The following is a 56,209-nucleotide window of genomic DNA, read 5'->3' as shown; positions in this document are numbered from 1 at the left end:
AGTCACGAGGTCCACCACCTGATGCGTGAAGCCGTGCTCATAGCCGAGTCCATGCCCTGTGGGCCACCAGTTGGCGGTGTAGGGGTGGGACGGTTCGGTAACCATGATTTTTCGGAAGCCTGCGTCGGGTTCCAACGCGGCATCGTAGAACTGCAGGGAGTTCATATCCTCGAAGTCGAAGGAAAGTGACCCCTTGGTGCCGTTGAGTTCCAGGCGCATGGCGTTCTTGCGGCCCAAGGCAAAACGGGTGGCTTCGAAGATGCCGATGGGACCGGAAGTGCCGCTGCCGCGTGGGCCGGCGTCAGCGCCGTCGTCGTGCTTGCGCTCGAAACGGGCGGTGAACAGGGCAGCGTCGTCCACGGTCACCGGACCGCGAGGTCCGCCCGCGCCACCATGACCGCCAAGGCCCACAAAGTCGCCGCCTACCGGGCGCTCCTTCACAAAAGTCTCCAACAGCGCCGAGACTCCGGTGATGTTGAGTCCGGTGATCCATTGCGCGGCGTCGATGCTGTGCGCACCGATGTCACCCAGGGATCCGGACCCGGACTTGGCCTTGTCCAGTCGCCAGGTCAGCGGCGCATCGGCGTCGCTGAGCCAGTCCTGAAGGTACTGGGCGCGAACGTGGCGGATCTCGCCCAAGCGACCGTCGTCCACCATTCGCTTGGCCAGCGCCAGGGCAGGCGTGCGTCGGTAACTGAAGCCGCACATTGAGAACACCCCGCGTTCGGCCGCTGCCTGGGCCACCAGCGTCATCTTTTCGGCTTCCTCCACTGAGTTGGCCAAAGGCTTTTCGCAGAGGACATGCTTGCCGGCTTCGAGCGCTGCAATAGCTATCTCTGCGTGGGTATTGCCGGGAGTGCAGATGTCGATGAGGTCGATGTCATCGCGCTCTATGAGGCGGCGCCAATCTGTCTCGGTGGAGGCCCAGCCGTATTTGCTGGCCGCTGCCCGTACACCTTCCGTGTTCCGGCCCGCCACCGCGGTCAGTTCCGGAGCGAGTGGGAGGTCAAAGAAGCGGGGCGCGGTCCTCCACGCATGGGAGTGGGCGGCGCCCATGAAGGCATAGCCCACCATGCCGACTCGCAAGGGTTGAGGGTTTGTCATGGGAAATCCTTTCTACTTGCTGAAGCCTGCGGTCAGGCCGCTGACCAACTGTCGGCGTCCCAGGACGTAGATCACCAGGATGGGCAGGGTGCTCAGGACGACGGAAGCCAGGACGGCGGGGATGTTGACGCTGAATTCGCCTTGGAAGGTCCACAAACCCAGGGGGAGGACACGCAGTTCCGGGCTCTGGGTGAGGACCAGTGGAAGGAGGAACCCGTTCCAGACGTGCAGGCCGTTGTAGATGGCCACGGTCACTATCGCGGGCCGCGTCAGGGGGAGTGCCAAGCGCCACATGGTCTGCCAGTCGCTGCAGCCATCCAGCCGCATGGACTCGAACAGCTCGTTGGGAACGTCCCTGATGAAGTTTGACAGGATAAGGACTGTCAAAGGTATGGCAAACGCAATGGACGGAAGCATGATGGCCAGGAGGCTGTCGTACAGGTTCAACCGGATGATCATCAGGTAAATGGGAATGATGGTTGCTTGGAGCGGAATCGCCAGGCCCATAAGGAAGATACCGTTTACGAACTTCAAGTACCTGCCGCGCCCACGGACGATCGCGAAGGCGGCCATAAAGGACATCAGAACGGTGGGGATGACCGAGCCCAAGGTGACCATCACGCTGTTCATGAAGTAGGTCGAAAAGTTGGCCTCAAGAACAAGCTGGTAGTTTTCCAGCGTCGGTGAAGCGGGCAGGGCCATCGGATTCTGCCCGAAGTAGCCCTCGGAGGTCTTCAAGCTGGTGATGACGATGTAGTAGATCGGAATAATGATGATGGCCAGCCAGATCCAGCCGCCCAGACCGCCGGGGATATTCAGACGTTTGAGGCGTGTGCCCGGGCTCAACTTGGCCTTTACCGGGGAGTTCGGGGAAGGGGACCCGGTGACCGGAACGCCTTTCAGGAGTGTGCTCACCTTACATACCTTCCAATTGGCTGCCTTGTTTGTCCTTGCCTCCGAGGCGTTGGAGGAACAAAGCAAGCGCAAGTCCGATGACGACGAGGATGACCGCGATGACGCTGGCCGGTCCCATGAGGTTGGCCCGGAAGCCTCGAAGGTACATATCCAGCGCCAGGATGCGCGTGGAGTTGCCCGGGCCGCCGCCAGTGAGAACGAAGATGAGGTCAAAGTAGGTCAACGACCCCACCACCATGAGTGTTGACGAAGTGATGATGGTGTATTTCAGCTGAGGGAGGGTGATGTGGAAGAACTGCTTGATGGTCCCTGCACCATCAATCTGGGCCGCTTCGTAGAGGGACTTGGGGATTTGCCGGACGCCACCTTGGTAAATGAGGGTATGAAAAGGCACGAACTGCCATGCGATCACAAAGATGATCAATCCAAGGGCCAATTGTGGGACTCCCAACCAGTCCTGGGCCAGAAACGGGAGTCCCAGCCCCATGGCTAAACCGAAGTTGGGGTCCAACAGCGCTTTGTAGGCGATGGCAACTGCCGCCGAGGAAAGCAGCAGCGGCAAGAAGTACAGGACTGCCAAAGCCGCCCTATAGCGTTGGGTGCCTGCCGTGAACACGCCCAGCAGCAGGCTGATGGGCGTCTGGACGAGCCAGGAGACAATCATGATCAGGAAGGTCAGGCCAAGGGAGTTGTAGAGATCGGGATCTGCCAGAACCGAGGTCCAATTTTCCATCCCTGCCGCGCCGATGGCGCCAATGCCGTCCCATTTGGCGAAGCTGAGGATCAATACCCCTATCAGGGGTATGACGGCGAAGACAGCGAAGAATAACAGTGCGGGTAGCGTCAGCCAGGCCAAGGCGGACTTTGGCTGCGACGTCAGCTCGTTTTTTGGGAGACCGCTGGCAGCCCTGTGTGTGGTGGCGGCGCTCATTTGCCCAGGGTGGCATTCATGTTCTCGGCGAACTGTTGCGGGGTGATCGACTTGAGGAAGAGCTGGTCGATGTTGTTCAGCAATGCCTCGGCAGCGGTCGGGCTGAGGGCCTGGTCCCAGGACTGCTGGAAGTTGGGGGCGTTCTTGCCGAGATCGTAGACGAAGTTCAGGAAGTCTTTGTCCTCGGATGATGCGAGCTTGTCTTCAATGCCATTGACGATCGGAACGGATCCGGAGTTGATGTATGCGTCGATGACGGTATCAGTCATGATCCCGTCCTTGAAGAACTTCTTCGCCGTTTCCTTTTCCTCGTCAGTGGCTTTGGCCGAGATGGACATGTACTGGGCGGGGTTGCCGACGCCGTTCTTTGGATCGCCCTTGCCGCCCGGGAGGGTTGGGAAGTTGGCAAAGCCGAGTTTCCCGTCCTGGACGAAATTCTGTCCGTCCTTTTTCATGGAGCCGTAGGTCCAGGAACCGTGGAGCATCATGGCCGCTTTGCCGGTGAACAACAGGGCCTGATCAGCCTTTGAATCAGCCGTGATGGAGGAGAAGCCCTTGATGAAACCGTCCGCGGAGACAAGTTCCTGGACCTTGGTGCCGGTTTCGATCACGGCCGGATCCATCCAGGCTTGAGGTTTGCCTTCGAAAATGGCCTTAAACACCTCGGGGCCTCCGATGCGGTCCAGGAGATACTGCAGCCACATCATGGAAGTCCAACGCGACTGTCCGCCCAGGGAGAAGGGAGCTACGCCCATATCGTTGAAAGTCTTCACCAACGACATGACGTCGTCCCAGGTCTTTGGCGGCTGAGCACCGGCTTTCTCAAACAGTTCTTTGTTGTAGAACAGGACGATCGGAGCAACGTACTGGTTGGGGAGGGCGTAGATCTTGCCGTTGACAGTGGCCGCTCCGAAGGACGCCGGGAAGAACTTGTTCTTGAGCTCCGGGTTGGCCTCGAACCAGCTGGTCAAGTCCTCTACCTGTTCGGCTTCGGCGTAGGTCTTCAGGGTTCCGCCACCCCAGCCGTAGACGATGGTAGGGGCTTGGCCGGCGCCGATGGCTGTCTTGATCTTCGTCTTGAACGCGTCGTTCTGGAAGTACGTCACGGCGATCTTGTTGTCCGGATTGGCCGATACGAAAGCATCGACGGCTTTCTGGATTGTGGTCTGGTTCGGTTCTCCTGAAAGGAACCACATGCTGGCTCCTCCACCCGTCGTGCCTCCGGGCCCGGAGGTCCCACAGGCACTGGTTGCCATGACTGCAAAGGGCGTCACGGCCGCGAGAGCCAGAAAGGAACGCCGGGATGATTGGAACTGCTTCATTGCTTCTCCAGGGGTAGTCGCACTGCTGAGCAAGCTTCGGTGCTCACTTCCGAAAAGTGCCTATCTCCGAAAAATATCGAAATATTTCGCGGCCATGATTTAGGTCACGGTCCAAACTAAAGGGTTCCCAGCGGGCCGTCAAGACGATTTCCCGTAAAAATTTCTGCTCATTTATCAACAGGAAGTTGAGATTCGTGCGAATGCGAGTCATACTCGGTGGCATCGAAATATTTCGAAAATAGGAGCATTGTGGAACGAGATCTCCGGCCGAGCAAGCTAACCTTGGCAGCCGTGGCCGCCGAAGTGGGTGTCTCGGCGCCCACAGTGTCCAAGGTTGTCAACGGCCGCGAGGACGTGGCTGAAGCTACTCGTGCACGAGTCATGGCAGCTCTTCATCGCACGGGTTACAAATCGCCGCTCCAGCGCAAGAGTGCCCCGGTGCACCGGGCGGTTGAAGTTGTTTTCGACTCCTTGAATTCGGCCTACGGCGTGGAAATCCTCAACGGCTTGATGGACCAGGCTGCGGTGTCGGACATGGAAGTGATCCTTTCGATCACCAGGCGGCAGGCTGCTTCTCCGCTGGGCCCCGAGGCGCGGGCCCAGCGTATGGTCGACGAAGGCCGTGCCGGCATGATCGTGGTGACTTCGGCATTCGGCACCGCCCAGCTGGAGGCCTTCAACCGCAGGCAGATTCCCATCGTGGTCATTGATCCGCTTAATCCACCGCCTGCCGACGTCTTCAGTGTGGGCGCGAGCAACTGGGCTGGAGGTAAGGCTGCCGCATCACACCTGCTGGAGCTGGGACACCGAAAAATCGCCTACATTGGCGGCCCGTCCGCGGCGGAGTGCAGCCAGGCCCGGCTGCACGGCTACATGGCTGCACTGATGGCCGCGGGAATAACCGTGGACGACGAGTACGTTTCCGCCGGCCCCTTCAAACCGGAAAACGGAGTCCGCGGTATGAAGGCACTGCTGGCCTTGGAAAATCCGCCTACTGCCATATTTGCTGCCAGCGACAGCATCGCTCTGGGAGTCCTTGCCGAGGCACGGCGGCAAAACGTGCGGATTCCTGAAGACATGAGCTTGGTGGGCTTTGACGGAACACCCCAGGCGGAGGAGTCAGTACCTCCGTTGACGTCCGTGTCGCAGCCACTGCAGGAGATGGGGCGCTCCGCCCTGAGTTTTATCCTGCGGCAGATGCGTGGTGAAGATATCGATTCCCGCAGGGTTGAACTGGCTACCCACCTGGTGGTTCGTGAGTCCACGGCCCCGCCGCGATAGCCTCACGGACGTCAGGCCGGCGTCGAACGCTAGGGCAGCCGCCGTCGTCGAGGACTAAGCGAGAGCGGCGGGATCGCGTCATAGAGCAGCACCCGAACCCAACGCTCGCCCGTCTCGCGGAACTCCGCGCGGCTGGCGAAACGGTAGAGGTAGCTGCGCGCCCTCACCCAGTGGGGGCGTTCGCCGTCGAACGGGTCATGGCGCAGCAGTCCAAGCGTGGGCTTGTCGGACTCCAATAATCTGTGCAGGAACATATAAAACCAGTCCTCGTGGACGGTCCGCAGCGGCAGGAACCACATCAGCCAATCCAAGCGCAGGTGGTACGGCGCCCATTGCCGGGGGAGTCTCCGCACGTCGCCGGGCTTGCCCTTGAAGCCGTACTCAAGCCAGTGCTCGTCCGGTGCGTCCGGCTCCTCAGCCAAGGTGCCCTCCACTACGATCTCGATCCGTTGCTTGGTCACCGTCCCAAAAGCCCCGTAGGCGTTCACCAAGCGCCACCGATTGAAACTGGCGTTCATTAACTGATGGCTGGAGAACAGGTTGAGGAGCGGCCGGTAGCTGAACACCAGCAACAGAACAGTGACAAGCACGACGACGGCAAACCACCACACCGGGGTAGCGGCACCTTGGTGCCACTCCAGCGGGATGAACGGAAAAACCGCATGGGCTACGGGATCACTGACGGCAGCGAAAGCCAGGATGATCGCCACCCAGTTCAGCCAGGCAAAGTTCCCGGTACCCACCAACCACAGCTGCGTCGCGATGATGATGCCCGCGGCGATACTCGCCAGCGGTTGAGGCGCGAACAGGAAGAACGGCACCACTAACTGCGCGAAGTGGTTGCCCACCACCTCTACCTTGTGCAGCGGACGCGGCAAAAGGTGCGCCTGCCTGCTGAGCGGGCCAGGCATTGGCTGGGTTTCATGGTGATAGAACATCGCCGTCAGGTCGCGCCACTCGCGGCCGCCCCGGATCTTGATCATTCCAGCACCGAATTCAAGCCGGAATACCAACCACAGAATGAGAATGAGGATGGTTGTAGGCGGCGGAGTCTGGTCCGAGCCAAGAAACGCCACCGTGAATCCGGCCTCAAGGAGAAGAATCTCCCAACCAAACCCATAGAACGTTTGGCCGACGTTAACGATCGACATGTAAAGCAACCAAAGAGCAAGGAAAGCGAGCATAGGCAGCCATGGAGGCCCCATTTGGGGGAGGCCCGCCACCAGCAGAATCGACACGCCCATCCCCGTCCAGCACACGGCCTTGAGCAGCGCGTCGGAGTAGCGCCATTGGAACAGTGTGGGCCTGGCCAGCTTGCGGGCCATGTCCATGAAAGCCGGGACAGGCAACAGTCCGCGCTCGCCGAGGAGCGCCGGGAACTGGTTCAACGTCGAGAGGAACGCAATTGCGTAGAGCGCGGCTGTGCCGCGCTGCAAGACCTGCCGGGCGAACTCGTAGTCCCTTGCATCAAACCAGGACATCCACTCCACGATTCCACGGTACGCGGGGGAATGCGGTGGTCAAGCGGTGCCGCTTTTCCACTTACGCCCGATTCCGTTCGCGGCCCCCGGTGGCGACTGGGATACTTAAGCAATGCAGCCGCGCAAGATCGTCATCCTCGGGTCCACCGGTTCCATCGGCACACAAGCAATTGACGTCGTCGATGCCGCCCCGCACCGTTTCGAGGTGGTGGCACTCAGTGCCGGCGGAGGAAACCTTGAACTCATCTCGCAGCAGGCCGTCCACACCAGGGCGCAAGCCGTGGGCATTGCCCAGGGAGATCCAGGAGAGCTTCGGCGACTGATCGACGCCCAGGCCGCCATTGCTGGTGTGCGGGACTTTGCTCCGGAGATTTTTGTTGGTCCTGACGCTTCGTCGGTCATTGCAGCCATTGAGTGTGACGTGGTCCTCAACGGCATCACCGGGTCCATCGGACTGGCGCCAACCCTGGCCGCGCTCGGCACGGGGGCCACCCTGGCACTTGCGAACAAGGAATCGCTGATTGTCGGCGGTGCCCTGGTCAAAGCCGCTGCCGGCCCCGGCCAGATAGTGCCCGTCGACTCCGAGCACTCCGCCATCGCCCAATGCCTCCGTTCGGGCACGGACCGGGAAGTTGAAAAGCTGATCCTGACCGCGTCAGGCGGCCCTTTCCGCGGCCGCACACGGGAACAACTTCACGACGTCACACCGCAGGAGGCGCTCGCCCACCCCACCTGGGACATGGGCCTCATGGTCACCACAAACTCAGCCAGCCTGGTCAACAAGGGCCTTGAAGTCATAGAGGCCCACCTGCTGTTCGACGTTCCCTTGGACAGGATCGATGTGGTGGTCCACCCACAGTCGGTGGTCCACTCCATGGTCCAGTTCGTGGACGGATCCATCATTGCCCAGGCATCGCCCCCGGACATGCGGCTGCCGATTGCGCTCGGGCTGGGCTGGCCGGACCGTGTTCCCCATGCTGCCCAGGCATGCGACTGGACCCAGGCGACCAGTTGGACGTTCGAACCGCTGGATACCGTGGCCTTCCCCGCAGTGGACCTCGCCAAGGACGCGGCCAAGCAGGGCAGTACGTTCCCCGCGGTGTTCAACGCGGCCAACGAGGAAGCCGTAGAGGCCTTCCATGCCGGTCGCATCCGCTTCACGGACATTGTGGATACCGTTGAATCCGTCCTCAGCGAACATTCAGGCTCTTCTGAGCTAACAGTGGAGTCCGTGCTGGATGCTGAGAAGTGGGCACGCGCCCGTACCCTTGATCGTTTAGCCAGCAGCGCCCTGTAGCTCACAACCCTTATGGAAGCAGTCCCACCGGCATGAGTCCCGTCCTTCTCTTCATTCTCGGAGTCGTCTTCGTCGCGATCGGCGTAGCTGTTTCCATTGCGCTTCACGAGGTGGGCCACCTGGTTCCTGCCAAGTTGTTCAAAGTGCGCGTCACCAAGTACATGATTGGTTTTGGACCGACCTTGTGGTCCAAGAAGAAGGGCGAGACCGAGTACGGCTTCAAGGCGCTTCCGTTGGGCGGCTACGTGTCCATGATCGGCATGTACCCGCCGAACAAGGAAGACGGCGCTGTCCGCCCCTCCAGCACAGGCATGTTCCAGACGCTCGCCACTGAGGCGCGCTCCATGGCGCACGAGGAAGTGGGACCCGGGGACGAAAACCGCGTCTTCTACAAGCTTCCCGTGTGGAAAAAGATCATCGTCATGCTCGGCGGTCCTGCCATGAACATGCTGATCGGGTTGATACTCCTGGCTGTCCTGCTCATGGGCTTCGGCATGGCCACAGCAACCACCACCATCGCGGACGTCTCCAAATGCCAGGTGGCCGCAGGGGAGACCGTGGACCCCGACTCGGCCGATTGCAAACTGACTCCCGCCGCGGCTGCGGGCCTCCAGCCGAATGACACGATTACTTCCTTCGACGGAAAGGCCGTCACCAGCTGGGACGCACTCACCAGCTGGATCCGTGCGTCCGCCGGAAAAGACGTGCCCATCACCGTGGAGCGCAACGGATCAACGGTGGAAACTACCGTGACGCCCGTACTCTCCTCGCGGCCTGTGGTCGGTGCCGACGGCCGGCCTGAGCAGGACTCCAACGGGGTTCTGAAATATCAGGAAGTCGGATTCCTTGGGATCGGGGCCCAAAGCGAACTGGTTCCCCAACCGGCGTCGGCCGTTCTGCCCATGGCGGGAGAGAACATCAAGCAGATATCCGGTGTGATCTTCAACCTGCCGGCCAGGGTGGTTGGTGTGGCGAAAGCGGCCTTCAGCGAAGAGCCCCGCGACCCGAACGGACCCATCAGCGTGGTGGGTGTAGGCCGGGTTGCCGGTGAAGTAGCGGCCATGGAACAGGTACCCATGCAAGCCCGCATCGGCACCCTGATCGGGTTGCTCGCCGGGCTCAACTTTGCCCTGGCGATCTTCAATCTCATCCCCCTCCTGCCCCTCGACGGCGGGCATGTAGCAGGCGCGCTCTACGAAGGGGCCCGACGCCGGGTGGCCAAGCTCCTGGGTAAACCGGACCCGGGCGCGTTCGACATCGCCAAGCTGCTGCCAGCCACGTATGTGGTCGCAGCGCTGCTGATGGCCATGGGCGCCCTCCTGATCTATGCGGACATCGTGAAGCCCGTGAACATTTTCGGCTGAGTAGGCGGGATAGGCTAGCTCCATGACTGTTTTCGCTGTTGAGTATGTATACGTCGCCGAATCCGACGCCCTCCGCGATGAAGCCCGCCCCGCACACCGTGCCTGGCTCGGCGACCTGGCCGAGGAAGGCAAACTGCTTGCCAGTGGCCCTTACGGTGACGGTGCAGGCGCCCTGCTGATCTTCAAGTCCGCGGACGAAGCCGAACTCAATGACCTCCTCAAGCAGGATCCGTTCGCCGAAGCCGGAGTTATCGCCGGCATCCGCACCACGGAATGGGCGCCTATCATCGGCGTCCTGGCTGCCTACGCGTCCTAGTCCGGACGTTCTCCACCACAACGATCCACCCCAACCCAAGGAGTCCACGTGACCTCGGTCAGCCTGGGAATGCCAGCAGCCCCACCGCCCGTTCTTGCCCCGCGCCGTAAGACGCGGCAGATCAAGGTAGGGTCCGTTGGCGTCGGTTCTGACTCGCCCATCAGCGTACAGTCCATGACCACCACGCCCACCACGGATATCAACGCCACGCTGCAGCAGATTGCTGAACTGACGGCTTCAGGCTGCGACATTGTGCGTGTTGCCTGCCCGTCAGCCGACGATGCGGAGGCATTGCCGATCATTGCCCGCAAGTCCCAGATTCCCGTCATTGCGGATATCCACTTCCAGCCGAAGTACGTGTTCGCCGCAATCGAAGCGGGATGCGCGGCGGTTCGCGTCAACCCTGGCAATATCCGCAAGTTCGATGACCAGGTCAAAGAAATCGCTGCAGCCGCGCGTGACCATGGAACATCCATTCGGATCGGCGTCAACGCGGGCTCCCTTGAACCCGGCATCATGAAGAAGTACGGCAAGGCCACCCCGGAGGCACTTGTTGAGTCCGCAGTCTGGGAAGCCTCGCTGTTCGAAGAGCACGGTTTCCATGACTTCAAGATCTCCGTTAAGCACAACGATCCCGTGATCATGGTGGCCGCGTACGAGATGCTGGCCGAGAAGGGCGACTGGCCCTTGCACCTTGGCGTGACCGAGGCCGGACCGGCATTCCAGGGCACTATCAAGTCGGCAACGGCTTTCGGTGCGCTCCTGTCCCGCGGCATTGGCGACACCATCCGTGTTTCCCTCTCGGCTCCGCCAGTGGAGGAAATCAAGGTGGGCAACCAGATCCTGCAATCCCTGAACCTTCGCCCGCGCAAGCTCGAAATCGTCTCCTGCCCGTCCTGTGGTCGCGCGCAGGTGGACGTGTACACGCTGGCCGAGCAGGTAACCGCAGGTTTGGAAGGCATGGAGATCCCGTTGCGCGTAGCCGTCATGGGTTGCGTCGTCAACGGACCCGGTGAGGCCCGTGAAGCGGACCTCGGTGTCGCCTCCGGAAACGGCAAGGGCCAGATTTTCGTGAAGGGCGAAGTCATCAAGACTGTGCCTGAGAGCGAAATTGTTGAGACACTGATCGAAGAGGCCATGCGCATCGCCGAAGAGATGGGGGAGGCCGATGGCGAAGATGCTGTCAAGGGTAGCCCCGTGGTTAGCGTCTCGTAACGAGAACGGCTTGGGAGTCAGGGTGCTCGGCAGTGCCGACACCCTGGCTCTTCGCGCCCTGGCCAGGGAAGACGTGGTAGCCAACGTTTTCATCCTCGCCCACTTGGAAAGCACCGGAACAGCGGCGCCCACCAGCGGCGGTGCCTGTATATTCGGAGTCTTCGACGGCGGTACGCTCCTTGGCGCGTGTTGGGCGGGAGCCAACCTGGTGCCTGTGCAACTCGATCCCGCCCTGGCGGGGTACGTGGCCAGTGCGGCCCACGACACAGGCCGCCGCTACGCGTCCATTTTTGGTCCGGCGGAAACTGTTTTGGCCCTCTATGCGCGGTTCGAGCAATTGGGTCACGGTGCCCACGAAGTCCGCTCCCAGCAACCGCTACTCACCATTTCCAGCCCACCGGTTATCGGCGCCAATCCCGCCTTGACCTTCGGCACAATGACGGACTTTGATCGCATCCTGCCCGCCTGCGCTGCCATGTTCGAAGAAGAAGTTGGCTACTCGCCTTTCCTGGGAGGGCAGGAGTTCTACAGCACGCGCGTCGCAGGCCTTATTCGTGAGGGCCATTCCTTGGTCCACATCGATGCCAACGGCACTGTGGTCTTCAAAGCCGAGTTGGGTGCAGTCACGCGGGACGTCACTCAGGTTCAAGGCGTGTGGATGAACCCTGAATTGCGGGGCCGCGGCCAAAGCGGTGGCTACATGGCCGCCGTCGTGAATCTCTCGCGAACCTTCGCCCCGGTGACAAGCCTCTACGTGAATGACTACAACGCCAAAGCCCGCGCCACGTATGAACGCGTCGGCTTCGAACAAGTGGGCACCTTCGCGACGGTCCTGTTCTAGCCACAACTGACAGCTACTTGGACGAGTCAAGGTCTCCTGTGAGGTAGCGCTGGATGTTTGGTGCGACGTAGCGGACCACGTCTTCCTGATCCGCCGAGGCCAGGGGCTCGAGCCGGATCACGTAGCGGACCAGCATGAGCCCCACAACTTGCGTGGCCACAAGATTGCCGCGCACGCGTACTTCTTCGGGCGAACCGGGCAGCCCCGCCATGATCCTGGACAGTATGGTGCGGTTCACCATTTCGCGCATGAGTGCCGTCTTGGCCTTGGAACCGATGGTTCCCCGGACAAAGGCAACCAGGCCATGCTGGGCCGGGCTTTCCCACAGCCGCAGCACTGCCCGGACAATCGCTTCCGCCCTTACGGCCGGGTCCAGGGTTTCGACACCGACAAGAACCTCGGCCGGGTCGGCGGGCAGTTCCACGCTGGCGGCAAAAAGCTCGTCCTTGCCCCCGAAAAAGTGGTGGACCATGGCCGGATCCACCGATGACTCGCGGGCTACTTGCCGCAGGCTCGTTCCCTCGAATCCCTGTTCAGCGAACAGTTTCCGTGCAGCTGCGAGGATGGCTTCCCGCGAATGATCTCCTGCGCTTCGGCGGCCCCGACGCGCCTGCGGGAGGCTCATCGGGTTTGCCGCCGAAGTGTTAGTGATGCCAGGACAAGGACTCCAACAACAATCCCGCCCATGATCAGGGCGTCTTGCCACATTACCGACGTGGCGTCGGCATTTCCGGCGATCTCCTTCAGGGCATCCACGGAGAACGTGAGCGGCAAAACACCGGCGATTGCTTCCAAGACCTCGTTCATATCGTCCCGGGCCACGAACAAGCCGCACAACAGGATCTGGGGCACCACCACCACCGGCATGAACTGCACGGCTTGGAACTCGGTGCGGGCGAACGCTGAACACAACAACCCCAATGCGACGCCCAGGACGGCGTTGATGACAGCGATCATCACCACCAGGCCGGGACTTCCTTTGATGTCGAGGTCGAAAATCCAGTAAGCCACCGCTGTCGCCACCAAGGACTGCAGGGCGGCCATGATGGAGAAGGCCACGGCATAGCCGAACAGCAGGTCCGCCTTGTGGATCGGGGTGGTCAGAAGGCGTTCGAGGGTCCCGGAGGTGCGCTCCCGAAGCATGGTGATGGACGTGACCAGGAACATGACCACGAAGGGGAAGATCGCCAACATCATCAGGCCCACGCGATCAAAAGTTCTGGGGAACCCCGGTGGAAGGGTTTCGTTCTCGAAGAGGAAATAGACCGCGGTCAGGAGCAGTGCCGGGACCACGAGGATCAGTGCGACGCTCCGGTGGTCGTGCCTCAGCTGTCGCAGGACGCGGGTGGCGGTGGCAAATGTCATGCGGAGATTCACGGGGTCACCTGGCTCTCTTCCTGGCCACGATCGGCGGCTTTGATGATGGTAAGAAACGCCCGCTCAAGATCTTCGCTCCTGCCGCGTTCGGCCAGCTCCGCGGGAGTCAGTTGCGCCAGGAGCAGGCCATCGCGCAGCAGCAGCAGTGACGAGCAGTGGGATGCTTCCTCCATGACGTGGCTGGACACCAGCAGGGTGGTTCCGCCGGCAGCCATGGCGGCGAAACGCTCCCACAACTCGGCACGGAGTACGGGATCCAGCCCCACAGTGGGCTCGTCCAGGATCAGGAGCCGCGGATGGGCCACCAGCGCACAAGCAAGGGACACCCGGCTGAATTGCCCGCCGGACAGGTCCGCCGCCTTCTGGCGGGCAAACTCCTGAAGCCCGACGGCGGCAATTGCCTCCGCGGCGTCAGCCGCCGTTGCGCCGTGCATGGCTCCGAAATACCGGACGTTCGCTTCGACGCTGAGGTCTCCATAAACGCTCGCGCCTTGGGTGACGTATCCGACGTCGTGCCTGAGCGGTGCGCTGCCTGCCGGCTGGCCGAGGACGGTAACGGTTCCCCGAGTGATTCGCTGGACGCCGACGATTGCCCTCATGAGCGTCGTTTTGCCGCTGCCGGAAGGGCCCAGAAGCCCGGTGATGCGACCGGCGTCAACCGTGAAGTCCAGGCCTCGCAGGATCTTGGTGCGTGAACGGGAGACATGAAGTCCGGTCGCCTCGACGGCCGATGGTGCGGGTGTCATGCGGGCCTCCGATGGCTCCATTAATTCACCAACTGATGAATTAAAATTAGATCCAGCGAAGATGCAGGTCAAGGGGCCCGCCAGCGAAGGCAGTCCTTGAAAATGTGTCTGCTATCACATAGGTTCTTCCCAAGCCGTGTCGTTGGGGTGCGGGTGGTACAGGGGGAATCATGACCAAGACCTTGAAGGGCGCCATCGGCGGCCGTGCCATCCGTGTTTTCGGCAGTGACCAATGCCTCCCAGCCGCAGCCGATCCCGTTCCGCTGGAGGGAACGGCGATCTAGTCCCAGGACAGAGTCTGCGGCCGGCCGGCCGCTGAGCCACGCCATCGCAGGATGACCAGCCGGTTGCGGCCAGGGGCTTCCAAACGCGACGGCGTGGCTCTTCTGTGTTCAGGCTGCCCGAACGTCATGCGGCCCGGTTCAAGCGGCCCCGCCGTCAGCCGGTAGATTAGTAGGCAGTTGTTTTTGCCACATCTGCCATAGAAACGGATACGTACCCGTGGTCCTTCGCCTTTCCCAGCTGTTCCTGCGCACCCTGCGTGAAGATCCCGTCGACGCCGAGGTCGCAAGCCACAAGCTCCTGGTGCGCGCCGGCTACATCCGCCGCGCTGCACCCGGTATCTACACGTGGCTGCCGCTGGGGCTGAGCGTCCTGCGGAAGGTGGAGGAGATCATCCGCCAGGAGATGTCCGCCATTGGTGCCCAGGAAGTCCACTTCCCTGCGCTGCTTCCCCGCGAGCCCTATGAGGCCACCAACCGTTGGACCGAATACGGCGAGGGCCTGTTCCGCCTCCAGGACCGCAAGGGTGCGGACTACCTCCTTGCCCCCACGCACGAGGAAATGTTCACGCTCTTGGTCAAGGATCTGTACTCCTCGTACAAGGACCTGCCGCTGAGCCTCTACCAGATCCAGAACAAGTACCGCGATGAAGCGCGTCCGCGGGCAGGACTCCTCCGTGGCCGCGAGTTCATCATGAAGGACTCCTACTCCTTCGACATTGACGACGCCGGCTTGGACGCAAGCTACGCCGCCCACCGCGGTGCCTACCTGAGGATCTTTGCGCGCCTGGGCCTGGAAGTCATTCCTGTTGCCGCCACCGCTGGTGCCATGGGTGGCTCCAAGAGCGAGGAATTCCTGTTCCCCACCGAGATCGGCGAGGATACGTTCGTACGCTCGGCCGGCGGCTACTACGCCAACGTTGAAGCCGTGACCACCGTGGTTCCGGACGATATCGACTTCACCAACGCTCCGGCCGCTGAGGTCCTGGATACCCCGAACACCCCCACCATCGATACTTTGGTGGACGCCGCCAACCAGCTCGCTCCCCGAAGCGAGGCCGACGGCGGCGCCTGGACTGCCGCTGATACGCTCAAGAATGTTGTCCTTGCCGTCACGCTGCCCACGGGTGAGCGCCAGATCGTGGTTATCGGCGTTCCTGGCGACCGCGGCGTAGACCTCAAGCGCGTGGAAGCCAACATCGGATCCCACCTGCCCATCGCCGGTGAAATCGGCCTCGAGGCTGCCAACGAAGAGGACCTCAAGAAGCTGCCGTGGCTGGTCAAGGGCTACATCGGACCGGGACTGTCCCTCGACGAACCCGTCCTTGGCCTTGAAGGGTCCTCCAAGGTGCTCTTCCTTGTGGATCCCCGCGTTGTCTCCGGCACCAGCTGGGTGACCGGTGCCAACGCTGACGGCAAGCACGTCTTCGGGTTGGTCGCCGGCCGCGACTTCACATGGGACGGCGTCATTGAGAGCACTGACGTGCGTGCGGGCGATCCCGCCCCGGACGGTTCCGGACCGCTGGAAACCGCGCGTGGCATCGAAATGGGCCACATCTTCCAGCTCGGTCGTAAGTATGCCGAGGCCCTGGATCTGAAGGTCCTGGATCAGAACGGCAAGCAGCAGGTTGTCACCATGGGCTCCTACGGCGTTGGCGTGACGCGTGCTGTCGCGGCGCTGGCCGAAGCAAACCATGACGACCGCGGCCTCGTATGGCCGCGCTCCGTGGCTCCGGCAGATGTGCATGTCGTGGCAGTCGGCCGTGGCGATGAGATCTTCGAAACCGCTGAAAGGCTCTCGGCTGAGCTCGAAGCTGCCGGCTTGGACGTCATTTTCGACGACCGCCCGAAGGTATCTCCCGGCGTGAAGTTCGGTGACGCCGAACTCGTAGGTGTGCCAACCATCCTGGCCGTTGGCCGCGGGCTGGTAGACGGTGTGGTTGAAATCAAGGACCGCCGCAGCGGCGAAGCCGAGAACATTTCGGTGGACAAAGCCGTGGATTACGTGGTCAACGCTGTACGAACCCGGTGATTTCCGGCTTCGAATCGTTCCAGCTCACCACACTCATCCTGATTGTGGTGGCCGGATTCGCGGCAGGCTGGGTTGACGCCGTAGTTGGGGGCGGGGGACTGATACAGCTCCCCGCCCTGCTGCTGGTCCCCGGCATCACGCCGGTCCAGGCCTTGGCCACGAACAAGATGGGCTCCATCTTCGGGACCACCACAAGCGCGGTCACCTACTATCGCCGCGTCGGCCCGGATCTCAAGACCGCGATCCCCATGGCGGTCATCGCACTCGCCGGGAGCTTCGGCGGGGCCATCCTTGCTGCGTCTCTTCCGGCCAGCGTCTTCAAACCGATCATTGTGGTGGCGCTGATCGCCGTCGCTGTTTTCACGGCCTTGCGTCCCGGCGCCGGTGAACTGACAGCGCTCCGCCACGATGGCCATAAGCATTACGTGGTGGCCTGCCTTATTGGCGGCGTCATCGGCTTTTATGACGGTCTGATCGGCCCCGGCACTGGCTCGTTCCTGGTGATTGCCCTCGTTTCGGCGATGGGTTACGCCTTCCTCGAGGCCAGTGCCAAGGCGAAAATCGTCAACATGGCCACCAATGCCGGAGCCTTGATCTTCTTCCTCCCGCACGGCTCATTGCTCTGGGGCGTGGGACTGGTCCTGGGCCTGGCAAACATGGCGGGGGGCTATCTCGGGGCCAGAACCGCCGTTGCGAAGGGAAGTAAGTTCGTGCGCCTCGTTTTCCTGGTGGTGGTGGCGGCGCTGATCATCAAACTTGGCATGGACGTCTGGAATGAGAACTTCGCAGCGTAGAAGCGCTGCGCATGGCAGGACCTTGGGATCAGGCCGCTTCGCCGGGATCGGGGAGATCATGGGCCGATGGCAAGGTGTCCAGTGTGCTGCCGGCGAGGGTGCTGGCGACCCATAGGGAGCGGGCAAGGTCACCGCCGTGAGGTACAGAACGCTTTGCGGCATACCACAAAGCGTTTTGCACCTCTCGGGCGATGCTCCATTGCCGGGCAACCTCAGGGTCCAATCCAGCCGCTTGGCTGAAGTCATGGCACCGCTCCAGCAACCCGGCCTCCGGGTCGGCCCGCGGAAGGTCGTGGATGCGGTTCCACAGGATGGGGGCGACGGCGAACTCCGCTTCGCCTATCTGTGGTTGGGGATCTATGGCCAGATAATCTCCGCGGAGGGAAAGTCTTTCGGCAGTTGTGGTGGCAAGGATATTCATGAAGTGAAGGTCAGTGTGCACCAGGACATCCGTGCCGGAACGGCGACCCACGGCTCCACGCGTCTGGCACACCTCCAGTGCCGCTTCAAGGAGCCACCTCGGGAAGGGGCGGTCAAGACGCTCCCATTCTGCAGGGAGCTCATCGCTCCACCGCTCGGCGGTTGCCGCAACATGGTCGAAAGCCCGCCACTCAAGTCGGTCATCGGGCTGGATCGAGAGCTCGCGCATGATGGTGCCCCATACGTCCCTGGCTTCGTCCAACGGGGCGTTCTGGAGCCAGCGTGAGGCGTCCAGGCGTTCAAGCAACATGGAGCAACTTGCGTCGTCGGACGCCAGGAGGCGAACCGCGCCGCGGCCATTCCAAAGCGCCAGCGCGTGGCGCTCCACCAGAGCTTCTTCATGGGGGAAAGCGATCTTCAGTGCTGCGGGTGCGCCGCTCTGAAGAACAGGCACCACCAAGGCTCCGTGACCGTTCCAGGGCTCAGTGCCTGGCGCCAGGTCCACTGATAGCTGCCAGCGGTCCAAAGCGGCCGCGATAAGCCCCGGGAGGCTGGCCAGCCAATCCCTGCCCGCGGAGTCGCGGTTGTACCGGGCGTGGAGGTCGCCCGGAATGGGAATCATCGCGTGAAGGGTCACGCCAACAGCCTAACTCCGAGTCAACGCGAGCCTCCTAGAAAACGCCGCTCGCGCCCAACAGGGTTCCGATCGAGTATGTAGCGGCCAGCGCCAAAGCACCGCCGAGCACTACCCGGACTGCCGCGCGGAAGCGGGAAGCGCTGCCTATCCAAGCACCAACGGCGCCGGTGATTGCCAAGGCCAGGAGAACTGCGATGAACGTCAAAGGGACCCGCAACTCCGGGGGAGGAAGCAGGATGGCCAACAGAGGTAGCACCGCTCCCAAGATGAATGCCACGGCAGAAGCCAGGGCTGCGTTCCAAGGACTGACGATGTCGTCTTCATTGATATTCAGCTCGGCCGAGAGGTGGGCGGCCAACGCGTCGTGTTCGGTCAGTTCCTGCGCAACGGCCCGGGCTGTCTTGGTGCTGAGCCCCTTGGCCTCGTAGATCGCTGCCAGCTCATCGAGTTCATCCTCCGGTTGCTCCGCCAGTTCTCGTTTTTCTTTTTCGATCAACGCTTTTTGGGTGTCGCTTTGGCTGCTGACTGACACGTATTCACCCAAAGCCATGGAGATGGCGCCACCCACCAAGCCGGCGGTGCCTGCGGCGAGGATGCTGCCAGTGCTGGTCGTGGCGCCTGCTACGCCTACCACAATCGCGGCGACGGACACGATGCCGTCATTGGCACCCAGGACTCCTGCCCGCAACCAGTTCAACCGGTGGGCCAGATCGTCGCGGTGAGGTTCGTTCTCGTGCGTGGTGGCAGTTTCTGTGGAAGCCATGCATCAAGCCAAGCACTGGCAGTCCGCCCTGACCAGCATGGCTAGGCTGGCCTATCCGCCGTTGGAAGTGGAAGTGGAAGTGGAAGTGGGTGTAGTGGTGGGCGTCGGCAGGGAAGGCAGCTCGCCGGCGTCGAGCATGAGTCCCGGCAACGCAGGCAGGGGCGCGCCCCAGGCAGCGCTCCTCCGGGCAGCGGCCAGGAGGCCGTCAACGGCCCACGTCCGGGTCTCGTCCGTAGACAGGGCAACCAGGTCACCGAGGCGAGGCAGGGAAGCAAGTTCAACGGAACCCAGGAAAGCGGCCGGGTCTTGGGCGAATTGTTCCGGCAGCTGGTAGCCCGCCTCGCCTGGAGGTGCGTCCGCGCAGTTGGCGCTGGTCAGCGATTCTGCCTGCTGGAGCAGTACCTCGTGCATTTGCAAGTACTTGGCAGCAGCCGCCGAGTTCGAAGCGTCCAGCCGCTTCAGCGCCACCTGGTAAACGTAGATCGCTTCCTGCTGCGAGCGAACCACCGCAGCCAGAGCGGTGTCGGTAGTGGCGGAGGCCGGCTCCGGGGTGGGGCTGGCTGACGGACAGGACGCCGCAAGGGGCGTTGCCGCAGGAGCTTTGGTGCCTGCTGCTGTTGGCTGCTGTGGCATCGGTAGCTGCCACTTCGCAGCCAGCCTTTCCGCCTGAAGCAGTTGCGCGGTTCCGACGGCGGCGAGCAGGCGGGCGATCCCGCCGTCGGCTTCGCGGGCGTCGTCGAGTCGCTTCCGGCCGCTTCCGGCCAACCCGGCCAGGAAAGAGGTGCGGCTGGTTGGTGTGGCTGCACTTTCCTGATCAGCAGTGGCTGAACCGCCGGATGGCGTGGCGCGCGGCGCAGCGGCGTGAGGGCCCTGCAAGGCCTGCGCATGGGTTGTCAGCAAAGTCACAGCGTTGCCGAGCGTGGAATTTCCGGTATCAGGAGCCGGCATGTCCGCCAGCTTGGCGGCCGATTCCCGCAGCAGGAGCGTGTCCTCCAGCGCCACGACGCGGGCCATTTCGGAGAAGGGAACCGCCGGGGGAGTGCCGGAATCACGCGGAATAAGTACCATTCCGGTGCCCGCAACAAGCAGCGCCACCACGGCAACCAGCAAAACCCGGCCCCAGGGTGGTGTTCGTCTTTTTTCGCTTGTCTGCCCGTTCACAACAGACCATGGTGTCACGTGGGCAGGGAAGTCCGTGCACCATGTTCCCGGGAAAATCGTTAGGCTAGTAGTCACAACAACATCTATCGGGAGGCGGCGGGCAACGTGAGTGACTCGGAAGCCACGACTTCAACAGACCGTTCTGAATCGAACTCAGCGGCCACCATCCACAACCCGGAAGAGAGCAGGCTTAGGGCGCTGCTTGAACCGGCCGTCCTTGCCAGCAGGCTCTACCTCGAGGATGTTTCCATCCACGTTGCCGGTTCACACCGCACGGTCCACGTCGTCGTGGACCTTCCGCAGGAAGAGACCGGGGGCGTCAGCCTTGACGCCATCGCTGAAGTCTCCCGCGGCCTGTCCGATATTCTGGACAACGATCCCCATGACGACGGCCGTCCGTACGACCTTGAGGTTTCTTCCCCGGGAGTAGGCCGTCCCCTGACAGAGCCGCGTCACTGGCATCGCGCCCGCGGCCGCATGGTCAGGGTCAACGTCATCCAAGGGGATAACCTCCTGGGCCGTATCGCCTCGGTTGGGGATGATGACGTGACGCTCATCCCCGAGCATGAGGTCAAAAAGGGCATGAAGCCCAAGCAGGGCGAACCCATCACTATTCCTTTCGACAGGATCCGCCAAGGAAAAGTCGAGATTGAATTCAGCCACCTCCACGAGGCTGCGCTGGAAGACGAGCACAACGGACCTTCCGAGGAGGCCTAATGGATATTGACATGAGCGCACTGAGACTCCTGGAGCGTGAGCGTGAAATCCCGCTGGATCTCCTGATTCCCACCATCGAGCAGGCGCTGTTGGTGGCGTACCACAAGACGCCCGGCGCCTTCGAAAAGGCCCGCGCAGAACTGGACCGCAAGAGCGGTCACGTGACTATCTGGGCGACGGAAATCGACGACGACGGCGAGCCCATCGGCGAGTTCGAGGACACCCCGGCCGGTTTCGGCCGCATCGCCGCAAGCACCGCGCGCCAGATCATCCTGCAGCGCCTTCGCGACGTGGAAGACGATAACGTGCTGGGCGAGTTCAAGGGCCGTGAAGGCGAGCTTGTGGCCGGCATGATCCAGCAGGGCAACAACCCGCACATGATTCAGGTCAACCTGGGAGCTGTGGAAGCGTTGCTGCCGCCGCCCGAGCAGGTTCCGGGTGAGAAGTACCTCCATGGAAGCCGCTTGCGTGCCTTCGTGGTGGATGTACACCGCGGGGCCAAGGGACCATCCATCACGTTGTCCCGCTCGCACCCCGGCCTGGTCCGGAAGCTGTTCGAAATGGAAGTTCCGGAAATTGCGGACCACTCCGTGGAGATCGTGGCCCTGGCCCGCGAAGCCGGTCACCGCACCAAGATCGCAGTGAAGGCAAACACTCCCGGCGTCAACGCCAAGGGTGCCTGCATCGGTGAAATGGGTTCCCGTGTCCGGGCTGTCATGACCGAACTGAACGACGAGAAGATCGACATCGTGGACTTCAGTGATGACCCCGCGACGTTCATTGCCAACTCGTTGTCGCCGTCGCGAGTGAATTCCGTCACTATCACGGACGAAGCCACCCGCTCCGCCCGCGTGGTTGTGCCTGATTACCAGCTTTCACTGGCGATCGGGAAGGAAGGCCAGAACGCCCGACTCGCAGCCAAGCTGACGGGCTGGCGCATTGATATCGTCTCGGACGCGGCTCCGGCCAAAACGGACTAACGGTTCAACCGGCGGCCGTGCCGCCGGTTCTGCGCCGCGCTGGTGGCTTACTTGGTTTCGGGAGACCGGGGCCGGGGGGCTAGACTAGATGGAACCGGGCTTACGTCCGGTATCCGCGCGCTTTGGCGTGCCTCAGCTGCATGCGCAGGACCGGGGCCCGTCGGGTGCCAGTAGCGTAAGGCAGGTTGGACACGTCGTGGCTGAACTGCTTGAACATGGCCACGGGCCTGTTCGCACGTGCATCGGATGCCGGAAGCAAGGCTCCCGGTCCGAGCTTGTCCGGCTAGTCGCCCAAGGCAGCGGTTCGTCCGCCGTCCTGGTGGATGAACGACGCCGGATGGCCGGCAGGGGTGCGTGGCTGCACCTCAGCGAAAAGTGCTTGGCATTGGCGATCAAGCGGCGAGCTTTCGGAAGGGCCCTTGCGGGTGCATCCGATACACGCGCCGTAGAGAGATACCTGATGTCCGGTACGCCACTTGTGGAGGCCCAGGCCGCCGCAGGAAAACCGTCCAAACCTGAAAGCGGGTCAGAAAACTGATGGAAACCCGATGAGTTCCCAGCGATGAGTGCGTAACGATGACAACTTTGTTGCGCTCTGCAATGGGCCTTTCAATCGCGCAAGCGGCGAAGGCCCGCAGTAAGAAGTAGACGGTTCGTGCCTGGCTCGGTGCGGACCGAGACAGGAGAAATGTGGCCAAGGTCCGCGTACATGAGCTCGCCAAAGAGCTCGGTATTACTTCCAAAGATGCAGTAACCAAACTGCAGGAATTGGGCGAATTCGTTCGCTCCGCCTCGTCAACAATTGAGGCCCCCGTCGTGAAGAAGCTTCGCGACGCCTACCCGGGTGCCGGCGCTGCCAAAGCCGCCGCGCCCGCTGCAGCCCCCAAAGCTCCCGCAGCATCCCGTCCGGCAGCTCCGGCACCGGGTCCTGCAGCGCCGAAGGCTCCGGCCCCGGCACCTGCAGCCCCCGCTCCGGCAGCTCCGGCCGCCACTACACCGGCAGCTCCTGCTGCCACTGCTCCGGCAGCACCCGCGCCGGCAGCCCCTGCGGCTCCTGCCGCATCCACCCCGGTTTCGGCCAAGCCCGGCGCCCGTCCTGCTCCCAAGGCAGAGACTCCGGCTCCGGCACGTCAAGGTGGCCAGGCTCCGCGTCCCGGCGGACCCCGTCCGGGCAACAACCCGTTTGCTACGTCCCAGGGCATGCCCCGGGGCCGTGGTGGCGACGGAGACCGTCCGCCGCGTCCGGGTAACAACCCGTTTGCACCGTCCCAGGGCATGCCCCGGGGCGAACGCCGCAACGATGGCGAACGCCCCGGTGGTCCGCGTCCCGCGGCTGGCGCAGGCGGCCCCCGTCCCGCAGCAGGTACCGGTGGACCCCGTCCGGGCGCTCCGCGTCCCGGTGCACCCCGTCCGGGCGCTCCGCGTCCCGCCGGCGGTCCGGGTGCCGGAAACCGTCCTACCCCGGGCATGATGCCCAACCGCACTGAGCGTCCGGCTCCCGGTGGCGCAGGCCGTCCGGGTGGCGCAGGCCGTCCCGGTGGCGGACCCGGTCGTCCCGGTGGCGCACCTGGTGCAGGCACTGGTGGCGGAGCTCCCGCCGGCGGTGGCTTCGGCAAGGGTGGCCGCGGTCGCGGTGGTACCCAGGGTGCCTTCGGCAAGGGCGGCGCCGGTCGTGGCAAGCAGCGCAAGTCGAAGCGTGCGAAGCGCCAGGAACTGGAGCAGATGAGTGCTCCGTCACTGGGCGGCGTATCAGTACCCCGCGGTGATGGCGAGACCATCATCCGCCTGCGTCGTGGTTCGTCCATCACGGACTTTGCCGAGAAGATTGACGCGAACCCCGCATCGCTGGTGACCGTTCTGTTCCACCTCGGTGAGATGGCAACGGCTACGCAGTCCTTGGACGAAGACACCTTTGGCCTGCTTGGCGCCGAACTCGGCTACAAGCTCCAGGTTGTTTCCCCCGAGGATGAAGAACGCGAGCTGCTGGACCAGTTCGACATCAACATCCAGGACGAACTCGACGCCGAAGGCGACGACGTCCTCGAGGCCCGCGCACCGGTTGTCACCGTCATGGGTCACGTTGACCACGGTAAGACCCGCCTGTTGGATGCCATCCGCAACTCGAACGTTGTGGCCGGCGAGCATGGTGGCATCACCCAGCACATTGGTGCTTACCAGATCAGCCACGTTCACGAGGGCACGGCCCGCGATATCACCTTCATTGACACCCCCGGTCACGAGGCCTTCACGGCCATGCGTGCACGTGGTGCCAAGGTCACCGACATCGCGATCCTGGTTGTGGCAGCCGACGACGGCGTTATGCCGCAGACGGTGGAAGCACTCAACCACGCCCAGGCAGCAAACGTGCCGATCGTCGTCGCCGTGAACAAGATCGACAAGGAAGGCGCCAACCCTGACAAGGTCAAGGGCCAGCTGACCGAGTACGGCCTGGTTCCCGAAGAATACGGTGGCGACACCATGTTCGTTGAGGTCTCTGCCCGCCAGAACCTCAACATCGATGAACTGATCGACGCCGTCCTGTTGACGGCCGATGCCGCACTGGATCTGCGCGCCAACCCGGACAAGGACGCTCGAGGCATTGCCATCGAAGCGAACCTCGACAAGGGCCGCGGTGCCGTTGCTACCGTCCTGGTGCAGTCCGGAACCCTGGCAGTGGGCGACACGATCGTGGCCGGTACGGCTCACGGCCGCGTCCGCGCCATGTTCGACGAGAACGGCGAGGCACTCGATGTCGCACTGCCGTCTCGCCCGGTCCAGGTCCTCGGCCTGTCCAACGTGCCGCGCGCAGGTGACACCTTCCTGGTGACCCCTGACGAGCGTACGGCCCGCCAGATCGCTGAGAAGCGTGAAGCTGCCGACCGCAACGCTGCACTGGCCAAGCGTCGCAAGCGCATCAGCCTGGAAGACTTCGACCAGGCCGTTGCCGAAGGCAAGATCGACACCCTCAACCTCATCCTCAAGGGTGACGTGTCCGGTGCCGTGGAAGCCCTCGAAGACGCCTTGCTCAAGATCGACGTCGGAGACGACGACGTTCAGCTTCGTGTCATCCACCGCGGTGTGGGTGCCATCACGCAGAACGACGTCAACCTCGCCACGGTGGACAACGCCATCATTATCGGCTTCAACGTCAAGCCGGCCGAGCGTGTTGCTGAACTGGCTGACCGTGAAGGCGTGGACATGCGCTTCTACTCGGTTATCTACGCAGCAATCGATGACATCGAGATGGCCCTTAAGGGCATGCTCAAGCCGGAATACGAAGAAGTCCAGCTCGGTACTGCCGAGGTTCGCGAAGTCTTCCGTTCTTCCAAGTTCGGAAACATCGCCGGCTCGATCGTCCGCACGGGCATCATCCGCCGTAACACCAAGGCACGTGTCAGCCGCGACGGCAAGGTCATCGGTGACAACCTCACCGTTGAGACGCTCAAGCGCTTCAAGGATGACGCCACCGAAGTCCGCACCGACTTCGAGTGTGGTATCGGTCTTGGCTCCTTCAATGACATCACTGAAGGCGACATCATCGAGACCTTCGAAATGCGCGAAAAGCCGCGTAGCTAGGTTCCGTTTGGAACGGGTCCGTCGGGTAGCCCCGGCGGACCCGTTCCTTCCCCTTTTCTACTTACCAGGAGGAAGTCATGGCTGATCCCGCACGCGCTGCCAAGCTGGCACAGCGGATAAAGGTCGTCGTCGCTGAGGCCCTCGGACGACGGGTCAAGGATCCGCGCGTTGAGTCCATCACGGTCACGGACGCCCGCGTCACCAACGACCTTCAGCACGCCACCATCTACTACACCGTTTTTGGTGACGATGTAGCCCAGGCAGATGCTGCCAGGGCGCTGGAGAAGGCCAAGGGTGTACTGCGCCAGGAAGTCGGCCGCAACATCACTGTTCGCCTCACTCCGACACTCGAGTTCGTGGCTGACCAGATTCCGGTCAATGCCTCGAACCTTGAGGAGCTCCTCCGTGAAGCCAAGCGTCGCGACGCAGAGGTAGCCGCTTTGGCTGCCAGTGCCAAGCACGCAGGCGAGGCAGACCCTTACAAGGGTGAATCTCCGGAGGACGTTGACGAGGACGACTTCGACGAAGAGGACACTGACCTCTCCGGCGATAACGAACTCGACGAAGACGCCAACCGCTAGTTTTTGAGCAACTAATGCCCCTAAGAAGCCTTCTTAGGGGCATTTGCTGTACTCAAACTCGCTATGATCGGGAGCATGTCGCCGCACAGTGCTCAGCAACGTGATGAATACCTGAACCTGGCCATCAAGCTGGCCGTGCAAAACGTTTCCGACGGCGGCGGCCCTTTCGGCGCCGTCGTGGTCGCCCCGGACGGAACCGTCCATGAGGGAGTCAACCGGGTCACGCGGGACCACGATCCCACAGCACATGCCGAAGTGGTGGCAATCCGCCGTGCTGCAGCTGCGACCAAGAGGTTCGACCTCACGGGGTCCGTTCTCTACGCAAGCTGTGAACCATGCCCGCTGTGCTTATCCGCCACGCTCTGGGCCAGGATCGGGCATGTCTATTTCGCGGCAGACCGGCACGGCGCGGCCAGGGCGGGCTTCGACGACGCTGTGTTCTACGAGTATTTCGCAGGCACCAGACCGGAACTGCTGCCCGTGGAGCATGCCGAGTTGGCCGCTTCAGATGAACCCTTCGACGCATGGCGGAACCACGCGCACAGGACGAGCTACTGAGCCCGATACTGGGAAACCGCGCGACTAGACCTTGGCTGGGAGGCGGCTGACGCCGTCGAGCAGGTCTTGTTGACCGCCACAAAGGGCGATCCTGATCCAGCCCTCGCCGATCGAGCCGAATGCCGTACCGGGAGCGAAGGACACTCCGGACTCAGCCAGGAAGGCCCGTACCCAGGCCCTGACATCCCCGCCGCTCAGATGCGAGACGTCGGCCCACAGGTAGAACGCCCCCTGGGCGCCCAGGAACGGAATTCCCTTCTTCGCCAAAACAGCTGAGGCTGCATCCCGGTTACTCCGGTAGTGGTCGCGAGCCTGGGAAACATAGTCCTGGGGTCCTGTCAGCGCGGCCAAGGCGGCGTACTGCGAAGGAGACGCGACGCAGGACACGATTGACTCCATAACGTTGTTCATCTTCGGCTCCAACCCGGGCGGGCAGATCAACGCTCCAATCCGAAGGCCAGTTAGCCCGTAGGTCTTGGACAGTGTCAGGGAAGTGAAGACCCGGGCTTCTCCGGGGATGTTGCTGTCGAAGCGCGCAGGGCTGACATGGGGGACATCGAACGTGAAGGCTTCATAGCACTCGTCGGAGATGATCCAAAGGTCATGGCGAACGGCAAGCTCCACCAGTTGGCGCGTGGATTCTTCGCTGAAGACGGCGCCCAAGGGGTTGGACGGGGAGTTCAACATGAGGACCCGGGTGCTTGGCGTGATGAGGGCCTCGATGTCCTCAATGCGCGGCTGGAAGTCGTTCTGCGGGTATAGCGGATACTGCACCGGCACGGCGTGCAGCAGCCTGCTGGTCATGGCGAAGGTGGGGTAGCCGGGGTTGGGGATGAGAATCTCATCGCCGGGGGAGAGGAGGAGGCTCATGGCGAAGTGCAGTCCCTGTTGGGCGCCGTCCACTACGTACACACGATCCGCGCCGATATCCACGTTTTGCTGTTCCCTGAAGCGGGCGGCAAAGGCTTCACGGAGGGCGGGGATCCCGGCGTTGGGTGTGTAGTTGGTCTCATCCCGATCCAGGCAGTCAATACCGGCGTCGAGGATGTGCCGGGGTAAGGCAAAGCCCGGCTCCCCGATGCTGAGGACGATTGCTCCGGGGGTGGACCACGCAGCTTCGGTGATCTCACGGATCTGGTTCACAGGGACGTCGCGGACATGCGCGGCAAGGTCAGGCATGGGAGCCATCCTAGCCACCCATATACTGGTAAGCGTGCTTTCTGGACTGGTAATCGTTGACAAACCGCAGGGATGGACCAGCCATGATGTGGTTGGCCGGATGCGGCGGCTGGCCGGCACCCGGAAAGTGGGCCATGCGGGCACGCTTGATCCCATGGCAACCGGCGTCCTGGTGCTCGGCATCAACAAGGCCACGCGCCTGCTGACCTACATTGTGGGCACGTCCAAGACGTACACCGCCACTATCAGGCTGGGCGAAACCACCATCACCGACGACGCCGAGGGCGAGGTCACGGAGGCCCGCACCGCAGCGGACATTACTGATGACGCCGTTGCCGTCGGTGTGGCCGCGCTCACCGGGCCCATCCAGCAGGTTCCCAGCAGCGTCAGCGCCATCAAGGTCAACGGCGAACGCTCCTACGCCCGTGTCCGCTCGGGTGAAGAGGTCAAGCTCGCGGCTCGCCCGGTCACAATCCACCGCTTCGATGTCCACTCCATCACCAGGATCGACGGCGGCAGGGTAGTTGACGTCGACGTCACCGTTGAGTGTTCTTCCGGCACGTACATCAGGGCGTTGGCCCGGGACCTCGGCAACGCCTTGGGCGTCGGTGGGCACCTCACAGCCCTGCGCAGGACCAAAGTTGGCCCGTACTCCCTCGATCAAGCGCGCACGCTCGAGGAACTGGCAGAAGAGCTCGAGGTTTTGGAGATGTCCTTGGCAGCACGCTCGCTGATGCCCAACCGGGAGTTGAGCGAGGAAGAAACCACCGAGATATCTTTTGGCCGCCGCATCGCTGCCGGACCGGGAGCAGGAACGCCGGACGCTGCCACGGCCGAAAAGCCTGCCGCCGCGTTCGCGCCGTCGGGGGAGCTCGTGGCATTGCTGGCAGACACGGGCAGCTTCGCTAAACCCGTGCTGGTCTTTGCTCCGGGAACTGGAACAGGGCAGGCAAAATAGGCATGGACGGATACTTTTACGCCATCCTCATCGTTGGACTGGTGTCCACGATCATGTGCGTCGTGGCCGGCTTGATGAAGAAAGCCCCGAATGACCCCACCATCTTTTCCGTGCTCGCCGTCGAGCTTGTACTCGTTGTGTATTTGGTGGGCTCGATCGTCCGCGTTGCCATGGGTGAGCAGATGGCCGGTGAAGCATGGGAGTTCTGGGGCTACCTCATTGTTGCCCTGATGATTCCTTTGGGGGCCGTCTATTGGGCCATCCTTGAACGAACCCGCTGGAGCAACTTCGTCCTTGCGGCGGTGGGCATAACCGCATTGGTGATGGCTGCCCGCATGAACCAGATCTGGTACTGACCATGAAGGAAGAACACAACGTGACTGGAACCGAGACTAATCCGGCGAACCGGCAGGCCGGGCAGAAGGACACCCGGAACACAGGACCCGGACGCTTGCTGATCGCGGTCTACGCCGTGTTCGCGTTGTCCGCGACGGCACGTGCCGGCTACCAGATCGCCACCAAATTCGCCGAAGCTCCGTTGGCGCACATCCTGTCGGCGTTCGCCGCCGTCGTTTACATTGTGGCCACCATCTCGCTCGCAAAGCCGGGCCGTACCTGGTTCAAGGTTTCCTTGGCGGCAGTGCTCGCTGAGCTCGTGGGGGTGCTGGTGGTTGGTGCGATCAGCCTCTTTGATCCTGTTGCTTTCCCGCATGACACTGTGTGGTCCCTCTTTGGCCGCGGTTATGGCTTTGTCCCGCTCGTCCTGCCGATCCTTGGCCTTCTATGGCTCAACAAACGCCGGCCGTCCTGAGTCAAACACCCTAGCGGGTAACCTTAGAATGTTCCGGCGCCGGGAGGTTGCCGGGCGGAACGAACATCTGCAGTAAAAAGGCGAGGTTGATGGTCCACATCTGGAACGATCCCACCGAAGTCCCCAAGGACTTCGGACCTACTGTCGTTACCATCGGGAACTTTGACGGCGTCCATCGTGGCCACCAGCACGTTTTGTCGCAGTTGACCGACACGGCAAAGCGGCACAACATTCCCTCGGTTGCCGTGACGTTTGATCCCCACCCCGCCCAGGTCCACAGGCCGGATTCTGCTCCGGAGCTCATCATGGGGCTTCAGGACAAACTTGAGGCCCTCGGCGATACCGGCGTGGATGCTGTCCTGGTGATGAAGTACACCTTGGACCTCGCTGCGATGACCCCGCTGGAGTTTGTCCGTGAGGTCCTTCTCGACGGACTTCACGCCGCACACCTCGTTGTAGGGCACGACCTCCGCTTCGGTGCCGGCAATGCCGGCGACGTAGTCACCATGCAGGAGCTGGGTGATCAACTCGGTTTCGGGGTGCAGGTTGTCAACGAATACGGCGCGGGAGGCTTTCCGGTCCACGACGACGGCGATACCGACCGCCGCTGTTCCTCCACTTGGGTGAGGGAAGCCTTGTCCGAAGGAGATGTGGTTACTGCTGCCGCAATACTGGGCCGGCCCCACCGCATGCGCGGGGAAGTGGTGCACGGTGCTGCCCGCGGCCGGGATCTTGGTTTCCCGACTGCCAACCTTTCCCATGATTCCACCGGTTATGTCCCGGCGGACGGCATCTATGCGGGGTGGCTGATCGACCAGGCCGGCACGCGCTGGCCCGCCGCCATCTCCGTTGGCTCCAACCCCACGTTCGATGGCGTCAGCCGACAAGTTGAGGCACACGTGATTGACCGTCCTGAAGAGAACGTTGAAGACTTTGACCTCTACGGGCAGACCGTTGCAGTCGAATTTACGCAGCGCCTCCGGGGCATGGTGGCCTACCGGGGGCCGGAAGCGTTGGTCGAACAAATGTGCCTGGACGTAGCCCAGGCGCATGAGCTGTTGACCCGGCACTAGGGGCATTTCGACAACACCGCTGACGTGCCGGTAAACTGATGAGTGGATCCGGCTGCAGTCCGTGGCGGCTGGACCTGTTTTTGTGTGCGGCAACGTACCAAGGACAACCCGTCAGCGAGGCGCTGCACCGGGAGGCACGGCACAACTCTAGGAGTTCACGTGGCACTTGACGCCGCTGTAAAGCAGTCCATCATCAAGGAATACGCAACCTCTGAAGGCGACACCGGTTCGCCCGAGGTTCAGGTTGCAGTCCTGACTCAGCGGATCAAGGATCTGACTGAGCACATGAAGGAGCACAAGCACGACTTCCACACCCAGCGCGGTCTGCTGGCCATGGTTGGTCGTCGCAAGCGCATGCTTTCCTACCTGAAGAACACTGACATCGCCCGCTACCGTGCGCTCATCGAGCGTCTCGGCCTGCGTCGCTAGTCTGCCTTTAGGGGCGGCCCGCTCCTTATCGGAACGGGCCGCCTTCTTTACCAACAACTAAAAACAGGAATCAACCGCATCGCGCATTCGCGGTCCTCGGTAGTGATTCCCGGGAGAAATCGGCGACGATTTGCCCGTGGATCTCGATCGATGACCGGGTGTCGTACAGGCCAGGAATAAAGAAGAGGCCTGGGTTGATGCGGCGGACTTCCGCTAACAGAAACGGAGGTGACTCTCTATGGAGGGTCCCGAAATCCAGTTCTCCGAAGCCATTATCGACAACGGACGTTTCGGCAAGCGAGTTATTCGCTTCGAAACCGGACGCCTTGCCAAGCAGGCAGCCGGCGCCTCGATGGTCTACATCGACGAAGACACCGCACTGCTCTCGGCAACCACTGCAGGCAAGCAGCCGCGCGAAGGTTTCGACTTCTTCCCGCTGACAGTTGATGTCGAAGAGCGTATGTACGCTGCCGGCCGTATCCCGGGTTCGTTCTTCCGCCGCGAAGGCCGCCCCTCCACGGAAGCCATCCTGGCTTGCCGCCTGATGGACCGTCCGCTGCGCCCCGCCTTCGTGAAGGGCCTGCGCAACGAGGTCCAGATCGTGGTTACCGTTCTGGCCATCAACCCTGATGAGCTCTACGACGTCGTCGCCATCAACGCGTCCTCGATGTCCACGCAGCTTTCCGGTCTCCCGTTCTCCGGCCCGATTGGTGGCGTCCGCGTCGCCCTCATCGCCGACGAACAGGGCTCACAGTGGGTCGCCTTCCCCAAGCACTCCCAGCTTGAGAACGCCGTGTTCAACATGGTTGTCGCAGGCCGCATCACCGGTGACGACGTCGCCATCATGATGGTTGAAGCCGAAGCTACGGACAACTCCTGGAACCTCATCAAGGAACAGGGCGCAACCGCTCCTACCGAAGAGGTTGTTTCCGAGGGCCTCGAGGCTGCCAAGCCCTTCATCAAGGCACTCTGTGAAGCACAGGCAGACCTGGCAGCCCGCGCTGCCAAGCCCACGGTTGAGTTCCCGGTCTTCCTGGACTACCAGGACGATGTTTACGCCGCTGTTGAAGCCGCTGCCGCTGACAAGCTGGCAGCTGTTTTCCAGATCGCTGACAAGCAGGACCGCGACAACGCCTCCGACGAGCTCAAGGACGAGGTCCTTGGCGCACTTGCCGGCCAGTTCGAAGGCCGCGAAAAGGAACTGTCCGCAGCTTTCCGCTCGGTCACCAAGCACGTTGTGCGCCAGCGCATCCTCAAGGACCAGGTCCGCATCGACGGCCGTGGCCTGACGGACATCCGCCAGCTGACCGCCGAGGTAGAGGTTCTGCCCCGTGTTCACGGTTCCGCGATCTTCGAGCGCGGCGAAACCCAGATCATGGGCGTCACCACGCTGAACATGCTCAAGATGGAGCAGCAGATCGACTCGTTGTCGCCGGTGACGCGTAAGCGCTACATGCACAACTACAACTTCCCGCCGTACTCCACCGGAGAAACCGGCCGCGTCGGTTCCCCGAAGCGCCGCGAAATTGGCCACGGTGCCCTCGCCGAGCGCGCCTTGGTACCGGTCCTGCCAACGCGTGAAGAGTTCCCGTACGCCATCCGCCAGGTATCCGAGGCCCTCAGCTCCAACGGATCCACGTCCATGGGTTCGGTCTGTGCTTCAACGCTCTCCATGCTCAACGCAGGTGTGCCGCTGAAGGCAGCTGTCGCCGGTATCGCCATGGGCCTGGTTTCCGACCAGGTTGACGGCCAGACCCGCTACGCAGCCCTGACCGACATCCTCGGCGCCGAAGACGCATTCGGTGACATGGACTTCAAGGTTGCGGGTACTTCCGAGTTCGTCACGGCCATCCAGTTGGACACCAAGCTCGACGGCATCCCCGCTTCCGTCCTGGCAGCAGCCCTGAAGCAGGCCCGCGAGGCCCGCCTCCACATCCTTGAGGTCATCAACGCAGCGATCGACACCCCGGACGAGCTCTCCGAGTTCGCGCCGCGCGTCATCGCCGTCAAGATCCCCGTGGACAAGATCGGCGAGGTCATCGGCCCCAAGGGCAAGATGATCAACCAGATCCAGGAAGACACGGGCGCGGACATCTCCATCGAAGATGACGGCACGGTCTACATTGGCGCCACCAACGGTCCGTCCGCAGATGCAGCCCGTTCCGCCATCAACGCCATCGCCAACCCGCAGGTGCCGGAAATCGGCGAGCGCTACTTGGGTACGGTCGTCAAGACCACCACCTTCGGCGCTTTCGTTTCCCTCACTCCGGGCAAGGACGGCCTGCTGCACATCTCCGAGCTCCGCAAGCTGGCCAATGGCAAGCGCGTGGACAACGTTGATGACGTTGTCTCCGTGGGCCAGAAGGTCCAGGTTGAGATCACCAAGATCGACGACCGCGGAAAGCTCTCCCTCTCCCCGGTAGTTGCCGAGGAAGAAGGAGCAGCCTCCGAGGACGCTCCGGCCGAGGCCGCTGAAGAGTCCGCAGAGTAGTCTGTAAGCAGTACACCCGGCAGGGCCGGTGGGCTTGAAAAAGCTCCACCGGCCCTTCCGGCCTTAACCTGAAAGGCCTTAATGACTGTCGTACCCTTGCCGCTGGAGCGAACCCTTCCCGGTGGCGAACTGATCCATGGTGCCGAGGGCGGTTCCGTCGTACGGCGCTCCGTCCTCCCCGGCGGCGTGCGCGTCCTGACCGAGGCAATGCCCGGTCAGCGTTCGGCCACCATCGGGTTCTGGGTGGCAGTGGGTTCACGCGATGAAGCTGACGGCCAGCACGGTTCCACACACTTCCTTGAACACCTGCTGTTCAAGGGCACCAAGAGGCGCACAGCCCTGGAGATCGCTTCCGCCTTTGACGAGGTAGGAGGCGAATCCAATGCGGCCACCGCCAAGGAAAGCACCTGCTACTTCGCCCGGGTCTTGGATACGGACCTTCCCATGGCCATTGATGTCATCGCTGACATGATCACCGGCGCGGTGCTCGATCCTGCGGAATTGGAGCAGGAACGCGACGTCATCCTTGAGGAAATCGCCATGGACAGCGATGACCCCACGGATGTAGCCCACGAGAAATTCGTAGCGGCCGTCCTCGGCAATCACCCGCTGGCGCGGCCAATCGGTGGAACCCCGGATGCCATCAAAGCCGTGGCAAGGGATTCAGTCTGGGCGCACTATCAGCGTTACTACCGCCCGGAGGAACTGGTCATCACCGCGGCCGGCGGCCTCGATCATGACGTCGTCTGCCAGCTCGTCCTTGATGCCCTCAAGGCTGCCGGGTGGCACCTTGACGATGGCGCTGCGCCTGTAGAGCGCCGGGGTACTGACCGGGCAGTCATCACAGGTACATCAGGGCTGCACGTGGTGAAGCGTCCCGTGGAGCAGGCCAACATCATCATGGGTTGCCCCACGATCGTTGCCACGGATGACCGCCGTTTTGTCATGAGCGTACTGAACGCCGTTTTGGGTGGTGGCATGTCCTCCCGCCTGTTCCAGGAAATTCGGGAAAAGCGTGGCCTGGTGTACTCCACGTACTCGTTCACGGCAGCGTATGCGGACGCCGGATACTTCGGTATGTACGCCGGTTGCACGCCTTCCAAGGTTCGCCAGGTATTGGAACTCCTGGGCCTCGAGCTGGATAAGCTCGCCAAGGAAGGCATCACGGACGAAGAGCTTCGGAAGGCTGTAGGTCAACTCAGCGGCGGGATTGTCCTCGCGCTCGAGGACACCGGTTCGCGGATGTCGCGGCTTGGCCGGGCGGAACTGGTGTCCGGTGAGTTCCAGGACATTGACGAGACCCTCGGCCGCATCAAGGCCGTCACGGTGGAGGACGTTCAGGAACTTGCCCGCGAACTCGCAGCGGCGCCCCGCACCATCACCGTTGTTGGTCCCTTCGAAGAAACCGAGACCTTCGGACTTTAGTAGATTCCGTCCGGAATCTCTGGACTCGCGCATTGTAAACAGGGCAGCATGATCACACGATGATGCTGCCCTGACTACATTGGAGACCTGATGGATCTGCCCTCAAGCGGCCATGCTGCGGAGATGCTGCGGGACTTCATCGGTCACTGGCGGGGCATTACGGAGATTGCTGCGTCACCGTGGGGAACAGCGCGGACAGCTGAGGCCGAAGCGGTCTTCACCAAGGCCGCCGGCGGCTATGCCGTGGTCCAGAGCTACAGGCACCGCGAAGCCGACGGCACGCACTTCGAAGGCCACGGCATGTTCACGGTTGACCGGGACCACGGCGACACTCTGTGGTATTACGTGGACAGCATGGGACGGCCGCCAGCCAGCCCGGTCCGCGGGACATGGCACGCAGGAACGCTGACCCTGGACCGGAGAACGGCCGACGGCGTAGCCAGGCATACGTTCCGCGTCGAAGACGGCGTATTGGTGCACACCGCTGACTTGAGGCTCGAAGGAACTGCCGAGTTCAGCCCGTTGTTGAAAAGTGTGTTCCGGAAGGCATGATCTGGCGGTAATCCGGGTTAATAGCTTCCGGTGTAAACCGTTTCCATGATGCGCGTCTTCGGATCGCCGATGAGGGCAGGGGCGCGTTCAGTCGAATTCCATACGGTGGACTGTAAGCGTCCAAGCATGTCCTCGGCTTTTTCGAACGTGTCGAAGTCCAGTTCCACAACAACCACCCCGGAGTCTTCCGCTGGCCTGCTGACACGGAACTGTTGAACACCGGAACCGGCCCTGTCCAGAGGATCGCGGTCGAAGGCTGCCTTCCACATGTCAAAATCTTTGATGCCGTGCTCAATCTGGAGCGTGTACATGGCGTTCCTTCCCGGACGTTGCCTGATGACGCTTCCAGAGTAGGACTGCGCTGCGGGAGAAGATATGCCCGGGCCGTCTTTGGTGGGTGGGCCTGTACTTGGCCTAGCCCCCGGCGAAGGGGGGCAGGACGTCAATGATGTCGTCGCTTCCCAGGGGAGCCGCACGATCCCGGACAGCCACCTCGTTGCGGAGGAAACTGCTGCGGGCCACGATTCTGGCCAGCGGAGGGGTGCCCTCAGGAGGCACTGGACGTTCGACGGCGAGCGCAGCTTCCAGCAGCGCCTCCAGGCTGGTGCCTTCCGGGAGGACGTGAAGTTCTTCTTCCACACCGGCGGCCGCGCGTGCGGCAGCGAAGTAACGGACAAGCAAGGGTTTAGCCTCCGATTGCGCTCATGCTGCGGTCCGGCTGGACGAAGTCCGCTGCGCCGAGACCTGTGTGATCCATGCCGTGGGCTTTGGGTTTGACCCACATGGCGTCCTGCCACCGCGATGCCAGTTGGTCATCCGTGGCGCCCCCACGGAGGAGGCCCAGGAGATCGAATTCTTCGCGGGAGAAAAGGCAGCTCATGATCTTGCCCTCAGCAGTGATCCGGGTACGGCGGCAGTCGGAACAGAACGGCTCAGTGACGGAGGCGATGATGCCCACTGTACCGAGGACCGGACCCGTAGCCACGCCCGTTGCCGTGTCCCGGCGTCGTACTTCAAAGCGCTCGGCTGGTGCGCCATCCCGCTCACGGGGGTCGTTGTCCAGCACGAAGTCGCGGGAAAGCAGTTCACGAATCTCGGCGGCCGTGATCATGTTGCGCCGGGTCCACCCGTGGTCGGCGTCCAGCGGCATCTGCTCGATGAAGCGAAGCTCGTAGCCGCGGCCCAAGGCCCACGCCAGAAGGTCCGGTGACTCCGCGTCATTGATCCCGCGCATCAGCACAGCATTCAGTTTCACCGGGCCCAACCCGGCTGCCCAAGCGGCGTCTACGCCGGCCAGGACGCGGTCCAGGAAGGGGCGTCGGGTGAGTTTGGTAAATGTCTCTTCATGGAGGGAGTCGAGCGAGACGTTGATCCGGGTGAGGCCCGCCGCTTTCAACGCAGCGGCCTTCTTATCCAGTCCTACACCGTTGGTGGTCATGGAAATGGGGAGGTCCGGGTGGTCGTTCCGGATGCCGGCAATAATGTCCACCAAGTCAGCGCGGACCAACGGCTCACCGCCGGTGAGCCGGAGCTCCCGAACGCCCAGGGCATTGACGCCGACGCGGACAATGCGGACGATTTCGTCCCTGGTCATCACGGCTTGTTTCGAAAGCCATTCAAGCCCCTCGGCAGGCATGCAGTAGGTACAGCGCAGATTGCACTTGTCCGTCAGGGACAGGCGCATATCCGTCGCTCGCCGACCATAGCGGTCCCACAGCCCGGCGGGCGTACCTGCGGGACGTGGGGGCGGAACTGCCACGCCGCTTTCCGTGCTGCCTACAGCACCGCCCGAAGGGGGTACCGGCATGCCCAGCTGAACACTCATAAATTCAGGCTACGCCACCGCGGCTGGATCAGTGACACCCATTACAGTCATTCAGTTCTTACGGATTCCATACACTTGTGCCCTCAGGGCCCGGATCGGGTGCTGCGCAACGTCCGCAAACCTATGCTGAAAGCGTGACCACTAATACGGCATCATCAGCGGAGCCCGGGAATCGTCGCATCCTCCTGGTGGAGGATGAACAGACCATAGCCGACGTTGTCCGCGATTACCTGCTGAAAGCAGGATTCCAAGTGGACATGGCGGGGGACGGCTTCACCGCCCTCAAGCTGGCAGCCTCGCGACAACCTGATCTAGTGATCCTGGACCGGATGCTGCCGGGACTGGACGGTGTTGAGGTGTGTCGCCGACTCCGCCAAAGCATGAGCGTGCCCGTCATCATGGTCACGGCCCTGGGAACCGAGGACGACCGGATTCTGGGCTTGGAGATGGGAGCTGACGACTACGTCACCAAGCCCTTCTCTCCCCGGGAGCTGGTCCTTCGGGTGAGGTCGGTATTGCGCCGGAGCATCAAGGAATTCGCGCCGGAACCGCCGGTTGAAGCCGCAGGACTTGAGCTCGATCCCGCTTCCCGGACAGTCACGCATGGTGGAGTTCCCCTGGCACTTACCGTCCGCGAGTTCGACCTGCTGGCTTTTTTGATGCGAAGGCCCCACCAGGTCTTCAGCCGGGAAGAACTGATCAAGGCCGTGTGGGGATGGGACTTCGGCGATTTGTCCACGGTCACGGTCCACGTCCGGCGCCTGCGGGAGAAGATCGAAGCCAACCCCACCAAACCCGAGCTGTTGAAAACCGTATGGGGCGTCGGCTACCGCTTCGACGGCAAGCGGTATGCCGCCGGGCCTGAGAGCCTGGACGATGAAGAAGGTGAGCATGGAGGGCAGTGAGCTGTGGACCATCCTCGCATGGGTCCTGTTCTGGGCCGTGTTCATCGGGGCCGCCACCTGGGTGCTCCTCCGGCTGCTTCGCCGGGCCTCGGTACTCACCCAGATCTGCTTGGTGGTTGTGGCTACTGTCGCCGTGCTGGTGGCGGGCATGGTCAGTGCTTTCAACGCGATGTTTATTTCCGCGAGGGACCTCGAAGTCATGTGGTACATCCTGGCCACTGCCTCGGCAGTTGCCGTTGCACTGTCCCTGATGCTGGGTGCCGGTGTCTCCAGGAACGCTGCCCACTTGGTTGACGCCGCCCGGCGACTGGGCCGAGGCGAAACCCTGGAACACACAGCGGGTCAGGGGCGGGGGAGCGCTCCGGCCATGACGTCCGAACTCGCAGAACTGGCCAAGGAACTTGAGGCCAGCAGCCGTAGCCTGGCCGGGTCCCGGGAACGCGAAGCCGCCCTGGAGACTGCGCGACGCGAGCTTGTGTCGTGGATCTCCCATGACCTCCGAACACCCCTGGCCAGCATGCGCGCCATGACCGAAGCCCTTGAGGACGGCATGGCATCAGATGTGCAAGGTTATTACCGGAAGATCATCGGGCAGACCGAACAAATGACGGCCATGGTCAACGACCTCTCGGAACTGTCCAAGATCCAGGCCGGCACCCTCCGCATGCGCTCCGAACCCTTGGACCTTTACGACCTCGTCAGCGATGCCCTTTCGGACCTGGCGCCGCTGGCCGCTAAACGCGGCATCAGGCTCGACGGCGGCGGGGAACGTGAGTGCATGGCCGTCGCCGACGGACCAAGCCTCGCCCGGGCAGTGCGGAACATACTCCTCAATGCCATCATCTACAGCGAGCCAGGCAGCGACGTCCATATCAGTGTCGGACGGGACGGCGTCGGACGGGACGGCGTCGGACGGGACGGCCCTGAAGGGAAGAACGCTGGAAATGCGGTTATCGCCGTCCAGGACCAATGCGGCGGCATCCCGGACGAGGACCTCCCGCACTTGTTCGAAACGGGCTGGCAGAAAGATCCCGCCCGCCGCACCAGCGAAGCATTACAGGGCAGCTACAGCGGGGCCGGCATCGGTCTCAGCATGGTGGCCGGCATCGTCAAAGCTCATGGGGGATCGGTCACAGTGGACAACGTCGAGGACGGCTGTCGCTTTGCGTTGTCACTTCCGGCCGGGGCAACCCCACCCGGGTCTTCGATGCCTCCCGACCATCAACCCATCGCAATGGACAACCGCCTCGGAGGCACGACATGAGCACGCTCGCACCCGGTACCACCAAGCAGCGGCGCCTCACGGGTAAGCCTGCGCTGTGGGCTGCCGCCGCGGGTGTGGCTGCCGGCGCAGCCGGGATCGCTGCAGGCGAACTGACCGCCGGCCTCTTGAGCCCTTTGGTTTCGCCCGTCACGGCCCTTGGCGGAGCGGTAATCGACGCCGTGCCGCCAGGGGTCAAAGACTTGGCAGTGCAGCTATTCGGTACCGCCGACAAGATCGTGTTGGTCGCTTGCATCGTGGGCGTGGCAGGAATTCTTGCAGCGCTCGCCGGTATCTTGGAGCGTCGCCGCAATGGCTGGGGCCTGGCCCTCGCCGGACTGGCGGGTGTCGCAGGGCTGACTGCCGTCGTGACCCGGGCCCAGGCCAGTCCCCAGGCAGCGCTTGCGCCGATTGTTGCCGCGGTACTCACCATGGTGCTGCTGCGAAACCTCGTGCGTCGGCTGGCAACCTGGGCTCCGTCGGAAGAAACCCCCGGCCGTGAGGAAGCGCCACTGGCTCGGCGGAGCTTCCTGAACGCCTTGGCTGGAACTTCCCTTGCCGCCGTCGTAGCCGGAACGGTGACCACCGTCCTTACCCGGGCCACAGCGGTGGCTTCAGGCTTCCGGGGCTCCATGACGCTCCCGGAACCCGCCACACCGCTGCAAACCATCCCGGCCGGCGCGTCCCTGTCCGTGGATGGCATCAGCCCTTTGGTTACACCAAATGCCGATTTCTATAGGATCGACACAGCATTGACCGTCCCGGCCATCGACCCGCCTGCTTGGAAACTGAGAGTCACTGGAATGGTGGAACGCGAGGTTGAAATCGACTTTGCTACCCTCCTCGCCAAGCCCATGACAGAACGCCATGTCACTATCGCCTGCGTGTCCAACAACGTCGGTGGTGACCTCATCGGCAACGCCCTATGGCTGGGTTGGCCCGTGAGAGAACTATTGGCAATGGCAGGGCCCAAAGCCGGTGCTGACATGGTCCTGTCCACCAGTAACGACGGCTGGACGGCCAGCACTCCCTTGGAGGCCCTCACCGACGACCGTGATGCGCTCCTGGCCGTCGGCATGAACGGTGAACCGCTTCCGCTGGAACATGGCTTCCCGGTGCGGATGATTGTGCCGGGACTCTACGGCTTTGTTTCTGCCACCAAATGGTTAACCGAACTGAAAGTCACACGTTTTTCCGACGACACCGCGTACTGGACGACTCGGGGTTGGAGCGATCACGGACCCATCAAGACGCAATCGCGCATCGATGTCCCCCGCAACGGCCGAAGCGTCCAAGCAGGCAGGGTCCAATTCGGCGGCGTGGCGTGGGCCCAGCACAGGGGCATCAACGGCGTAGAGCTTCGCGTCAATCGCGGACCATGGCAGCAGGCTGCGCTGGCCGGCGCGATCTCCACCGACACTTGGTACCAGTGGCAATGCGGCATCGACCTGACGCCAGGTGAGTACGAAGTGCAGGTCCGGGCCACCGATTCCAAAGGTGAACCGCAAACTGAAGACAAGGCACCAGTAGCTCCCGATGGCGCCACGGGCTATCACACCATCAACGTCAAGGTGGGCTGAGGCCCTAGTCTGGGTACGTCCGGAGAATTTCCCGGAAGCCAGCGTGTCCACCCAGGAGGATGTCCGTGCCCAGATCTGTTGCAGTCCACCGCCAGGCAGTGGTGGAACTGCTCACCGACGTTTCTGCAGGCAAGGGCAACATCACCCTGCCACTGCTTGAGGCGCTTGGTAAAGCGCTCGCCGTCGATGTCTACGCGCCGCTCTCCTTGCCCCCGTTCGCCAATTCCCAAATGGACGGTTTCGCCGTCCGCTCAGCAGATATTCCCGACGGCGGTGCGGAGCTCAAGGTAGCGGAGCCGGTTCCTGCAGGCGCGGCGCCGGAAGCACTGAAGCCCGGCTTTGCCGCCCCCATCATGACCGGGGCCATGATCCCCGACGGGGCCGACGCCGTCGTGCCCATTGAAAAGGCGAGGCCAAACTTTTTTCCGGACCCTGCCGCAGTGGAGGCTGTCGTGGAACTGCCTCCGGTCGCTCCCGGCACCTACGTGCGGGACAGCGGCAGCGACATCGGGAAGGGCACACTGGCGCTGCCCGCCGGTACCCGGATGGGACCCGCGCAGTTGGGGCTTTTGGCGGCGTTGGGGCTGACAACCGTCGAAGTCCGCGAATCTTGGTGCGTCCTGCTGGTCACCACCGGGGACGAGGTAGTGGAACCGGGGGAAGAACTCACGACCGGCAAGATTTTCGATTCCAACGGAACACTGCTCGAAGCCTCCCTACGACAGGCCGGCTTGGACGTGGTCCGCACTGGAGTATCCGATGACGACCCCTCCAGGCTGCTGGCGGTGCTCCGCCGTCACACCGCGCAAGCGGATAGCCGCGTCGATGTCATTGTTACCACCGGGGGAGTGAGCAAGGGAGCCTATGAAGTGGTCCGGCAAGCCATGGCGAACCATCCGGTGGATTTCCTTCCGGTGGCCATGCAGCCAGGAGGACCGCAGGGATTGGGCACCTTTGACGGTGTTCCGTTCCTTGGCTTTCCGGGAAATCCGGTCAGCTGCCTGGTGTCATTTGAGATGTTTCTCAGGCCGGCCCTTTCGCAGGTACTGGGAACGCCCGCGCCGAGGCCGGTGCTGAAGGCCCGCTTGGCCGAATCCCTGGCCTCGCCGGAAGGCAAACACCAGGTCCGTCGGGGGACCGTGGACGCGGACGGAACGGTCCGGATGGAAGGTGGTGCGGGTTCGCACCTCGTCCATGCTTTGGCCCGGGCGAACGCCCTGGTTCAGATACCCGGCGACGTCACGGAACTCACCGACGGAGACGAAGTGGAAGTATGGATGCTGTGAAGCAAACTCCCGCGACTACAGAACACTCCGGCGGACTGACCCACCTCAGGCAGGACGGCACTGCACAGATGGTGGATGTCTCCGAGAAAGCAGTCACTACCCGTGTTGCAACTGCTACAGCCACTGTCCGCAGCACCCCCAACGTACTGGCCCTCCTTGGTGCCGGCGAATTGCCCAAGGGCGATGCCCTCGCCGTGGCTCGCGTTGCAGGGATCATGGCGGCGAAGAAGACTCCTGAGCTGATTCCGCTGTGCCATCCGTTGCCGATCTCCAAGGTCACAGTCGACTTCGAGCTGGGCACTGACTCGGTTGAAATCCTGGCCACCGTCAAGACCCGGGGTGTGACCGGCGTCGAGATGGAAGCACTGACGGCGGCTTCCGTAGCGGCCTTGAGTGTCTACGACATGATCAAAGCCGTGGACAAGCACGCAGTGCTGACCGATATCCGCGTGCTGGCTAAGAGCGGCGGCAAAAGCGGCGACTGGGACATTTCCAAAGAATCAACCGTAGAGGGGGCCGGCGCATGAGCGCGTGCGAGCCGAACGCTCAGCGGAAGGCCGGAGTCGTCATAGCATCCACCCGTGCAGCCGCAGGCGTGTATGCCGACGAAACGGGTCCGATTATTCTCGATTGGCTCAGCGAGCACGGCTTCGATACCTTCCCCACCATGGTGGTGCCGGACGGTGAGCCGGTTGGTGCTGCCCTGAGGGCCCTCCTGACGCAGGAACCCGCAGTGGTCATCACCAGCGGTGGAACGGGTCTTAGCCCGGATGACCGCACACCCGAAATGACGCTGCCGCTGCTCGAACGTGAGATTCCGGGCATCATGGAGGGAATCCGGCGCGCCGGCGCCGCCAAAACCCCCATGGCCATGCTGAGCCGTGGCCACGCCGGGGCAGCGGGGAAGACGTTCGTCATCAACCTGCCCGGATCCCCGAAGGGCGTCATGGACGGTTTAGCTGTCCTGGACCCTGTGATCGGGCACCTCTGCGAGCAATTGGAAGGAAGCCATGGGCACTGAAACAAACTTTGAGGTGGTCAGCGCTGTCCTTAGCGCCGAACCCATTTCCGTGGACCAAGCCATCAGGGCGGTCGAATCCGATACCGCCGGGGCAGTGGTCAGCTTCAGCGGCGTTGTTCGAAATCACGACGGCGGCAAGGCGGTGGACCGCCTAAGCTACAGCGCGCATCCCACGGCACACCAGGTGATGTCAGATGTCGTTGCGCAGTTGGTCTCCGAGCACTCCGGTGAAGCTGCGCAGCCCGTTCGGATCTGGGCTGCCCACCGGATCGGCATGCTGGAGATCGGTGACCCCGCGCTGGTATGTGCTGTGGCTGCTGCGCACCGCGGCCAGGCGTTCGCTGTGTGCGCTGAGCTCGTGGACCGCGTCAAGGAGCAAGTCCCCATTTGGAAGGAACAGTTCTTCACTGACGGCACCGTGGAGTGGGTTGGAGCAGGGGAGTAGGCCGGAGTAACGGTTCCTGCCGGGCTCCGGCCCGGCGGTAGGGTTAACGGCATGACCGAACAACTTGCTGTTGCAGTGCTGGGCGCCCACGGGCGTATGGGAATTGAAGCCGTTAAGGCTGTTGACGCAGCCGACGACATGACGCTCGTAGCCGCTCTCGGCCGCGGCGATTCCCTGGAGAAACTGCTCGACGCCGGTGCGCAGTACGTTGTCGACCTCACCGTTCCCGACATCACGGAGACCAACGTCCGGTTCGCCGTGGAGCATGGCATCCACGCCGTTGTAGGTACCACTGGTTGGGATGCCCACCGCCTTGATTCCTTGCGGAGCCTCTTGGAGCAAAAGCCGGACACCGGCGTTTTGATCGCCCCGAACTTCGCCCTTGGATCGGTTCTTGCGTCCGCGTTCGCTGCGAAGGCGTCGCAATATTTCGAGTCCGTGGAGATCATCGAACTGCACCACCCCAACAAAGTGGACGCTCCATCCGGCACGGCAGTGCGCACGGCACAGCTGATCGCCGAAGCGCGTCAGGAAGCCGGCGTCCCGGCGAGCCCGGACGCCACGGAAACATCGTTGGACGGTGCCCGGGGCTGCGACGTGGACGGGGTTCGTGTCCACAGCGTTCGCCTCCGCGGCCTGGTGGCTCATCAGGAAGTGCTTTTTGGCGGTCCAGGCGAGCAGCTGACGCTGCGCCATGATTCGTTCGACCGCGCCTCTTTCATGCCCGGCGTCCTGCTGGGGCTTCGGAAAGTTGCAGCCAACCCAGGCCTCACCGTGGGCCTGGACGGCTACTTGGACTTGGGGCTCTAGGACCATGGGGAATTTCTGGACTTCCTTGAAGAAAAACCGCACCAAAATCTGGGTAGGAGCCATTACCCTGCTGTTGGTGCTTTACCTGGTGGTTTCCGTGCAGCGCTCGTTCCTCTTGCTCGCCGACCCTAACCTGGTAGCCAAGGGGATCGGTGCGGCCTACCTGGTCCTGCCCGTGGTTGGAGCCTGGGCACTCATCCGTGAGCTGCTTTTTGGTGCCCGTACCGAGCAGATGGCCAAGGTCCTGGAGGCCGAGGGCGGCTTGCCGGTGGATGACCTTCCGCGCACTCCGGGCGGGCGAATAGTCCGGGCTGCCGCTGACGCCGAGTTTGAGAAGTACCGGGCAGAGGCCGAGGCCGCTCCGGAGGACTGGCGCTCCTGGTTCCGCCTGAGCTGCGCCTACGATGCCTCAGGCGACCGCAAACGTGCCCGTGCCTCCATGCGCGATGCCGTGAAGCTTTTCCGCTCTCAATCCACTGCAGCAGGCCGGTGACTGCCCAGGGTTGATGCGGTGTGGGCGACCCATTCCAGTGGTCCACGGCGTCGTAGAACGGCGAAACAGACGCCAATCACAATCGCAGTAAGTGCTTGGGCCCAGTACATGCCTTCGTCCGTCCACCCCGAGGGCAACGGCTGGTTGGTGAACCCGGACACTACCCAGACATGGGCTGAGTAGAGGCTCAACGTCATGGCCCCGGGCCCGCTCAGCAGGATCAGGAAGTTGACCTTGATCCGCTCCGCCAGGGTGCCGAGCAGCAGGAACAAGCCGACCACAGCCGCAGCCACGCCACCACTATGCAGCAGGTCCAGGCTGGTCCCGGCATGCGGGGCTGCCGTCGCCAGCCACCACCAGGAACCGGTCTGTTCCAGGCCGGTGACATTGACCTCAAGCATGCTCTCCAAGGGGTAGCCCCTGGTGACCGGGAGGGCCGACAATGCAGCCCGCCCTCCCCACGCCTCCATGGCCAGGATCCCGACGACCTTTGCCAAGCCGGCCACCGCTATTCCGCAAGTGAGCAACAGAACCTGAACCCTCGCCGTCGTCAGCGCCAACCGTCCGATCACCAATCCGATCAGCAGGTACGAGATCCACTGGAAGACGGGATAATACCCGGTGAAGAAGAGGTCGGCGACGAGGCGTCCAGGCGTCCCGAAATCCTCCCAGTTGGGGTTGTGACCCAATGTCAGGGGAGGGTTCGCTTCCAGTAGTAGAGGCCGTACCAGATACGCCAACAACGGGGACAGCAGGACCCAGCCAAGCGCCCAACAGCAGAGCGCCTTGAGCCGGAGTCCAAGGAACGGCAGGATGCACAGGAACAGGACGGCGTAGTGAACCAGGATGATGGCGACGTTGACGTCCAGGCCGCCCAGCATGAGCCCGACGACGGCGATCACCAAGGCGCGCATGGCAACACCACCTCGTGCCGCCCACAGTTCCGTGCCGTTCCTGGGCTCCTGCTTGCCTGTGCTTAGCGCCAGCCCAATACCGGCAAGCACGGCGAAAAGGGCGGCGGATCGGCCTGAGAACATCAGCCCCACAAACGTTGGCTCCCATTGTGGGGAAGGTCCGAACGTCGGCATCACGTGAGTGGCCATCATTCCCAACAATGCCGTACCCCTGGCAGCATCTATCCCGGTAAGCCGGGAGGAGATCGGTCGGCCGCCGGGTGCTTTTCGCATCGGGGCCGTCTCTTGCGAAGTCATGCAGCGATCGTCTCATAAGGCTCTGTGCGGCAACTGTGATGTGACACAAACCCCTTGAATTCGAATATATGTTCGAATAGCATTGCCGCATGAACGATGTTCCAAAGCCGCCGGAAGGCCTTCAAGGACCCATGAAAGCGATGAGCCCCGGCGTCGTCGATTTCCTGTTCAGGCAGCTCGTGGCCGGCGAGCCTCCGGAAGACACTCAGTGGCGCCGCGAAGGTACTGCCCTGGCTGAGCAGATTCCGGGAGCCGAGCTGGCCCGCCGGTTATCCGAGACGGACTTGGCATCGTTGACGCCCCTTGAACTCTTCGAATACGTCCGGGCCTCGCAGCGTCTAGTGGCGTGGGCGGAGCAACTCAAGGACCGGGCTGTGGCGCGCTACTGTGCTGAGGAACCAGCGGCGGCCCCGAAACCCGCGTGATATCCGCCGAACCCGCGTGATAACCGCCGAATAGGATGGCGGGGTGAGTAATCCACCGCAAACGGCCCAGCGTCCCGCCTCCCGCCCCCAGCCAGTTCAAGGAACGCCGACCTCGGACACGCTGCTGGTTGCTGTCGTGCAGTACGAAGCACTCCATGCTGAGTGCGTGGGGGAGGCCGTGGCCGTAAACGTGGCGGCCCATATTGAGCTCGTGGAGCGTGCCCATGCGGATGGAGCGCGCTTGGTGCTGTTTCCCGAGCTCTCGCTAACGGGATACGAACTGACTGCGCTTGCCGCGGCCGGCTCCCCAGGCCGTCCAAGTCCATGGCTGGCCGAACAGGATGCAAGGTTACGGCCACTTCAGGAAGCTTGCGCCCGAACCAAAACAACGGTCGTCGCCGGGGTTGCTTGGCGGGAGGCAGACTTCACGCCCCGATTGGCCTCGCTGGTTATCGGCCCGGACGGGACCATGCGGCCCGTCTTCAAGACTCATCTGCATGGAGCTGAGCGCGAGCTGTTCGTCCCCGGATCGGGACCCGGAATGGTCATGGTTGACGGGTGGAGGATCGCGCTCGCAATCTGCGCTGACGCGGCCCATCCCACTCACGCTGCGGCCGCGGCCGCGGCCGAGGCGGACGTTTATGCAGTTTCCGCCCTGTATACCCGTGGTGAGGAACTTCGTCTTGGACTTCATATGGGTGCCCGATCAATGGACCACAGGATGTTTGGGCTCCTGGCGAACCTGGGGGGAGAAACCCCGCTGGGCACATCGTGCGGGCTCAGCGGCACGTGGGGTCCGGATGGTGCGTCGGCTGTCCAAGTGAAAGGCGTCGGCACGGAGATTACTGCGGCAACGTTGGAGCGGTCCCGCCTTGACTGGTACAGGTCCACCACCGGTGAATGAGGACCATCACGCGGGGCCCATTCTTCCAACAAGCCTCTCACAGGGTAACGTTTTTCGTATGTCTGACTTGCGCGCCTCCGTTCCCGCCCTTGGTACCCTGCTGACCGCCATGGTCACCCCGTTCACTGAGGACGGCAAGGTGGACTATGACCAGGCTGCGGCGCTGGCGGAAAAGCTCGTTCAGGACGGTTGCGACGGACTCGTGGTCACCGGTACCACTGGAGAGACCTCAACCCTCACGGACGATGAGAACCTCGGCATGTTTCGGGCTGTCAAAGAGGCCGTTGGCGGCAAGGCCGCCATCATTGCCGGGACCGGCACCAACGACACCGCCCACTCCGTGCACCTCTCCCAGCGCGCGGCAGAACTGGGCGTCGATGGTCTCCTGATCGTCACCCCGTACTACAACAAGCCCAGCCAGGCAGGCGTTCGCGCGCACTTCGAGACGATTGCGTCGGCCACGGACCTGCCCGTTATGCTCTACGACATCCCGGGCCGTTCCTCCATTGCGATCGCTCCCGAGACCATGGTTGCGCTTGCGAAACACCAGAACATCGTGGCCGTCAAGGACGCCAAAGCGGACTTCGCTGCCGCAACGCGGGTCATGGCTGAGACGGACCTGCTCTTCTACTCCGGTGATGACGGATTGACGCTGCAGTGGATGGCGCTGGGCGCCGTCGGCCTGGTGGGCGTTACCACCCACGTCGCAACACGCCGCTTCCGTGAGCTTATCGACGCCGTCAACGCCAGCGACCTCACCAAGGCAAGGGCCATCAACTTTGAACTGGAACCCGTCATTCGCGCAACCATGACGCGGGTCCAAGGCGCTGTAGCCGCCAAGCAGATTCTCAAGTGGCAGGGAGTCCTGCCCAACTCGGTTGTCCGTTTGCCCCTCGTGGAGCCGGACGCGGCCGAGATCGAAATCATCCGCGGGGATTTGGCAGAAGCCGGAATGGACTTCGACGTCCAGGACGGTTCCGCCGGAAAGTAGCAAAACATGACCCAAACCGCCCTTCCCGGACTGGTTACTCCGCCGAAACTGCCGAAAGGCACGCTGCGGATTGTCCCGCTCGGTGGACTGGGAGAGATTGGCCGCAACATGGCGGTCTTCGAAATCGACGGCAAACTGCTGGTGGTTGACTGTGGCGTGCTCTTCCCCGAGGAGACCCAGCCCGGCGTTGACTTGATCCTGCCTGATTTCTCCTACATTGAGGACCGCCTGCAGGACATCGTCGGCGTCGTGTTGACCCACGGCCACGAGGACCACATTGGCGCTGTGCCCTACCTCCTGCGCCTTAAGGCTGACATTCCCCTGATCGGATCCCAGCTGACCCTGGCCCTGGTGGAAGCCAAGCTTCAGGAACACCGGATCAAGCCGTACACGCTGACCGTGACGGAGGGGCAGGTGGAGCAGTTCGGCCCCTTCGAGTGCGAGTTCGTTGCAGTCAACCATTCCATTCCGGATGCGTTGGCCGTCTTCATCCGCACAGAGGGTGGAAATGTCCTTCACACAGGCGACTTCAAGATGGATCAGCTGCCGCTTGACGGCCGTATCACGGACCTCCGGCACTTCGCCCGCTTGGGTGAAGAAGGCGTGGACCTGTTCATGGCAGACTCCACCAACGCGGACGTACCGGGCTTCACCACTGCCGAGAAGGAAATCGGCCCCACCTTGGATCGATTGTTCGGACAGGCCAGGAAGCGCATCATCGTGGCTTCCTTCTCGTCACACGTGCACCGCGTCCAGCAGGTTCTGGATGCGGCAGCCAAGCATGGCCGCAAGGTGGCATTCGTTGGCCGTTCCATGGTCCGCAACATGGCCATCGCAGCCAAGCTCGGGTACCTCGATGTCCCCGAAGGCATCCTGGTGGATATCAAGAACATCGATAACATGCCGGATGACCGCGTGGTCCTTATGTCCACCGGTTCGCAGGGTGAGCCTATGGCTGCACTTTCCCGCATGGCCAACGGTGACCACCGTGTGATCGTGGGCAAGGGCGATACCGTGATCCTTGCCTCCAGCCTCATCCCGGGCAACGAGAACGCCGTTTTCCGTATCATCAACGGCCTGCTCAAGCTCGGTGCCGATGTGATCCACAAGGGCACTGCAAAGGTCCACGTGTCCGGGCACGCAGCGGCCGGTGAACTGCTCTATTGCTACAACATCCTCGAGCCCCTGAACGCGATGCCCGTCCACGGCGAAACCCGCCATCTGATTGCCAATGGCAACATCGCGCTCGAATCGGGCGTTCCGTCCGAGGGCATCATCCTGAGCGACAACGGCACAGTTATCGACCTCAAGGACCACAAAGCGAATGTGGTCGGCCAGGTGGAAGTCGGTTTCGTCTACGTCGACGGTTCCAGCGTGGGCGAAATCACCGATGCCGACCTCAAGGATCGTCGCGTCCTGGGGGATGAGGGCTTCATTTCCGTCATTACGGTCATCAGCCGCACCACCGGCAAGATCGTGTCCGGCCCGGAGATCCACGCCCGTGGTGTGGCCGAGGATGACTCCGTCTTTGACGAGATCATTCCCAAGATCAACGCCGCGCTCGAAGAAGCTGTTCTTAACCACACTGATCACACCAACCACCAGTTGCAGCAGGTGGTCCGCAGGATTATCGGCACGTGGGTGAACCGCAAGCTTCGCCGCCGTCCCATGATCATCCCGGTAGTCCTGGAAGCGTAGCCAGCCAGCAACATGCATGCCCAAGGGGGCCTGAAATCCGCGGATTTCGGGCCCCCTTGGGGTAGCGTGGCACTTATGGCGACCCGTACTACCTCCACGCCACGAGGCAGCTCCAGCAGTAAGTCCGGCGGCACAGGCCGGAGCACAGCCGCATCCAAAACCAGCGGAGCTGCTTCGAAAAGCAGCGCAGCCGCGACCAAGAGCGGGCGTGGCAGCACTGCCCGTACCAAGCAAACGGCCGCCGTCGAGCCCCAGGCTCCTCTGCCGCTGCGGATGCTCTCAGGTTTCTGGCAGGGGATCGGCCATGTGGTAGGCGCCGGGGTCCGGCGAATCGGTTATGACGTCAGCGATCTCCACCCCGACGATCGCCGGGATGGTGCAGCCCTGTTCAATTTGGTGTTGGGCATCGCGATCGCCACCTTCGCCTGGTGGGGTCTGACCGGGTGGCTCCCGGACATGGTTTACAGCGTGGTCAACGGCACGTTCGGTTGGATGTCCCTGATCCTGCCCTTCATGCTGTTCGTCTGTGCTTTCCGGCTTTTCCGAAAGCCACAGGACGGCCGTGGGAACAACCGCGTGGGCATCGGCTTCATGATCATGACCCTGGCCGGTTCGGGCCTGGCCCACGTCATTGGTGGCCTCCCCACCGTTGCAGAAGGCTTCGACGGCCTGCGCAAGGCCGGTGGAATGCTGGGCTTCCTCGCAGCCGCACCTCTGGCCGCAATCCACGTGGCTGTCCCCGTAGTCCTCTATGGGCTTTTGGCGTTCGTGTCCGTGTTGATCGTCACGGCCACGCCGTTTGGTGCCATTCCGTCCCGGATCAGGGGTGCCTATGAACACCTTATGGGCGTTGACCTTATGGACGAGTCCGGCAAGGACGCCCACGACCGCAGCTACCTTTATGAAAACGACGCTGCCGCCAAGCCCGGGAAGAAGAAGCGTATGCGCTTCTTTGGCAAGGATGAGGAAACAGATACGAGCCTGGAGGGTTATGTCGGGGACGAAGCCTTCGAGCATGCAATAGTTGACGACGACGAAACTCCAGGTGCGTCCGCACCGCGCGTTCCGCCGGGTGTACGTCGTCCAACGCAGGCAGAGATCGCCGTCGGGAAGATCAAGGCCGCCCAAGGCCTGGGCGCCACGCCAGGGATCGAGAACCCCACCGAAGCCATTCCGATTCTTACTCCGGAGATGACCGAACCTGCGGCTCCCGTAGCCCAGGTTCCGGCGAAGCCTGCAGGGGCGCCCCTCCCACAGACGCCCATCCCGCAGCGCACGGAGCAACTGTCCCTGGCAGGCGATGTCACCTACACCCTGCCGGCATCGGACTACCTGACGCCCGGATCCATTCCGAAGGAGCGCACGGAAGCCAATGACGCCGTCGTCGCCGCACTGACGGACACCCTCACGCAGTTCAATGTCGAGGCAGCTGTGACGGGCTTCAGCCGCGGTCCCACTGTGACCCGCTATGAGATCGAGTTGTCTCCGGGCACCAAGGTGGAGCGCGTCACCGCCCTGTCCAAGAACATCTCTTACGCTGTGGCGTCCAGTGATGTCCGCATCCTGAGCCCGATTCCCGGCAAGTCCGCCATCGGCATCGAGATTCCCAACACAGACCGCGAGACCGTGTCGCTGGGCGATGTGCTGCGCAGCCAGAACGCACGCCGGACCGACCACCCGATGGTCATGGGTGTCGGCAAGGACGTTGAGGGTGGCTACGTGGTGGCCAACCTCGCCAAGATGCCCCACTTGCTCGTCGCCGGTGCCACCGGTGCTGGTAAGTCGAGCTTCGTGAACTCCATGATCACCTCCATCCTCATGCGCGCCACACCGGATGAAGTGCGCATGGTCATGGTGGACCCCAAACGCGTGGAACTCACGGCTTACGAGGGCGTGCCGCACCTCATTACGCCCATCATCACCAACCCCAAGAAGGCCGCCGAAGCCTTGCAATGGGTGGTTCGCGAGATGGATGCCCGCTACGACGACCTCGCAAACTACGGCTATAAGCACATCGACGACTTCAACAAAGCGGTCAGGGCAGGCAAGGTTGTCCCGCCGGTGGATTCCAAGCGTGTCATGAAGCCTTACCCGTACCTGCTGGTGATCGTTGACGAGCTCGCCGACCTCATGATGGTGGCCCCGCGGGATGTTGAAGACTCGATTGTCCGCATCACCCAGCTGGCACGTGCCGCCGGCATCCACCTTGTACTTGCAACGCAGCGCCCGTCCGTGGACGTTGTGACCGGTCTGATCAAGGCGAACGTCCCGTCCCGTATGGCGTTTGCTACGTCTTCCGTAACTGACTCCCGTGTTGTGCTGGACCAGCCTGGCGCTGAAAAGCTCATTGGACAGGGTGACGCCCTGTTCCTTCCGATGGGTGCTTCCAAGGCCATGCGTGTCCAAGGTGCCTGGGTTACCGAATCCGAGATCCATAAGGTCGTGGAGCACGTCAAGGGACAGCTGCAGGCCGTCTACCGCGACGACGTCGCTGCCGAGGCACCCAAGAAGCAGATCGACGACGACATTGGAGATGACCTCGAGGTCCTGCTCCAGGCAACAGAGCTTGTGGTGACCACGCAGTTCGGCTCAACGTCCATGCTCCAGCGAAAGCTTCGTGTGGGATTCGCCAAGGCCGGCCGCCTTATGGACCTCCTCGAGTCCCGTGGTGTTGTTGGTCCTTCGGAGGGCTCCAAGGCGCGCGACGTCCTGGTCAAGCCCGATGACCTCGCCGCGGTGCTTGCCGCGATGAAGGGCCAGGAGTCACCCGCGGCGCCCGACGCGCACACGGCAGCCCTGAGCGACAACGCGAACTCGAACATCGCCGTCGGAGGTTATGCCGAAGACCTTGTCCAGGCGGACCTGGACAACCGGACGCAGGCCATCGAATACTACGACGGCGCTGACGGCCCGACCGACGATGAAGAGGGCGGAGAGGACGCCTGGTCGCTCACGGGAAGGTAGCCCAAAGAAGGTAGCCTTGTGGGGTGACTACAGCCGAGGGTGATAACGCGACTTCCAACAGCTCCGACGTCTGGAACCTGCCCAACATCCTGACGATGCTCCGCATCGTTCTGGTTCCGTTCTTCGTATGGTTCCTTGTGGCCGACGACGGCGAGTACGGGATCTGGCGCTGGGCGGCTGTTGTCGCCTTCGCGGTGGCCATCTATACGGACAAGCTCGACGGCGACATCGCCAGGGCGCGTGGCCTGATCACCAACTTCGGCAAGATTGCCGATCCCATCGCCGACAAGCTGCTTATCGGTTCCGCGCTGGTTCTCCTATCCATCCTGGGAGAGTTGCCCTGGTGGGTCACCATCCTCATCCTGGTGCGGGAGTGGGGGATTACCGCTCTTCGGTTCGTCGTTATCAAGTACGGCGTCATGCCGGCTTCCCGCGGTGGCAAGCTGAAGACAGTAATTCAGACCGTGGCCATATTCCTCTACATCCTGCCGCTGAAGGCGATCGCTCCCTGGCTGGGCGACGTCGCCTTCTGGGTGATGATGGTGGCGCTGGCCATCACCTTGTGGACCGGCGTCGAATATGTCATCCAAGCGCTGAAGCTTCGCGCGGCCGGGCGGCGTGCATGACGCTGAATGACGGCGCTTCCGCCGCTGCGCAAACGGCGACGGCGGCAGTAGCTATTGCCATCGGTAACAAGCTCACTGTGGCTACAGCCGAGTCACTGACAGCCGGGATGGTGGCGGCAACGCTGGCCAACACAGCGGGAGCATCAGGGATGCTGCAAGGCGGCGTGATTGCCTACCAGAACTCAGTGAAGGCCGGTGTGCTGGGAGTTCCGCAGGAACTACTTGCGGACGTCGGCTCAGTGGACGGGCAGGTGGCCGAGGCAATGGCCGACGGCGCCCGGCGCGTCTGCGGCGCCGATCTCGGGATTTCCACCACGGGTGTGGCGGGACCCGAGCCGCACGACGGCAAAGCAGTAGGAACCGTGTTCATCGGAATAGCCGGCAGATCCGGAACCGAATCGTTTAAGTACAGTTTTTCGGGGGACAGGCAGTCCATCAGGGAGCAGGCCTGTGAGGCCGCCTTGGCGCGTCTGCTTGCTGCACTGAGTGACGTTGGTTACCGTTCGTAAAGTAGTCGGGAACAAAAACTGATTGCCAATAGTTGTGTCATTGTGTCGCTTCGGAAGAGCCGGGGCGCCTAGGATGTAAAAACCAACCCGGTCCGCCAGCCAGCGAACCGGATGAATGAGGGAGCAAGGCGATACAGATGGTAAAGCAGCCCGTATCCGTGAACGGCGTTGTCCGCTGGAAGGATGTGGGCTTGGCTGATCAGGCACAGAGCGAACAGAAGGAGCGCAAAATGGTTGTACTACGCCACGAGATCGGTGATGTACTGCGCGATGTCCGCCAGCGTCAGGGCCGTACCCTCCGCGAGGTTTCGCACAGCGCCCGCGTCTCACTTGGTTACTTGAGTGAAGTTGAACGCGGCCAGAAGGAGGCTTCTTCCGAGCTCCTGTCCTCTATCTGCACAGCCCTGGATGTTCCGTTGTCCCACATGCTTCGCGAAGTCAGCGACCGCGTGGCCGTCGCAGAAGGTGTTGCAGTTCCGGACACCGTTCCGCAGGAATTCTCCCAGCGTTACGGTCGCGATCTGGACCTCACGGATGATTTCCCGCAAGGAATGCTCTCCGGAGCCCGGTAAGCGTTCCAGCAAACCATGGAAAAGGTCCCCAGCCTCAGGCTGGGGACCTTTTTCGTTGAATTTGGGGTGTCAGTTGCGGAGGGTGCTGCTCAAACGGCTGCGGGCTTGTCCTCGACGTCGATCTCCGGTTCCTTCACGTTGAGCACGCCGTCCCCGTAAATGGCGTTGAGGCGGCCCATGTAGTCAGCAAGCGTCTGGACATCCTCGAGGGGCCATTCGCCGAGCCGTTCACGGAAGACCTGCCTGCGGGCATCTTGAACCTGGTGCATCTTCTCTTCGCCCTTTTCCGTCAAACGGATGGACTGCGCCCTGCCGTCCTGGGGATCGGCTTCCTTGTAGACGAGGCCGATGCTTTCCAGGAAGGCAATCTGGCGGCTCACGGAAGGCTTGCCCACTCCGATGCAGGTGGCGAGGTCGGTGAGTCGGATGGGACCTTCCCTGCGGATGACCGTGAGGAGCCCATAGGCGGCCGGTTCCATGTCCGGATGCACCTGGCGTGACAACTGATGCGAGATGGAACGGGCGCGCCGCCAGAGCAGGCTCAGCTGGTGTTCCACCTGCTGGAGGGCGTCGTCCGCGGCGTCGCCTGGCACGGCCGGACCTGGCGTGCTCTGGAGAGGATTGCTCATGGCAACCATTCTAGAGTCCGGCGCCATGAGAGACTCTATCCGTGAGGGCAAGTGACTTTTGGCGATTAATGGACGACGAATTCGGGGCAGGCTACTCCCGGGTCCTGGCCAACTCCCTGGTACTCGCCGGCGTTGGCGGGCGAACTGCCGTAGAGGCTTTGGCCTCCGGTCACCAGCCCCGCGAAGTCTGGTTGGCCGTGTGCGAGGTCCAGGACGTTCCCCCCGAACGCAGGCTGGGCAGGGACATCAAGCCGGCTTCCAACTGAACTCCGGCACGCGATGCGAACTGCCGTCCGAGGGGGGACACGCCGGAACATTGTTCGAATATCTGTTCGGATGGGGATATGCTCCTGTGAGAGGAAAATTGATCTCGAAAGACGCATTCCAGAGCTTCCGGCAGCCCGGGTTATCCACATAGCCGGTGCCGGCTACTAAAAATGTCAGAG

57 protein-coding genes (1 of these 57 running past the window's edge) are annotated in these 56,209 nt (G+C 62.5%); 40 read left to right on the top strand and 17 right to left on the bottom strand.

Features of this window, described 5'->3' with window-relative positions; genetic code table 11:
* The 4 genes in view from ACZ881_RS18620 to ACZ881_RS18605 are tightly spaced (at most 12 nt apart) and all read right to left on the bottom strand, a layout consistent with a single transcriptional unit that may run on beyond the window.
* Window positions 1-1,104 carry the 5' portion of a Gfo/Idh/MocA family protein gene (locus ACZ881_RS18620; RefSeq protein ID WP_017199441.1) on the bottom strand. 117 nt of this gene lie to the left of the window's left edge, so only the first 1,104 of its 1,221 coding nucleotides appear in the window; the start codon lies at window positions 1,102-1,104; its stop codon lies beyond the left edge, outside the window.
* Window positions 1,105-1,116: 12 nt separating this feature from the next.
* Window positions 1,117-2,019 carry a carbohydrate ABC transporter permease gene (locus ACZ881_RS18615; protein ID WP_476117558.1) on the bottom strand — a complete coding sequence of 301 codons (903 nt, stop codon included), beginning with the start codon at window positions 2,017-2,019 and terminating at the stop codon, window positions 1,117-1,119.
* 1 nt (window position 2,020) lies between these two features.
* Complete coding sequence (locus ACZ881_RS18610; RefSeq protein WP_017199442.1) at window positions 2,021-2,950, bottom strand: carbohydrate ABC transporter permease; 930 nt, start codon at window positions 2,948-2,950, stop codon at window positions 2,021-2,023.
* Window positions 2,947-4,272, bottom strand: a complete 1,326-nt coding sequence (locus tag ACZ881_RS18605) for an extracellular solute-binding protein (protein WP_017199443.1) — start codon at window positions 4,270-4,272, stop codon at window positions 2,947-2,949. Before ACZ881_RS18605 ends, ACZ881_RS18610 begins: the two co-directional genes overlap by 4 nt.
* 249 nt (window positions 4,273-4,521) lie before the next feature.
* Between ACZ881_RS18605 and ACZ881_RS18600 the strand changes: the two genes are divergently transcribed.
* On the top strand, window positions 4,522-5,553 hold the full coding sequence (locus ACZ881_RS18600) for a LacI family DNA-binding transcriptional regulator (RefSeq protein WP_017199444.1): 1,032 nt from the start codon (window positions 4,522-4,524) through the stop codon (window positions 5,551-5,553).
* A gap of 29 nt (window positions 5,554-5,582) precedes the next feature.
* On the opposite strand, the gene ACZ881_RS18595 is transcribed toward ACZ881_RS18600, so the two are convergent.
* The gene (locus ACZ881_RS18595) at window positions 5,583-7,043 is read right to left on the bottom strand and encodes a lipase maturation factor family protein (protein ID WP_476117557.1); all 1,461 of its coding nucleotides are present in this window, start codon (window positions 7,041-7,043) and stop codon (window positions 5,583-5,585) included.
* A 103-nt stretch (window positions 7,044-7,146) separates the two neighbouring features.
* On the opposite strand from ACZ881_RS18595, the gene dxr reads away from it, so the two are divergent.
* Genes dxr through ACZ881_RS18570 form a run of 5 tightly spaced genes read left to right on the top strand, consistent with a single transcriptional unit; the run spans window position 7,147 to window position 12,067 of the window.
* On the top strand, window positions 7,147-8,331 hold the full coding sequence (gene dxr, locus ACZ881_RS18590) for a 1-deoxy-D-xylulose-5-phosphate reductoisomerase (RefSeq protein WP_454810175.1): 1,185 nt from the start codon (window positions 7,147-7,149) through the stop codon (window positions 8,329-8,331).
* A gap of 32 nt (window positions 8,332-8,363) precedes the next feature.
* Window positions 8,364-9,695, top strand: a complete 1,332-nt coding sequence (locus ACZ881_RS18585; RefSeq protein ID WP_476117556.1) for a M50 family metallopeptidase — start codon at window positions 8,364-8,366, stop codon at window positions 9,693-9,695.
* Window positions 9,696-9,717: 22 nt separating this feature from the next.
* Window positions 9,718-10,011: a YciI family protein gene (locus ACZ881_RS18580; RefSeq protein WP_179019022.1), complete on the top strand. Its 294-nt coding sequence runs from the start codon at window positions 9,718-9,720 to the stop codon at window positions 10,009-10,011.
* A gap of 48 nt (window positions 10,012-10,059) precedes the next feature.
* Window positions 10,060-11,226 (top strand): flavodoxin-dependent (E)-4-hydroxy-3-methylbut-2-enyl-diphosphate synthase, encoded by a 1,167-nt coding sequence (ispG, locus tag ACZ881_RS18575; RefSeq protein ID WP_011774258.1) that lies wholly within the window; start codon window positions 10,060-10,062, stop codon window positions 11,224-11,226.
* Window positions 11,189-12,067, top strand: coding sequence for a GNAT family N-acetyltransferase (locus ACZ881_RS18570; RefSeq protein WP_476117634.1), 879 nt, complete (start codon window positions 11,189-11,191; stop codon window positions 12,065-12,067). Before ispG ends, ACZ881_RS18570 begins: the two co-directional genes overlap by 38 nt.
* 13 nt (window positions 12,068-12,080) lie before the next feature.
* Here ACZ881_RS18570 and ACZ881_RS18565 read toward each other — a convergent pair whose 3' ends face one another.
* Genes ACZ881_RS18565 through ACZ881_RS18555 form a run of 3 tightly spaced genes read right to left on the bottom strand, consistent with a single transcriptional unit; the run spans window position 12,081 to window position 14,190 of the window.
* Window positions 12,081-12,692 carry a TetR/AcrR family transcriptional regulator gene (locus tag ACZ881_RS18565; protein ID WP_476117555.1) on the bottom strand — a complete coding sequence of 204 codons (612 nt, stop codon included), beginning with the start codon at window positions 12,690-12,692 and terminating at the stop codon, window positions 12,081-12,083.
* Window positions 12,689-13,432: an ABC transporter permease gene (locus ACZ881_RS18560; RefSeq protein WP_091466422.1), complete on the bottom strand. Its 744-nt coding sequence runs from the start codon at window positions 13,430-13,432 to the stop codon at window positions 12,689-12,691. Before ACZ881_RS18560 ends, ACZ881_RS18565 begins: the two co-directional genes overlap by 4 nt.
* A gap of 8 nt (window positions 13,433-13,440) precedes the next feature.
* A complete protein-coding gene (locus tag ACZ881_RS18555; protein WP_476117554.1) occupies window positions 13,441-14,190 on the bottom strand; it encodes an ABC transporter ATP-binding protein in 750 nt (249 codons plus the stop codon).
* A 501-nt stretch (window positions 14,191-14,691) separates the two neighbouring features.
* On the opposite strand from ACZ881_RS18555, the gene ACZ881_RS18550 reads away from it, so the two are divergent.
* A complete protein-coding gene (locus tag ACZ881_RS18550) occupies window positions 14,692-16,503 on the top strand; it encodes a proline--tRNA ligase (protein ID WP_474662171.1) in 1,812 nt (603 codons plus the stop codon).
* Entirely contained in the window at window positions 16,500-17,297 is a 798-nt protein-coding gene (locus ACZ881_RS18545) for a sulfite exporter TauE/SafE family protein (protein WP_476117553.1), read from the top strand. The genes ACZ881_RS18550 and ACZ881_RS18545 overlap by 4 nt, the downstream gene beginning before the upstream one ends.
* A gap of 28 nt (window positions 17,298-17,325) precedes the next feature.
* Here the strand turns inward: ACZ881_RS18545 and ACZ881_RS18540 are convergent, their stop codons facing one another.
* The 3 genes from ACZ881_RS18540 to ACZ881_RS18530 are packed head-to-tail and all read right to left on the bottom strand — an operon-like array spanning window position 17,326 to window position 20,353.
* Window positions 17,326-18,354, bottom strand: a complete 1,029-nt coding sequence (locus ACZ881_RS18540; protein ID WP_476117552.1) for an aminoglycoside phosphotransferase family protein — start codon at window positions 18,352-18,354, stop codon at window positions 17,326-17,328.
* A 34-nt stretch (window positions 18,355-18,388) separates the two neighbouring features.
* The gene (locus tag ACZ881_RS18535) at window positions 18,389-19,117 is read right to left on the bottom strand and encodes a VIT1/CCC1 transporter family protein (protein WP_476117551.1); all 729 of its coding nucleotides are present in this window, start codon (window positions 19,115-19,117) and stop codon (window positions 18,389-18,391) included.
* A gap of 51 nt (window positions 19,118-19,168) precedes the next feature.
* Window positions 19,169-20,353 (bottom strand): DUF4439 domain-containing protein, encoded by a 1,185-nt coding sequence (locus ACZ881_RS18530; protein WP_476117550.1) that lies wholly within the window; start codon window positions 20,351-20,353, stop codon window positions 19,169-19,171.
* Between the two features lie 30 nt (window positions 20,354-20,383).
* Between ACZ881_RS18530 and ACZ881_RS18525 the strand changes: the two genes are divergently transcribed.
* The 6 genes from ACZ881_RS18525 to ACZ881_RS18500 all read left to right on the top strand — a co-directional run bounded on the left by ACZ881_RS18525 (window position 20,384) and on the right by ACZ881_RS18500 (window position 26,690).
* Window positions 20,384-20,995, top strand: a complete 612-nt coding sequence (locus ACZ881_RS18525) for a ribosome maturation factor RimP (protein ID WP_476117549.1) — start codon at window positions 20,384-20,386, stop codon at window positions 20,993-20,995.
* Window positions 20,995-21,975: a transcription termination factor NusA gene (gene nusA / locus ACZ881_RS18520; protein WP_091466435.1), complete on the top strand. Its 981-nt coding sequence runs from the start codon at window positions 20,995-20,997 to the stop codon at window positions 21,973-21,975. The genes ACZ881_RS18525 and nusA overlap by 1 nt, the downstream gene beginning before the upstream one ends.
* Window positions 21,976-22,171: 196 nt before the next feature.
* Window positions 22,172-22,513 carry a YlxR family protein gene (locus ACZ881_RS18515; RefSeq protein WP_476117548.1) on the top strand — a complete coding sequence of 114 codons (342 nt, stop codon included), beginning with the start codon at window positions 22,172-22,174 and terminating at the stop codon, window positions 22,511-22,513.
* 152 nt (window positions 22,514-22,665) lie between these two features.
* Window positions 22,666-25,551, top strand: coding sequence for a translation initiation factor IF-2 (gene infB, locus ACZ881_RS18510; RefSeq protein ID WP_091466438.1), 2,886 nt, complete (start codon window positions 22,666-22,668; stop codon window positions 25,549-25,551).
* Between the two features lie 77 nt (window positions 25,552-25,628).
* Window positions 25,629-26,132, top strand: a complete 504-nt coding sequence (gene rbfA, locus ACZ881_RS18505) for a 30S ribosome-binding factor RbfA (protein WP_474662174.1) — start codon at window positions 25,629-25,631, stop codon at window positions 26,130-26,132.
* 75 nt (window positions 26,133-26,207) lie between these two features.
* A complete protein-coding gene (locus tag ACZ881_RS18500; RefSeq protein WP_243836733.1) occupies window positions 26,208-26,690 on the top strand; it encodes a nucleoside deaminase in 483 nt (160 codons plus the stop codon).
* 24 nt (window positions 26,691-26,714) lie between these two features.
* Here ACZ881_RS18500 and ACZ881_RS18495 read toward each other — a convergent pair whose 3' ends face one another.
* Entirely contained in the window at window positions 26,715-27,869 is a 1,155-nt protein-coding gene (locus tag ACZ881_RS18495; protein WP_476117547.1) for a pyridoxal phosphate-dependent aminotransferase, read from the bottom strand.
* Window positions 27,870-27,903: 34 nt separating this feature from the next.
* Here ACZ881_RS18495 and truB point away from each other — a divergent pair, with 34 nt between their 5' ends.
* The 8 genes from truB to ACZ881_RS18455 all read left to right on the top strand — a co-directional run bounded on the left by truB (window position 27,904) and on the right by ACZ881_RS18455 (window position 35,608).
* Complete coding sequence (gene truB / locus ACZ881_RS18490; RefSeq protein ID WP_476117546.1) at window positions 27,904-28,827, top strand: tRNA pseudouridine(55) synthase TruB; 924 nt, start codon at window positions 27,904-27,906, stop codon at window positions 28,825-28,827.
* A 2-nt stretch (window positions 28,828-28,829) separates the two neighbouring features.
* Window positions 28,830-29,183, top strand: a complete 354-nt coding sequence (locus ACZ881_RS18485; protein ID WP_091466448.1) for a hypothetical protein — start codon at window positions 28,830-28,832, stop codon at window positions 29,181-29,183.
* Window positions 29,184-29,185: 2 nt separating this feature from the next.
* Window positions 29,186-29,638 carry a hypothetical protein gene (locus ACZ881_RS18480; protein ID WP_476117545.1) on the top strand — a complete coding sequence of 151 codons (453 nt, stop codon included), beginning with the start codon at window positions 29,186-29,188 and terminating at the stop codon, window positions 29,636-29,638.
* A gap of 89 nt (window positions 29,639-29,727) precedes the next feature.
* A complete protein-coding gene (locus tag ACZ881_RS18475; protein ID WP_476117544.1) occupies window positions 29,728-30,711 on the top strand; it encodes a bifunctional riboflavin kinase/FAD synthetase in 984 nt (327 codons plus the stop codon).
* A gap of 159 nt (window positions 30,712-30,870) precedes the next feature.
* Complete coding sequence (gene rpsO, locus ACZ881_RS18470) at window positions 30,871-31,140, top strand: 30S ribosomal protein S15 (protein ID WP_017198030.1); 270 nt, start codon at window positions 30,871-30,873, stop codon at window positions 31,138-31,140.
* A 238-nt stretch (window positions 31,141-31,378) separates the two neighbouring features.
* Complete coding sequence (locus ACZ881_RS18465; RefSeq protein ID WP_091466454.1) at window positions 31,379-33,631, top strand: polyribonucleotide nucleotidyltransferase; 2,253 nt, start codon at window positions 31,379-31,381, stop codon at window positions 33,629-33,631.
* Window positions 33,632-33,712: 81 nt separating this feature from the next.
* Window positions 33,713-35,056 (top strand): M16 family metallopeptidase, encoded by a 1,344-nt coding sequence (locus ACZ881_RS18460; RefSeq protein WP_476117543.1) that lies wholly within the window; start codon window positions 33,713-33,715, stop codon window positions 35,054-35,056.
* A 90-nt stretch (window positions 35,057-35,146) separates the two neighbouring features.
* Window positions 35,147-35,608 carry a DUF1579 family protein gene (locus ACZ881_RS18455; RefSeq protein WP_091466458.1) on the top strand — a complete coding sequence of 154 codons (462 nt, stop codon included), beginning with the start codon at window positions 35,147-35,149 and terminating at the stop codon, window positions 35,606-35,608.
* Between the two features lie 17 nt (window positions 35,609-35,625).
* Here ACZ881_RS18455 and ACZ881_RS18450 read toward each other — a convergent pair whose 3' ends face one another.
* From ACZ881_RS18450 to moaA, 3 genes are all read right to left on the bottom strand, one after another.
* Window positions 35,626-35,919: a hypothetical protein gene (locus tag ACZ881_RS18450; protein WP_476117542.1), complete on the bottom strand. Its 294-nt coding sequence runs from the start codon at window positions 35,917-35,919 to the stop codon at window positions 35,626-35,628.
* A gap of 103 nt (window positions 35,920-36,022) precedes the next feature.
* Window positions 36,023-36,289: a MoaD/ThiS family protein gene (locus ACZ881_RS18445; protein ID WP_476117541.1), complete on the bottom strand. Its 267-nt coding sequence runs from the start codon at window positions 36,287-36,289 to the stop codon at window positions 36,023-36,025.
* Between the two features lie 4 nt (window positions 36,290-36,293).
* Window positions 36,294-37,433, bottom strand: coding sequence for a GTP 3',8-cyclase MoaA (gene moaA, locus ACZ881_RS18440; RefSeq protein WP_178996327.1), 1,140 nt, complete (start codon window positions 37,431-37,433; stop codon window positions 36,294-36,296).
* 134 nt (window positions 37,434-37,567) lie between these two features.
* Here moaA and ACZ881_RS18435 point away from each other — a divergent pair, with 134 nt between their 5' ends.
* The 9 genes from ACZ881_RS18435 to ACZ881_RS18395 are packed head-to-tail and all read left to right on the top strand — an operon-like array spanning window position 37,568 to window position 45,234.
* Window positions 37,568-38,338, top strand: coding sequence for a response regulator transcription factor (locus tag ACZ881_RS18435; protein WP_476117540.1), 771 nt, complete (start codon window positions 37,568-37,570; stop codon window positions 38,336-38,338).
* On the top strand, window positions 38,325-39,602 hold the full coding sequence (locus tag ACZ881_RS18430) for a sensor histidine kinase (RefSeq protein WP_476117539.1): 1,278 nt from the start codon (window positions 38,325-38,327) through the stop codon (window positions 39,600-39,602). Before ACZ881_RS18435 ends, ACZ881_RS18430 begins: the two co-directional genes overlap by 14 nt.
* Window positions 39,599-41,179 (top strand): molybdopterin-dependent oxidoreductase, encoded by a 1,581-nt coding sequence (locus tag ACZ881_RS18425; RefSeq protein WP_476117538.1) that lies wholly within the window; start codon window positions 39,599-39,601, stop codon window positions 41,177-41,179. The genes ACZ881_RS18430 and ACZ881_RS18425 overlap by 4 nt, the downstream gene beginning before the upstream one ends.
* Before the next feature lie 59 nt (window positions 41,180-41,238).
* Window positions 41,239-42,465, top strand: coding sequence for a molybdopterin molybdotransferase MoeA (locus ACZ881_RS18420; RefSeq protein WP_476117537.1), 1,227 nt, complete (start codon window positions 41,239-41,241; stop codon window positions 42,463-42,465).
* A complete protein-coding gene (moaC, locus tag ACZ881_RS18415; protein WP_476117536.1) occupies window positions 42,453-42,992 on the top strand; it encodes a cyclic pyranopterin monophosphate synthase MoaC in 540 nt (179 codons plus the stop codon). Before ACZ881_RS18420 ends, moaC begins: the two co-directional genes overlap by 13 nt.
* Complete coding sequence (locus ACZ881_RS18410) at window positions 42,989-43,486, top strand: MogA/MoaB family molybdenum cofactor biosynthesis protein (RefSeq protein ID WP_178996316.1); 498 nt, start codon at window positions 42,989-42,991, stop codon at window positions 43,484-43,486. The genes moaC and ACZ881_RS18410 overlap by 4 nt, the downstream gene beginning before the upstream one ends.
* Entirely contained in the window at window positions 43,476-43,931 is a 456-nt protein-coding gene (locus ACZ881_RS18405; protein WP_364305542.1) for a molybdenum cofactor biosynthesis protein MoaE, read from the top strand. Before ACZ881_RS18410 ends, ACZ881_RS18405 begins: the two co-directional genes overlap by 11 nt.
* A 51-nt stretch (window positions 43,932-43,982) precedes the next feature.
* Window positions 43,983-44,741 (top strand): 4-hydroxy-tetrahydrodipicolinate reductase, encoded by a 759-nt coding sequence (gene dapB, locus ACZ881_RS18400; RefSeq protein WP_091466475.1) that lies wholly within the window; start codon window positions 43,983-43,985, stop codon window positions 44,739-44,741.
* A gap of 4 nt (window positions 44,742-44,745) precedes the next feature.
* Window positions 44,746-45,234, top strand: a complete 489-nt coding sequence (locus tag ACZ881_RS18395; protein WP_476117535.1) for a hypothetical protein — start codon at window positions 44,746-44,748, stop codon at window positions 45,232-45,234.
* On the opposite strand, the gene ACZ881_RS18390 is transcribed toward ACZ881_RS18395, so the two are convergent.
* On the bottom strand, window positions 45,210-46,445 hold the full coding sequence (locus ACZ881_RS18390; RefSeq protein ID WP_476117534.1) for a heparan-alpha-glucosaminide N-acetyltransferase domain-containing protein: 1,236 nt from the start codon (window positions 46,443-46,445) through the stop codon (window positions 45,210-45,212). The genes ACZ881_RS18395 and ACZ881_RS18390 overlap by 25 nt on opposite strands.
* An 89-nt stretch (window positions 46,446-46,534) precedes the next feature.
* Between ACZ881_RS18390 and ACZ881_RS18385 the strand changes: the two genes are divergently transcribed.
* The 8 genes from ACZ881_RS18385 to ACZ881_RS18350 all read left to right on the top strand — a co-directional run bounded on the left by ACZ881_RS18385 (window position 46,535) and on the right by ACZ881_RS18350 (window position 55,134).
* Window positions 46,535-46,870: a hypothetical protein gene (locus ACZ881_RS18385; RefSeq protein WP_476117533.1), complete on the top strand. Its 336-nt coding sequence runs from the start codon at window positions 46,535-46,537 to the stop codon at window positions 46,868-46,870.
* Between the two features lie 43 nt (window positions 46,871-46,913).
* Window positions 46,914-47,774, top strand: a complete 861-nt coding sequence (locus ACZ881_RS18380; RefSeq protein ID WP_476117532.1) for a carbon-nitrogen hydrolase family protein — start codon at window positions 46,914-46,916, stop codon at window positions 47,772-47,774.
* A gap of 58 nt (window positions 47,775-47,832) precedes the next feature.
* A complete protein-coding gene (gene dapA / locus ACZ881_RS18375; protein WP_476117531.1) occupies window positions 47,833-48,765 on the top strand; it encodes a 4-hydroxy-tetrahydrodipicolinate synthase in 933 nt (310 codons plus the stop codon).
* Window positions 48,766-48,771: 6 nt separating this feature from the next.
* Entirely contained in the window at window positions 48,772-50,463 is a 1,692-nt protein-coding gene (locus ACZ881_RS18370; protein WP_091466481.1) for a ribonuclease J, read from the top strand.
* Window positions 50,464-50,538: 75 nt separating this feature from the next.
* Entirely contained in the window at window positions 50,539-53,427 is a 2,889-nt protein-coding gene (locus tag ACZ881_RS18365; protein WP_476117530.1) for an FtsK/SpoIIIE family DNA translocase, read from the top strand.
* Window positions 53,428-53,450: 23 nt separating this feature from the next.
* Window positions 53,451-54,053 carry a CDP-diacylglycerol--glycerol-3-phosphate 3-phosphatidyltransferase gene (gene pgsA / locus ACZ881_RS18360; protein WP_364305530.1) on the top strand — a complete coding sequence of 201 codons (603 nt, stop codon included), beginning with the start codon at window positions 53,451-53,453 and terminating at the stop codon, window positions 54,051-54,053.
* Window positions 54,050-54,562: a CinA family protein gene (locus tag ACZ881_RS18355; protein ID WP_476117529.1), complete on the top strand. Its 513-nt coding sequence runs from the start codon at window positions 54,050-54,052 to the stop codon at window positions 54,560-54,562. The genes pgsA and ACZ881_RS18355 overlap by 4 nt, the downstream gene beginning before the upstream one ends.
* A 137-nt stretch (window positions 54,563-54,699) precedes the next feature.
* A complete protein-coding gene (locus ACZ881_RS18350) occupies window positions 54,700-55,134 on the top strand; it encodes a helix-turn-helix domain-containing protein (protein ID WP_014921288.1) in 435 nt (144 codons plus the stop codon).
* 89 nt (window positions 55,135-55,223) lie between these two features.
* Here ACZ881_RS18350 and ACZ881_RS18345 read toward each other — a convergent pair whose 3' ends face one another.
* Window positions 55,224-55,763, bottom strand: coding sequence for a MarR family winged helix-turn-helix transcriptional regulator (locus ACZ881_RS18345; RefSeq protein WP_476117528.1), 540 nt, complete (start codon window positions 55,761-55,763; stop codon window positions 55,224-55,226).
* 41 nt (window positions 55,764-55,804) lie between these two features.
* Here ACZ881_RS18345 and ACZ881_RS18340 point away from each other — a divergent pair, with 41 nt between their 5' ends.
* Window positions 55,805-56,029, top strand: coding sequence for a DUF3046 domain-containing protein (locus tag ACZ881_RS18340; protein WP_091466489.1), 225 nt, complete (start codon window positions 55,805-55,807; stop codon window positions 56,027-56,029).
* Window positions 56,030-56,209: the final 180 nt, after the last annotated feature.

This window comes from Paenarthrobacter sp. TE3676 (assembly GCF_056279165.1).
This window is presented reverse-complemented; position numbering and strand designations above follow the sequence as displayed.

Excerpts from the sequence above, each read along its gene's own strand:
- ACZ881_RS18500 (WP_243836733.1), top strand. The coding sequence starts at position 26,208 with ATGTCGCCGCACAGTGCTCAGCAACGTGATGAATACCTGAACCTGGCC.
- ACZ881_RS18455 (WP_091466458.1), top strand. The coding sequence starts at position 35,147 with ATGGATCTGCCCTCAAGCGGCCATGCTGCGGAGATGCTGCGGGACTTC.
- moaC (WP_476117536.1), top strand. The coding sequence starts at position 42,453 with ATGGATGCTGTGAAGCAAACTCCCGCGACTACAGAACACTCCGGCGGA.
- ACZ881_RS18390 (WP_476117534.1), bottom strand. The coding sequence starts at position 46,445 with ATGACTTCGCAAGAGACGGCCCCGATGCGAAAAGCACCCGGCGGCCGA.
- ACZ881_RS18555 (WP_476117554.1), bottom strand. The coding sequence starts at position 14,190 with ATGACACCCGCACCATCGGCCGTCGAGGCGACCGGACTTCATGTCTCC.
- ACZ881_RS18460 (WP_476117543.1), top strand. The coding sequence starts at position 33,713 with ATGACTGTCGTACCCTTGCCGCTGGAGCGAACCCTTCCCGGTGGCGAA.
- ACZ881_RS18430 (WP_476117539.1), top strand. The coding sequence starts at position 38,325 with ATGGAGGGCAGTGAGCTGTGGACCATCCTCGCATGGGTCCTGTTCTGG.
- ACZ881_RS18420 (WP_476117537.1), top strand. The coding sequence starts at position 41,239 with ATGTCCGTGCCCAGATCTGTTGCAGTCCACCGCCAGGCAGTGGTGGAA.
- ACZ881_RS18365 (WP_476117530.1), top strand. The coding sequence starts at position 50,539 with ATGGCGACCCGTACTACCTCCACGCCACGAGGCAGCTCCAGCAGTAAG.
- rbfA (WP_474662174.1), top strand. The coding sequence starts at position 25,629 with ATGGCTGATCCCGCACGCGCTGCCAAGCTGGCACAGCGGATAAAGGTC.
- ACZ881_RS18395 (WP_476117535.1), top strand. The coding sequence starts at position 44,746 with ATGGGGAATTTCTGGACTTCCTTGAAGAAAAACCGCACCAAAATCTGG.
- ACZ881_RS18355 (WP_476117529.1), top strand. The coding sequence starts at position 54,050 with ATGACGCTGAATGACGGCGCTTCCGCCGCTGCGCAAACGGCGACGGCG.
- ACZ881_RS18370 (WP_091466481.1), top strand. The coding sequence starts at position 48,772 with ATGACCCAAACCGCCCTTCCCGGACTGGTTACTCCGCCGAAACTGCCG.
- ACZ881_RS18350 (WP_014921288.1), top strand. The coding sequence starts at position 54,700 with ATGGTAAAGCAGCCCGTATCCGTGAACGGCGTTGTCCGCTGGAAGGAT.
- moaA (WP_178996327.1), bottom strand. The coding sequence starts at position 37,433 with ATGAGTGTTCAGCTGGGCATGCCGGTACCCCCTTCGGGCGGTGCTGTA.
- ACZ881_RS18410 (WP_178996316.1), top strand. The coding sequence starts at position 42,989 with ATGAGCGCGTGCGAGCCGAACGCTCAGCGGAAGGCCGGAGTCGTCATA.
- ACZ881_RS18465 (WP_091466454.1), top strand. The coding sequence starts at position 31,379 with ATGGAGGGTCCCGAAATCCAGTTCTCCGAAGCCATTATCGACAACGGA.
- ACZ881_RS18585 (WP_476117556.1), top strand. The coding sequence starts at position 8,364 with ATGAGTCCCGTCCTTCTCTTCATTCTCGGAGTCGTCTTCGTCGCGATC.
- ACZ881_RS18425 (WP_476117538.1), top strand. The coding sequence starts at position 39,599 with ATGAGCACGCTCGCACCCGGTACCACCAAGCAGCGGCGCCTCACGGGT.
- ACZ881_RS18560 (WP_091466422.1), bottom strand. The coding sequence starts at position 13,432 with ATGACATTTGCCACCGCCACCCGCGTCCTGCGACAGCTGAGGCACGAC.
- ACZ881_RS18580 (WP_179019022.1), top strand. The coding sequence starts at position 9,718 with ATGACTGTTTTCGCTGTTGAGTATGTATACGTCGCCGAATCCGACGCC.
- ACZ881_RS18345 (WP_476117528.1), bottom strand. The coding sequence starts at position 55,763 with ATGAGCAATCCTCTCCAGAGCACGCCAGGTCCGGCCGTGCCAGGCGAC.
- ACZ881_RS18385 (WP_476117533.1), top strand. The coding sequence starts at position 46,535 with ATGAACGATGTTCCAAAGCCGCCGGAAGGCCTTCAAGGACCCATGAAA.
- ACZ881_RS18610 (WP_017199442.1), bottom strand. The coding sequence starts at position 2,950 with ATGAGCGCCGCCACCACACACAGGGCTGCCAGCGGTCTCCCAAAAAAC.
- ACZ881_RS18605 (WP_017199443.1), bottom strand. The coding sequence starts at position 4,272 with ATGAAGCAGTTCCAATCATCCCGGCGTTCCTTTCTGGCTCTCGCGGCC.
- ACZ881_RS18480 (WP_476117545.1), top strand. The coding sequence starts at position 29,186 with ATGAAGGAAGAACACAACGTGACTGGAACCGAGACTAATCCGGCGAAC.
- ACZ881_RS18535 (WP_476117551.1), bottom strand. The coding sequence starts at position 19,117 with ATGGCTTCCACAGAAACTGCCACCACGCACGAGAACGAACCTCACCGC.
- dapA (WP_476117531.1), top strand. The coding sequence starts at position 47,833 with ATGTCTGACTTGCGCGCCTCCGTTCCCGCCCTTGGTACCCTGCTGACC.
- ACZ881_RS18405 (WP_364305542.1), top strand. The coding sequence starts at position 43,476 with ATGGGCACTGAAACAAACTTTGAGGTGGTCAGCGCTGTCCTTAGCGCC.
- ACZ881_RS18485 (WP_091466448.1), top strand. The coding sequence starts at position 28,830 with ATGGACGGATACTTTTACGCCATCCTCATCGTTGGACTGGTGTCCACG.
- ACZ881_RS18565 (WP_476117555.1), bottom strand. The coding sequence starts at position 12,692 with ATGAGCCTCCCGCAGGCGCGTCGGGGCCGCCGAAGCGCAGGAGATCAT.
- dapB (WP_091466475.1), top strand. The coding sequence starts at position 43,983 with ATGACCGAACAACTTGCTGTTGCAGTGCTGGGCGCCCACGGGCGTATG.
- dxr (WP_454810175.1), top strand. The coding sequence starts at position 7,147 with ATGCAGCCGCGCAAGATCGTCATCCTCGGGTCCACCGGTTCCATCGGC.
- ACZ881_RS18450 (WP_476117542.1), bottom strand. The coding sequence starts at position 35,919 with ATGTACACGCTCCAGATTGAGCACGGCATCAAAGATTTTGACATGTGG.
- ACZ881_RS18570 (WP_476117634.1), top strand. The coding sequence starts at position 11,189 with ATGCTGTCAAGGGTAGCCCCGTGGTTAGCGTCTCGTAACGAGAACGGC.
- ACZ881_RS18475 (WP_476117544.1), top strand. The coding sequence starts at position 29,728 with ATGGTCCACATCTGGAACGATCCCACCGAAGTCCCCAAGGACTTCGGA.
- nusA (WP_091466435.1), top strand. The coding sequence starts at position 20,995 with ATGGATATTGACATGAGCGCACTGAGACTCCTGGAGCGTGAGCGTGAA.
- ACZ881_RS18495 (WP_476117547.1), bottom strand. The coding sequence starts at position 27,869 with ATGCCTGACCTTGCCGCGCATGTCCGCGACGTCCCTGTGAACCAGATC.